Annotated in this window: 47 protein-coding genes and 2 pseudogenes (2 of these 49 cut by a window edge); 24 read left to right on the top strand and 25 right to left on the bottom strand. The window is 69.7% G+C overall.

The window, feature by feature from the left end; genetic code table 11:
• The 5 genes from POL72_RS14265 to POL72_RS14285 all read left to right on the top strand — a co-directional run.
• Positions 1–196 carry the final stretch of a DUF2169 domain-containing protein gene (locus POL72_RS14265; protein ID WP_272095758.1) on the top strand. It extends 2,912 nt beyond the left edge of the window, so only the last 196 of its 3,108 coding nucleotides appear in the window; the start codon falls outside the window, past its left edge; it ends in the stop codon at positions 194–196.
• 7 nt (positions 197–203) lie between these two features.
• Entirely contained in the window at positions 204–1,295 is a 1,092-nt protein-coding gene (locus tag POL72_RS14270; RefSeq protein ID WP_272095759.1) for a pentapeptide repeat-containing protein, read from the top strand.
• 7 nt (positions 1,296–1,302) lie between these two features.
• Entirely contained in the window at positions 1,303–1,953 is a 651-nt protein-coding gene (locus POL72_RS14275) for a DUF3540 domain-containing protein (protein ID WP_272095761.1), read from the top strand.
• 6 nt (positions 1,954–1,959) lie between these two features.
• Positions 1,960–2,343, top strand: coding sequence for a DUF4150 domain-containing protein (locus POL72_RS14280; RefSeq protein WP_272095763.1), 384 nt, complete (start codon positions 1,960–1,962; stop codon positions 2,341–2,343).
• Between the two features lie 68 nt (positions 2,344–2,411).
• Positions 2,412–2,882, top strand: a complete 471-nt coding sequence (locus POL72_RS14285; protein ID WP_272095765.1) for a hypothetical protein — start codon at positions 2,412–2,414, stop codon at positions 2,880–2,882.
• 78 nt (positions 2,883–2,960) lie between these two features.
• Here the strand turns inward: POL72_RS14285 and POL72_RS14290 are convergent, their stop codons facing one another.
• From POL72_RS14290 to POL72_RS51675, 8 genes and pseudogenes are all read right to left on the bottom strand, one after another.
• Entirely contained in the window at positions 2,961–4,016 is a 1,056-nt protein-coding gene (locus POL72_RS14290) for a glycosyltransferase family 4 protein (protein ID WP_272095766.1), read from the bottom strand.
• Positions 4,007–4,873 (bottom strand): PIG-L deacetylase family protein, encoded by an 867-nt coding sequence (locus tag POL72_RS14295; protein ID WP_272095767.1) that lies wholly within the window; start codon positions 4,871–4,873, stop codon positions 4,007–4,009. Before POL72_RS14295 ends, POL72_RS14290 begins: the two co-directional genes overlap by 10 nt.
• Positions 4,874–5,160: 287 nt before the next feature.
• Positions 5,161–6,045 (bottom strand): glycoside hydrolase 5 family protein, encoded by an 885-nt coding sequence (locus POL72_RS14300; RefSeq protein WP_272095768.1) that lies wholly within the window; start codon positions 6,043–6,045, stop codon positions 5,161–5,163.
• A complete protein-coding gene (locus tag POL72_RS14305) occupies positions 6,042–6,845 on the bottom strand; it encodes a TIGR04290 family methyltransferase (RefSeq protein WP_272095770.1) in 804 nt (267 codons plus the stop codon). Before POL72_RS14305 ends, POL72_RS14300 begins: the two co-directional genes overlap by 4 nt.
• Before the next feature lie 11 nt (positions 6,846–6,856).
• Positions 6,857–7,606, bottom strand: a complete 750-nt coding sequence (locus POL72_RS14310; RefSeq protein ID WP_272095772.1) for a sugar phosphate nucleotidyltransferase — start codon at positions 7,604–7,606, stop codon at positions 6,857–6,859.
• Positions 7,607–7,625: 19 nt separating this feature from the next.
• Positions 7,626–8,696, bottom strand: a complete 1,071-nt coding sequence (locus POL72_RS14315) for a CgeB family protein (RefSeq protein WP_272095773.1) — start codon at positions 8,694–8,696, stop codon at positions 7,626–7,628.
• Positions 8,693–9,706 carry a DUF4202 family protein gene (locus tag POL72_RS14320; protein ID WP_272095774.1) on the bottom strand — a complete coding sequence of 338 codons (1,014 nt, stop codon included), beginning with the start codon at positions 9,704–9,706 and terminating at the stop codon, positions 8,693–8,695. The genes POL72_RS14315 and POL72_RS14320 overlap by 4 nt, the downstream gene beginning before the upstream one ends.
• A gap of 312 nt (positions 9,707–10,018) precedes the next feature.
• A pseudogene (locus POL72_RS51675) lies at positions 10,019–10,288 on the bottom strand (hypothetical protein); the annotation flags it as partial.
• 57 nt (positions 10,289–10,345) lie between these two features.
• Here POL72_RS51675 and POL72_RS14325 point away from each other — a divergent pair.
• From POL72_RS14325 to POL72_RS14345, 5 genes are all read left to right on the top strand, one after another.
• On the top strand, positions 10,346–11,473 hold the full coding sequence (locus POL72_RS14325; RefSeq protein WP_272095775.1) for an STAS domain-containing protein: 1,128 nt from the start codon (positions 10,346–10,348) through the stop codon (positions 11,471–11,473).
• Positions 11,474–11,718: 245 nt separating this feature from the next.
• Entirely contained in the window at positions 11,719–12,522 is an 804-nt protein-coding gene (locus POL72_RS14330; protein WP_272095776.1) for an SPM autocatalytic domain-containing protein, read from the top strand.
• A gap of 317 nt (positions 12,523–12,839) precedes the next feature.
• Positions 12,840–13,064: a hypothetical protein gene (locus POL72_RS14335; protein WP_272095778.1), complete on the top strand. Its 225-nt coding sequence runs from the start codon at positions 12,840–12,842 to the stop codon at positions 13,062–13,064.
• Positions 13,061–14,125: an FG-GAP repeat domain-containing protein gene (locus POL72_RS14340; protein ID WP_272095779.1), complete on the top strand. Its 1,065-nt coding sequence runs from the start codon at positions 13,061–13,063 to the stop codon at positions 14,123–14,125. The genes POL72_RS14335 and POL72_RS14340 overlap by 4 nt, the downstream gene beginning before the upstream one ends.
• Positions 14,126–14,653: 528 nt before the next feature.
• The gene (locus POL72_RS14345; RefSeq protein ID WP_272095780.1) at positions 14,654–15,277 is read left to right on the top strand and encodes a calcium-binding EGF-like domain-containing protein; all 624 of its coding nucleotides are present in this window, start codon (positions 14,654–14,656) and stop codon (positions 15,275–15,277) included.
• Positions 15,278–15,474: 197 nt separating this feature from the next.
• Here the strand turns inward: POL72_RS14345 and POL72_RS14350 are convergent, their stop codons facing one another.
• Positions 15,475–16,722 (bottom strand): LuxR C-terminal-related transcriptional regulator, encoded by a 1,248-nt coding sequence (locus tag POL72_RS14350; protein ID WP_272095781.1) that lies wholly within the window; start codon positions 16,720–16,722, stop codon positions 15,475–15,477.
• 94 nt (positions 16,723–16,816) lie between these two features.
• Here POL72_RS14350 and POL72_RS14355 point away from each other — a divergent pair, with 94 nt between their 5' ends.
• The 4 genes from POL72_RS14355 (at position 16,817) to POL72_RS14370 (ending at position 22,242) form a co-directional block, all read left to right on the top strand.
• Positions 16,817–17,080, top strand: a complete 264-nt coding sequence (locus tag POL72_RS14355; RefSeq protein WP_272095782.1) for a hypothetical protein — start codon at positions 16,817–16,819, stop codon at positions 17,078–17,080.
• A gap of 471 nt (positions 17,081–17,551) precedes the next feature.
• Entirely contained in the window at positions 17,552–20,017 is a 2,466-nt protein-coding gene (locus POL72_RS14360) for an arylsulfatase (protein ID WP_272095784.1), read from the top strand.
• A gap of 109 nt (positions 20,018–20,126) precedes the next feature.
• Entirely contained in the window at positions 20,127–21,356 is a 1,230-nt protein-coding gene (locus tag POL72_RS14365; RefSeq protein ID WP_272095785.1) for a thrombospondin type 3 repeat-containing protein, read from the top strand.
• Between the two features lie 424 nt (positions 21,357–21,780).
• On the top strand, positions 21,781–22,242 hold the full coding sequence (locus tag POL72_RS14370) for a macro domain-containing protein (protein WP_272095786.1): 462 nt from the start codon (positions 21,781–21,783) through the stop codon (positions 22,240–22,242).
• Between the two features lie 452 nt (positions 22,243–22,694).
• Here the strand turns inward: POL72_RS14370 and POL72_RS14375 are convergent, their stop codons facing one another.
• Together POL72_RS14375 and POL72_RS14380 are read right to left on the bottom strand one after the other, a co-directional pair.
• Entirely contained in the window at positions 22,695–22,877 is a 183-nt protein-coding gene (locus POL72_RS14375; RefSeq protein WP_373372173.1) for a VF530 family protein, read from the bottom strand.
• A gap of 383 nt (positions 22,878–23,260) precedes the next feature.
• Positions 23,261–23,920 (bottom strand): glutathione S-transferase family protein, encoded by a 660-nt coding sequence (locus POL72_RS14380; RefSeq protein ID WP_272095788.1) that lies wholly within the window; start codon positions 23,918–23,920, stop codon positions 23,261–23,263.
• Between the two features lie 764 nt (positions 23,921–24,684).
• On the opposite strand from POL72_RS14380, the gene POL72_RS14385 reads away from it, so the two are divergent.
• Positions 24,685–26,859, top strand: coding sequence for an OmpA family protein (locus POL72_RS14385; RefSeq protein WP_272095790.1), 2,175 nt, complete (start codon positions 24,685–24,687; stop codon positions 26,857–26,859).
• 66 nt (positions 26,860–26,925) lie between these two features.
• On the opposite strand, the gene POL72_RS14390 is transcribed toward POL72_RS14385, so the two are convergent.
• Both POL72_RS14390 and POL72_RS14395 read right to left on the bottom strand, forming a co-directional pair.
• Positions 26,926–27,831 (bottom strand): hypothetical protein, encoded by a 906-nt coding sequence (locus POL72_RS14390; RefSeq protein ID WP_272095791.1) that lies wholly within the window; start codon positions 27,829–27,831, stop codon positions 26,926–26,928.
• 279 nt (positions 27,832–28,110) lie between these two features.
• Positions 28,111–28,833, bottom strand: coding sequence for an SAM-dependent methyltransferase (locus tag POL72_RS14395; RefSeq protein WP_272095792.1), 723 nt, complete (start codon positions 28,831–28,833; stop codon positions 28,111–28,113).
• Positions 28,834–29,027: 194 nt separating this feature from the next.
• Here POL72_RS14395 and POL72_RS14400 point away from each other — a divergent pair, with 194 nt between their 5' ends.
• Complete coding sequence (locus tag POL72_RS14400) at positions 29,028–30,722, top strand: GAF domain-containing protein (protein ID WP_272095793.1); 1,695 nt, start codon at positions 29,028–29,030, stop codon at positions 30,720–30,722.
• 148 nt (positions 30,723–30,870) lie between these two features.
• Here the strand turns inward: POL72_RS14400 and POL72_RS14405 are convergent, their stop codons facing one another.
• The 3 genes from POL72_RS14405 to POL72_RS14415 form a co-directional block, all read right to left on the bottom strand.
• Positions 30,871–34,569, bottom strand: coding sequence for a caspase family protein (locus POL72_RS14405; protein ID WP_272095795.1), 3,699 nt, complete (start codon positions 34,567–34,569; stop codon positions 30,871–30,873).
• A 58-nt stretch (positions 34,570–34,627) separates the two neighbouring features.
• Positions 34,628–36,796, bottom strand: coding sequence for a caspase family protein (locus POL72_RS14410; protein ID WP_272095796.1), 2,169 nt, complete (start codon positions 36,794–36,796; stop codon positions 34,628–34,630).
• Positions 36,797–36,899: 103 nt separating this feature from the next.
• Positions 36,900–37,682 carry a M12 family metallopeptidase gene (locus POL72_RS14415; protein WP_272095797.1) on the bottom strand — a complete coding sequence of 261 codons (783 nt, stop codon included), beginning with the start codon at positions 37,680–37,682 and terminating at the stop codon, positions 36,900–36,902.
• A gap of 450 nt (positions 37,683–38,132) precedes the next feature.
• On the opposite strand from POL72_RS14415, the pseudogene POL72_RS14420 reads away from it, so the two are divergent.
• Positions 38,133–38,960, top strand: a pseudogene (locus POL72_RS14420) (IS5 family transposase).
• A 112-nt stretch (positions 38,961–39,072) separates the two neighbouring features.
• Here the strand turns inward: POL72_RS14420 and POL72_RS14425 are convergent.
• Positions 39,073–40,809: a hypothetical protein gene (locus POL72_RS14425; RefSeq protein ID WP_272095798.1), complete on the bottom strand. Its 1,737-nt coding sequence runs from the start codon at positions 40,807–40,809 to the stop codon at positions 39,073–39,075.
• Positions 40,810–41,012: 203 nt separating this feature from the next.
• Positions 41,013–41,801, bottom strand: coding sequence for a penicillin-insensitive murein endopeptidase (locus POL72_RS14430; protein WP_272095799.1), 789 nt, complete (start codon positions 41,799–41,801; stop codon positions 41,013–41,015).
• A gap of 225 nt (positions 41,802–42,026) precedes the next feature.
• Here POL72_RS14430 and POL72_RS14435 point away from each other — a divergent pair, with 225 nt between their 5' ends.
• Positions 42,027–42,884, top strand: coding sequence for a CvfB family protein (locus POL72_RS14435; RefSeq protein WP_272095800.1), 858 nt, complete (start codon positions 42,027–42,029; stop codon positions 42,882–42,884).
• A gap of 72 nt (positions 42,885–42,956) precedes the next feature.
• Here POL72_RS14435 and POL72_RS14440 read toward each other — a convergent pair whose 3' ends face one another.
• The 4 genes from POL72_RS14440 to POL72_RS14455 form a co-directional block, all read right to left on the bottom strand.
• Positions 42,957–44,165, bottom strand: a complete 1,209-nt coding sequence (locus tag POL72_RS14440; protein ID WP_272095802.1) for a formylglycine-generating enzyme family protein — start codon at positions 44,163–44,165, stop codon at positions 42,957–42,959.
• 154 nt (positions 44,166–44,319) lie between these two features.
• Positions 44,320–44,790: a Dps family protein gene (locus POL72_RS14445; protein WP_012239415.1), complete on the bottom strand. Its 471-nt coding sequence runs from the start codon at positions 44,788–44,790 to the stop codon at positions 44,320–44,322.
• 231 nt (positions 44,791–45,021) lie between these two features.
• On the bottom strand, positions 45,022–46,407 hold the full coding sequence (locus tag POL72_RS14450) for an IS4 family transposase (RefSeq protein WP_272093452.1): 1,386 nt from the start codon (positions 46,405–46,407) through the stop codon (positions 45,022–45,024).
• A gap of 123 nt (positions 46,408–46,530) precedes the next feature.
• On the bottom strand, positions 46,531–47,130 hold the full coding sequence (locus POL72_RS14455; protein ID WP_272095804.1) for a YqgE/AlgH family protein: 600 nt from the start codon (positions 47,128–47,130) through the stop codon (positions 46,531–46,533).
• A 162-nt stretch (positions 47,131–47,292) separates the two neighbouring features.
• Between POL72_RS14455 and POL72_RS14460 the strand changes: the two genes are divergently transcribed.
• Genes POL72_RS14460 through POL72_RS14470 form a run of 3 tightly spaced genes read left to right on the top strand, consistent with a single transcriptional unit; the run spans position 47,293 to position 50,450 of the window.
• On the top strand, positions 47,293–47,703 hold the full coding sequence (locus POL72_RS14460) for a 6-pyruvoyl trahydropterin synthase family protein (RefSeq protein WP_272095805.1): 411 nt from the start codon (positions 47,293–47,295) through the stop codon (positions 47,701–47,703).
• 55 nt (positions 47,704–47,758) lie between these two features.
• A complete protein-coding gene (locus POL72_RS14465; RefSeq protein WP_272095806.1) occupies positions 47,759–49,243 on the top strand; it encodes a DEAD/DEAH box helicase in 1,485 nt (494 codons plus the stop codon).
• A complete protein-coding gene (locus POL72_RS14470) occupies positions 49,230–50,450 on the top strand; it encodes a DUF790 family protein (RefSeq protein ID WP_272095807.1) in 1,221 nt (406 codons plus the stop codon). Before POL72_RS14465 ends, POL72_RS14470 begins: the two co-directional genes overlap by 14 nt.
• Before the next feature lie 52 nt (positions 50,451–50,502).
• On the opposite strand, the gene POL72_RS14475 is transcribed toward POL72_RS14470, so the two are convergent.
• Positions 50,503–51,582 (bottom strand): hypothetical protein, encoded by a 1,080-nt coding sequence (locus POL72_RS14475; RefSeq protein ID WP_272095808.1) that lies wholly within the window; start codon positions 51,580–51,582, stop codon positions 50,503–50,505.
• Between the two features lie 179 nt (positions 51,583–51,761).
• On the opposite strand from POL72_RS14475, the gene POL72_RS14480 reads away from it, so the two are divergent.
• Positions 51,762–52,871, top strand: coding sequence for a hypothetical protein (locus POL72_RS14480; RefSeq protein ID WP_272095809.1), 1,110 nt, complete (start codon positions 51,762–51,764; stop codon positions 52,869–52,871).
• Positions 52,872–52,891: 20 nt separating this feature from the next.
• Here POL72_RS14480 and corA read toward each other — a convergent pair whose 3' ends face one another.
• Positions 52,892–54,097 (bottom strand): magnesium/cobalt transporter CorA, encoded by a 1,206-nt coding sequence (gene corA / locus POL72_RS14485; protein ID WP_272095810.1) that lies wholly within the window; start codon positions 54,095–54,097, stop codon positions 52,892–52,894.
• Positions 54,098–54,357: 260 nt separating this feature from the next.
• Here corA and POL72_RS14490 point away from each other — a divergent pair, with 260 nt between their 5' ends.
• Positions 54,358–55,695, top strand: coding sequence for a hypothetical protein (locus tag POL72_RS14490; RefSeq protein ID WP_272095811.1), 1,338 nt, complete (start codon positions 54,358–54,360; stop codon positions 55,693–55,695).
• A 39-nt stretch (positions 55,696–55,734) separates the two neighbouring features.
• Here the strand turns inward: POL72_RS14490 and POL72_RS14495 are convergent, their stop codons facing one another.
• Positions 55,735–56,154, bottom strand: coding sequence for a GFA family protein (locus POL72_RS14495; RefSeq protein WP_307730557.1), 420 nt, complete (start codon positions 56,152–56,154; stop codon positions 55,735–55,737).
• Between the two features lie 213 nt (positions 56,155–56,367).
• On the opposite strand from POL72_RS14495, the gene POL72_RS14500 reads away from it, so the two are divergent.
• Positions 56,368–57,522, top strand: partial view of a hypothetical protein gene (locus tag POL72_RS14500; protein ID WP_272095812.1) — the 5' portion only. 390 nt of this gene lie beyond the right edge of the window; only the first 1,155 of its 1,545 coding nucleotides appear in the window; it begins with the start codon at positions 56,368–56,370; the stop codon falls past the right edge of the window.

Below are 57,522 nucleotides of genomic sequence, written 5' to 3' on the forward strand. Positions count from 1 at the left end.
GACCCGCGCCAACCTCACCGGGGCGTCGCTCTACGCCGCTGACCTGAGGCAGAGCATCATGAACCATGCGTGCGTCCAGGGGGCCAACTTCGAGAAGGCCAACCTGTTCAGCGTGTGCGCCGATCGAATGGTTGGAGATGACGACACGAGCTTTGCCGGCGCCAACCTCAAGCGACTCAGGGTAATACCGGCCTAGAGGGAGCATGGACAGGGAAGCGCTGCGCAAGCTGATCGAACAAGAAGAGGTCGTTTCGGAGCTGGACTTGTCGGGCTTCGACCTGTCGGGGCTCGACCTCTCCGGCGGGATCTTCGAAGATGTCCGCTTCACCAACGCCAACCTCGCCGGCGTCAAGGTGCGCGAGGCGATCTTTCACCGCTGTGACCTCGCGGGAGCCAACCTGAAGGGGCTGGATTTTCACCTCGGCACGGCCATGGATTGCACGTTCACGGGGGCCGTGCTCGCCGACGCCTCGCTGGTTGGAGCGAACATCTCGGCCGTGGACCTCGAATCGGCCGATCTGACCGGAGCCGACCTCTCGTCGGCTACCATCGACCATGCCGAGCTCAAGAACGCCCGATTCGTCCGTGCCAACCTGACCGACGGCACCCTGTTTGGCGTCACGCTCGAGGGCACGGACTTCTCTCAGGCCAACTTGACCAGGGCTGTCTTGTTCCGTCAGGACCTGTCCCAGGCCATTCTCACGGGGACTACCCTCGTGGAAGCGATCCTGATCGAGGTAAGGATGGGGCCCAAGGACTTCCGGCGGATGGACCTCAGCAGAACGCAATTTACAAGCGCCGACCTGCAGGGTTGCGACTTTTCAGGGGCCACGCTGACGCAATGCGGCTTCAAGGGCGCCAACTTGACCGGGGCTCGACTGGACGGCGCCGTCGCCCGGCTGGCCGACTTCGTCGAAGCGACCCTGATGAACGCGAGCCTCACCCAGGCCGACCTGAGCCAAGCGCTCTTCGTCGACGCGCGCGCGGGCGCCACGAACCTCTCGGGCGCGCGGCTCGAGATGAGCGTCTGGCACCGGGCGAGGTGCCCGGGTGCCCGCTTCTGCCGGGCAGACCTGAGCCACGCAGACTTCTCCCACGCCGACGTGTCGTCCGCCGATTTCTCCGATGCGACGCTGTCGCGCGCGCGGCTGCACCGTGTGACGGACAAGGGCACGATCTGGCCGCCGAGCAAGGCGCTGGCGCACGGAGACGACCAGGAGCTCAAGGAAGCAGAAGACTGGCAGGCCAACGTCCTTGGGAGGCCTGCCGGCAGTCAACGCCCCCCTCACTCATGAGGAAACCATGCAGAGCGCAGCAAGAGCGAGACAATACCAGCGGGAAGCCTACGGCGATCACGGCGCCGTGCTCCGCATCGATGGCCCCGCGTACATCGTCGAGACCGAGCATGGCGAGATCCGCGCGAGGCGCGCGACGAGCTGCCTGCTGGAGCCTGCCACCGGAGACCTGGTGCTCCTCACCACCGTGAACGGCACGCATTACATCCTCGCCGTCCTCGAGCGAGAGGAGGGCGCGCCCTCACACCTCGTCTCCGAAGGAGATCTACAGATTCGTTTGCGGCGCGGCTCGCTGGGCCTCTCGGCGCCCGACGGTGTACACGTGGCAGCCGGCAAGGACCTCTCGATGGCCGCGTCGACCTTCCGTGTCCAGGCCAAGGAGGGGCACGTCGCGCTGGAGCTGTTCTCGTTCCTCAGCAAGGTGGCTCGCGGCGAGGTCGACCGCGCCAAGCTGGTCGGCCGGAGCCTCGACTCGGCGCTCGAACGGCTGTCGCAGAGGGTGAAGCGCTCCTACCGCATCGTGGAAGAGGCGGACCATGTGCGCGCCGAGCGCATCGACTATGCGGCCAAGGGCAACCTCGCCATCCACAGCGAGAACGCCAAGATCACCGCGTGCCACGTCGTGAAAATCGATGCCGATCAGATCCAGGTAGGGTGACCGAACATGTTTGCAATCACGTCGAGCGGTGGAATGGACTTTGGCATGCCGGATGTCTGCCGTCTTCCGACGATGGTCCCCGTCCCATTTCCAAACTTTGCAGCGAAGCCCATGGGGACGTCCCCCGCGTACAAAGTGCGCATCGGGGTCGCTCCCGCCCATACCGTGACAACCACCATTCCGCTCACCTCCGGCGACAACCCTGGGCTCCTTGGTGGCGTGATCTCGGGCCGCAACATGGGCCCCGCGAGGCGTCTCCGATTCTCTCGCAACACGTTGTGGCAGGGAAAACCGGCGGTGGTGCTCTCCGCCAACGGCTTTGGGAACCAGATCAACACGAACTCGACGACCATTGTCCCGAGCCAGATCAAGGTCCTGGTTCTCAAGTGACGTCCGCTCGGTCTTCCGCGAGAGCGCCCCGAGAGCCCGCCCTGTTCTGACCCCTGAGGGACACCCACGTGGCCATCGATGAAACTACCCGCATCCGCCTGGGGATCATTCAAAAGAAATACGGCGAGCGCCTGGCCCGGAGCACGAACGGCGCCAACACGCCGGATCGGCGCCAGGTGTTCATCGATGAATTCCGGCGGATCCTGGGCGACATCTTCGTGCCCACGTTCGAAGCCATCGGCGGGGAGCTCGCCTCGTCAGGCCACGCTTACCGGATCGAGCATGACGTGGGCGAGAAGACCCCCAGCATCGAGTTTCACCTCCTGCTGCGGGGCGTACCGGCGAACGCGAACAACCTGATCCGCCTCTTCTACAGCGCCGAGGCCGCGGGCGACGGAGAGGTGATCGCCGAGGTCAACGTTCACCGGACCCTGACCGAGCTCACGCGGTTCCGGGTGCTGTCTCGGGTCACCCGGGAGGTCGCGGAGCAGATGTGCGTGGACGCCATCGAGCACGTCTTCGCCTGCAACGCTCGCTGAGCGGCCCGCGCGATGCCTGCGGCGCGGCCGCAGGCTGCGAGCGTCGTCCTCCATCCTCCAGCAGGGCGACCCGGCGCTTCACGCTGCGCGCAGGATCCGGCGGTACGTCTCGAGGTACGCCGCCGCCGTCGTCGCCGCCGAGAAGCGCTCCTCGGCCGCGCGACGGCACGCCGCCGGGTCGAGCCGGTCGACCCTCGCCATCGCGTCGGCCATCTCCACCGCGCCGTCCACGAGGAACCCCGTCCGGCCGTGCTCGACGATCTCCGGCAGCGCGCCGGCGCCGCGCAGCGCGATCACCGGCGTGCCCGAGGCCAGCGCCTCCAGGGCCACGAGCGAGCTGGTCTCCTGCACCAGGCTGGGGACGAGGAGGCACCGCGCCGCCGCGAGCAGGCGGCGCTTCCGGGCGAGGCCCACCGGGCCGATGAAGCGCCGCACGGGCCCGGGGCCGCGCAGCATCGGCAGCAGGACCTCCTGGAGGTACCGCGTGTGCTCCTCGTACCCGAACGCCTGGCCGGCGATGACGAGCGGCACGGCGGCGCGGACCGAGGCCTCGACGGCGACGTGATAGCCCTTCTCCGGGCAGATCCGGCCCAGCGCCAGCGCGAAGCCGCGCTTGTACCGCCTCGGCCGGTAGTGCTCCAGCCGGACGCCGTTCGGGATGTCGGGCAGGAGCCGCGCCTCCGGCGGACAGGCGCGCCGCTGCGTCGCGGACACGCAGTGGAGGAACGTCCTCGGCCGCTCGAGACAGAACACCGCAGGCGAATAGAAGCCTGGCGGGAGATGGAGGGTCGCGAGCACCGGCGCACCCGGCTCGGGCAGGTAGCGATCGAAATCGACGCCGTGCATGTGGACGAGGTCGATCGGATACCTGTCCAGGACCCGGGCGACGGCGCTCCGGTGATGGCTCCAGGCCCGCTCCCTCGCCGCCTCGTCGAGGGCCGCGCCAGGCGGGGGCGCCGGCGTGGCGACCAGCGTCCCGGCGCACGCGGAGCCCTCCGGAGCGACAACGATCGACCGGTGGCCGCCGCGCGAGAGCGCCTCGTCGAGCATCGAGAGCACCTGCTCGGCGCCGCCGACGGCGTCCGGACCCACGGGCGCGAGCGGATAACCGACGAGCAGGACCGTCAGAGGCACAGCTCACGCTCGAGGCCGAGCAGCGTGAGCGTCTTGGCCGCGAGCCGCCGCCAGCGCGCGCCGTCGATCGGGAAGCCGAGGCGCTCGTAATGGAGCGGGCCGTCGTGCGGGGGCCTGCGGAAATCGTAAGCGGGCGCCGGCCGGAAGCGCTCGACCTCCGCGCCGAACGGGGCGAGCACCTCCCGCTGGCTGGCGAAGCAGGCCAGCATGGCGCGCTTCCGCGACGCCTCGATGTCCGAGAGCCGGAGGGCGATCTCGGGGACGCCGGCGTGCGCGATGAACTCGCCGGTGCGGAGGCGGCCGCGCGCGGCGTGGTACGACGCCGCCTCGAAGATCAGCGGCGAGGTGACGCCGTTCCAGAGGGCGAGCACCGCCGCCGCGTGGACGGCGAGCGCCGCCGCGTCGTGATCGGGGTGGCCGCCCTCGTAGGGGTGGGTGAACACCACCTCGGGCCGCGTCCGGGCGAACAGCTCGACGAGCCGCCGGGTGAGGCTCGGCGCCTCCTCGATCGCCTCCTGGTCGACCGCGCCGAGGCACCTGAGCCGCCCCGCAGGCACGTTGCCGGCCGACATGGCGCGGGTCACCTCCTCGCGCCGGAGCGCGGCGTAGCGCTCGCGCCCGATGCCGGCGAGGCCCGCCGGCACGAAGCGCTCGTCGCGGGGCGCCCCGTCGGTCACGTGGACCACCTCGATCGGGCTGAGCCGGCCGATCCGCGCGCCGAGCCCGATGGTCTCGTCGTCCGGATGGGCGAGCACGACGAGACAGCGCGGCGCCCGGCCCGACGAGAGCCAGGAGAACGGCGGCCACGCGAGCTCCTGGGCGGAGGGCCCCTGACGGCGCAGCACGGCGAGGTTCACGAAAGCACCTCCGCGCGCCTGCTGCGCAGCCCGGTGCGCGGCTCGGATCGCCCCCCCGAGATGCCGCGGTGCTCCTCGGGTCTCCTCTTTCGCTTCGGCGTGCTCGCGACGTGGGACATGAGCCACCTGGAGTGCATGCGGTCAGGTCGTCCTGGCGAAAAACGCAGCGATCTCCACACTACCAAACGGCGACGCGGCGCGCCAGACGCGCGTAAACCGCGGACAGACGAGCAGGCGCCTACGCGCTCCTTTACGTACGCATGCAGGGCGTTACGCATGGCGGCACCTCATGCGTAGCGCCGCGTCATCCGGGCGCAGAAGTCGGCGAACTCCTCGATCCGCTGGGGAGGGCTCGTGTGGTGGGGCCGGACGCCGGCGTGCTCTGGGGTGAAGCAGTAGGTCAGGGTCACCTCGAACGGCTCGAGCGCCTTCATCTGCCGGTCGAACCAGGCCTCCGCGCCGGGGCGGAAGCTGTCGGCCCAGCTGAGGCCCGTGCGGAGGTGGCGCACCCCGAGCTCCTTCAGCCACGCCACCGCGTCGTCGAGCCGGTGGTCCTCGAAGTGGAACCACTGGCACAGACCGAATTCAGGGGTGTACTCCGGGAAGAGCCGGAGCGCGCGCTTGGGCGTCCCGTCCTCGCGGAGCAGGCCCATGTAGAAATGCCTGTAATACGACGAGCCCTCGGCCTCGCGGTGCCGGGTCGTCGCCGGCCACGCGCGCGGCAGGTCATAGAGGCTGTACCAGTGGATCCGCTCGACCTTGCCGCGGAGCAGCTCGGCGCTCCGCCGGAGGCCGAACTCCTGCACCTCCTCGGCGCCGAACGTGGAGACGCCGACCTCGGTGATCCAGAGAGGCCTGTCGGTCACCGCGCGGATCTCCTCGAGCTTGGCGGGCCACTCGTGGATCTGCCAGTGATTCCAGTCGAGGGGGAAGCCGTGCACCGCGACCACGTCGACGTGCTCGAGCACGCCCTGCCGCCCCATGTTGGCGATGAACCCCGGATCGATCGGCGAGATGCCGCCCAGCACCCGCAGCAACCAATGGCGCTCGCTCCGGATCGCGTCCGCTGCGAGCTTCACCATGGTTCCATACGTCGTCCACTCGGGATCGATCTCGAAATCCCAGTGCGACTTGTTGTTGGGCTCGTTCCAGAGCATCACCGCCTCGATCACGCCAGCTCTCCCTTCTCGAAAGCTCGCCTCGCCGGGTAGACGGCGCCGGGCGGACGGCCGGCGGCCCTCTCGCGCCGGCGGCAGAGGTAAACCTCGGGCTCGGGGTGGTTCACGATCTCGAAGCCGGCGCTCCGCAGCATCGCCTCGGCGCAAGCCCGGTTGGGCACCCACCAGTTGGTCGGGTCGTGCGCATAGCTGTGCTCCACGAAATGGAGCCGGGGATAACCCGCCTCGTCGAAGATCTCCTCCTCGGAGAAGGGAAAATCTTCCTCGAGCGGCGCCACCTCCGCGCTGCCGCGCTGCATGCTCTGGAAAATGAGCGTGTGTCCGACCACGTGCTCGTGGAGCAGATCGAGCGCCAGGAGCGGGTGGCGGAGGTGGTACAGGACGCCCAGGAAGAGCACGAGATCGAAGCGCTCTCCGAGGCTGCCGACGTCGTACACGGAGAGGTTCCGGAACTCGATGTCCGCCCCGGAGACCTCCGCGGCGAAGCGCGCCTGCGCCAGGTAGTCCTCGTCGCTGTCGATCCCGAGGACGCGCGCCGCCCCGCGGCGCTTCATCTCGAGCGAGTAGAAGCCGGCGTTGCAGCCGATGTCGAGGACCGTCTTGCCCGTGAGATCCGCCGGGACGGCGTCGGCGAAGCCCCTCCATTTGAACGCGGGGTAATCGCCCAGGAAATGGTCGGGCGCCGTCTTCACCCCGCCGAGATCGAGGTTGTGGAACCACGGCCCGAGCCCGCGCACGCGCTCCTGGATCTGCTCCCGCGTCCACTTCGTCGCTCCCTCGACGCACCTCTCCATGGCCCCTCCCTTCACGCGGCGGCGCGGCTGAGGAGCTGGATGGCCTCGTGGTAGCCGTGCAGCGTCCCCACGTCGACATAGGCCTCTCCGGCCCGCACGGCGCGCGCGCTGCCGCCGCGGGCGAGGTACTCGTTCACCAGCGTCCCGATGTACGGGTCCTCCCGCCCGCGCTCGCACCAGAGGCCGTGGAGCTCTTGCATCACAGCCCCCGTGAGCCTGAAGGCGCCCCAGACCCACCGCGAGCGCGCGCCTCGCTGCTTGACCTGGATCTCGAGCACCCGGCCCTCCTCGTCGGTGACGACCGCGTCGAAGAGCTCCGGATGCTCGACCGGAAAGAGCAGGAACGAGAGCCCCCCGCCGCCGAGCGAGCAGAGCCCGTGCTCCGGGAACCACACTGTGTCGGGGAGCCCCACGAGCACGTCCTCCTCCGGCCGGATCCAGGGGAGCGACCTGAAGATGGCGTCGCAGAGCCCGGCGGCGGCCGGCTGCACCACATAACAGATGTGCGCCGGGCCGACGCTCGCCCCGTAGTACTCGACGATATCCGACTTGCCCGGCGAGATCACCATGCAGAGCCGGGTCGCCCCGGCGAGCACCATGCGATCGATGAGGTACTCGCTGACCGCGCGCGGCCGCTCCACGTCGCCGTCCCTGCGCGTCCCCACCGGGAGCAGCTCCTTCGAGAACGCGAGCGGCTGTATCCTGCTGCCCAGGCCCGCCGCCGGAATCACTCCCCACATCGCGTCGTCCCTCCGTTCCATGAGCCGACCTCGACTGCGTTCAATGAGCCGAGACCGACTCGAGAATGGTCACGAGCTCCGCCGCGCGGCGCGCCGCGCTGTGCTCCGCGAGCACCCGCTCCTGCGCCGCGCGGGCGATGGCCGCGATCTCGCCCGCCGGGAGCGAGAGCGCCGCGACCGCGTCGTCCGTCGTCGCCGCCACGAGGATCTCCCTCCCCGGCGTGAAGAACCGGTCGAGCCCCTCCCAGCCGTCGCTCAGGATCGGCGTCCCGCACGCGGCGGCCTCGAAGAGCCTGCCGGAAGGGCAGTACCCCATCGCCGCCATCGCCCCCCGCGTCACGTTGAGCGTCAGCCGCGACGAGCAATAGAACGCCGGGTGATCCGGCGGCGCCACGTGGCGCACGTAATAGACGTTCTGCGCCCACGGGAAGTCCCCGGGATAGAGCGAGCCCCCGATGACGAACCGCCTCTCGGGCAGCCGCCTCGCCGCGTCGAGGAAGAGGCGGGAGAGCGCCGCCTGCCGGTCGGCGGCGTACGTGCCGAGGTACGAGAGGTCCCCGCGGAAGCCGTCCCGCGGCGGGACCGGGCGGTGCACCGCCGGGTCCGCGCTGCCATAGAGCGGGAACACCCGCCGGGCGCCGAGCTTCGCCTTTAGCTGATCGAGCGCCGCGCCGCCGGTGTAGCTGAGCACGCAGTCGAAATCGACGAGGCCTCGAGGGCCGATGTAGCCGACCGGCTGTCCGGCCTGGATGCGATCCAGCGTCACAGGCGTGTCGAGATCGTAGAAGACCTTGAGCGCGCCGGACTCGAGGACCACGTCGGTCGCGGGGCCGCCGTCTGGGCAGTACGACGTGACCATCGCCGCCTCGGCCTCGCGGACGGCGCGCCTGGCCTCGGGGAGGACGTCCTCGAACGAGGTGTAGAGCCGGAGCGTGTTGCCGTGCGAGAGCGCGCTCAGATCCCGGTGCGCGGCGTAATACGGGACGTCGCGCTCGAAGAAGGTGACGCGGTGCCCGGCTCGCCCGAGGGCGGAGACGACGCCGCGCCACAGCGTAGCGTGGCCATTGCCCCAGGAAGAGCTGATCGTCAGACCGAAGATGACGAGCCTCATGGCGGAGCGGACCTCCTCCATGCCTGCATCTCCGGCGCCGGCGCCGCCGGCCTGTCCGGCTCGCGGAGGATCATCGCTTCCACCTCGGGGCGGCAGCGGATCCGCGGCAAGAGCGCCCTTGCCTCGGGCCGGAGGCGGCGGAGCGTGTACGCCACCTTGGCGCGGGTGTGCTCGGGCCCGTAGCAGTCGAGGAACCCGGCGCTGTTCAGCGAGAAGAACGAGAGCGCGTCGGCGTCGTTGAGCAAGGCGAGCTCGGCGTCGTCTCCCGGCCGCTCGTGCGACGCCACCAGGGCGCCGATCCGGTCGAGGACCTCCGGCGCGAGCCCGACGCCGGCGAGCGCGGCGCGCGTCAGGGCCGCCCCGCGCCGCGCGTGCTCGTCCTTGAACGCCTGGTAGTCCGGGGCGCGGTGCTCACGCCGGACGTCCGCCTCGGAGACGAGCCGCTCCACGTCGTGGAAGAGCGCCGCCGCCTGGACCGCGACGCCGGCGCGCGGCTCGAGGCGGAGCATCCATTGCCAGACGTCGATCGCATGATCGTAATCGGCGCGGACGAGCGGCCTGTCGAGATCGTGGAGCTCCCGGTGCCGCCCGAGGATCCGGGCGAAGACAGCGGTCGCGGAGGCGAGGTTCCTCCTGCGGATGAAGCGCTGGCACCGTGTGAGGACCTCGTAGGCGGCGCGCGCGGCGCCCGCTCGATCGAGCCCCTCGATCCGGAGGTCGAAGAGGCCGCCGGCGTCGAGCGCGTGCAGGCGGGTGTCGAGCGCCCACAGGTCGAGCGCCGACGAGCGCCACGCGCGGCCGTCGACGACGGCGTGGAGCGCACCCCCGGATGGGCCGGGCGCGCCGCTCTCCACCGCCACGCCAGGGAACTCCCTGGAGAGCGCCGCCCTGTCGGACGGAGAGAGCAGCGGCGTCCCGCAGATCGATGGTCCATCGCTGCTCGAAGGGGGGCCGTCGATGAGGATCAGGCGCTTGAGCATGAGCGTGCGCTCTCCGGTCAGCCCGGGCATGGAGCTCGACACAGCTGCCGCGCGCGGCTGCCGCGGACGAACAGGGATCGCAGGTGGGAACCTATCGCCGTGCTCCTCACCGCACCATCGCGGAAATTCCGTAGAGCACCGTCGGGAAAGAAATGAGCGCGAGACGTGGGATCGCCGTAGCCAAGCCCGCCGCGGCGATCTCCTCTCGGCGCTCCGCCCCGAGCCCCGCCCCGTGGCCGCCCTGCCACGACAGCCGCACTGGGTCCGCCTGTGCTGTGCGCCCGCCGCCTGGGGTCGCCCGGGCGTGGCCCACTGCCCCTGATACCGCATCTCCGGGTAGGTCGGGTCTGTGACGAAGACATAGCGCGACAGGTAGTGCGCTGCCGGGAACACATTGACGAACTCGGGATCCACGATCCCATTGAACGCCGCGCCGCGCGACATGTACGTCGAGACGTGGAACGGGCGCGCGTCATCCTGGCTCTTCCCCAGGGCGGCGGATCGAGGAGAACAAAGCGGCGTGTTTCCCGTCGGCGCGGGAGCTGGCCCAGCATGATCGCAGCGCGGCCAGGTGTTCCTGTCGCCGCTGCTGGCCGAATTTATGAGGCGCATCACACAGCGGACCGGCTCCCATTGCGCGCCGCGGCCCGGTAAGCGAGTGTGACGCCGATGCAGCTTGCGCAGCGCCTGGCCGGGCTTGAGATGTCGGCCGTCCCCGTGTGGGTCCTCGACGTGGACCGCTCTCGGGTCTGCTGGGTGAACGAGGCCGGCCTGGAGATGTGGCGGGCGCAGGATCGCGACGAGCTGTTCGCGCGCGATTTCTCGACGGTGCCTGCGCCGGTCCGGACGCGCATCCAGGCCCTCGCCGCGCAGGTACGCGAGCGCCGCGTCGTGCGCGAGAGCTGGACCTTCTACCCGCGCGGGATGCCCGTGACGGTGACGCTCCACTCCTCGAGCGTCGAGCTCGACGATGGGCGATTCGCGATCTTGAGCCAGGCGCTTCCCCCGGATGGAGCCCCTGAGCCGGAGCTCCTCCGAGGCATCGAGGCGCTGCGCCACACCTCCGTGATGATCGCGTTCGTCGACCCGACCGGAGACCTCCTCATGCAGAACCCGGCGGCGCTGCGGGCGTTCGGCCGCACGAGGACGTGGAGCGCCTGGCTGAGCGAGCCGGGCGAGGCGGACGCGATGCTCAGGGCGGCGCTGGACGGCGACATCGTGACGCGAGAGATGCTCGTCCGCACGGTGGATGGAGAGCGCCTGCACGCGATCGAGGGGCGAGCGGTGCGTGATCCCGTGGCGGGCGCCATGGGGGTTCTGCTCCACCACACCGACGAAACGGCGCGGATAGGCGCGGAGCGCTCCGCCGAGGAGCGCGGCCGCCTTCTGGAGGAGCTGAACGCGACGCTTGCGCTCGTCGAGCAGCAGCGCGGTGAGATCCTCGCCCTCTCCGCGCCCATCCTGGACGTGGGCGAGCGCGCGCTGGCGCTGCCGATCATCGGTGCGCTGAACCGAGAGCGGAGCGCGGAGATCGCGGCGCGGCTCCTGCCTGCGATCGCCGGCTCCGGGGTCGACCGGGTGATCCTCGATATGACCGGCGCCGCGGCGCTCGACGAGGCCGGCGCCAGGCACCTGATCGAGATGGTAGGAGCCATCCGGCTGCTCGGCGCGTCCGCCATGATCACGGGTATCCAGCCCGCGCTGGCCCGCACCCTGGTGGCATCGGGCTTTGACGGGACCGGCATCACCATCGTCGGCTCCATCGCCCAGGGCCTCTCGCGCTCCAGGAAGCGCTGAGTCGAAGCCACCGTCGTGCTCCGGCCGGGCATCCGGCCTCGTCCTGCCGCAGGCCTTCGACCACCTGGCACACGTCGGGCAACGATTGGCACAAAGCGGCACCACGATTCGTAAACTATCAATATTCCATCGCATTCAGGACGGCACAAAGCATGCTCCTCCGGGCCATCATGAACATCGAGATGGCAAGGCGAGCGGTTGGGGTCGGGGTGTTTGCGGCGAGTGCGTCCTTCGGAGGGGGATGCATGGCCGAGGTCGTGGACGGCACCGATGAAGCACGGGATGAAGTGAAAGAGGAGGAGACCGCCTGCTGGGCTGACTTCGGCCCCGAGGCGCCCGGCGAATGCACCATCGGCGAGGAGCGGGAATGCCCTGACAAAGATCCCCATTCGGGGAGCGGGTTTTGCCGTGAAAAGTGCGTGAACATCGACGGCAAAGCCGTCTGGGGGCTCAGGACCACCTGGCGCGAGTGCCCCTTCGTTGAATCGGCGTGGCACATCGGAACATCGCCCGAATGTACCTGTTTCACGCCTCTCGTGCTCTCCTTCGACAATCGCCCGGTGGAGTTCACCGCCGAGGCGGGCGCCGCCTTCGATCTGACCGGCACCGGCGTGTGCCACGCGAGCGATTGGCCCACCTCGGCGACGCCCTGGCTCGCGCTCGATCGCGACGGCGACGGCGTCATCCAGGATGGAGGCGAGCTGTTCGGCTCGGCCACGCGGCTGGGGAGCGGGGGATTCGCGAAGAACGGCTTCGAAGCGCTGCGGGAGCTCGACGCGGACAACAACGGCGTCTTCGACAAGCAGGATCCGGCGTTCGCCAGGGTGGTCGTCTGGTCGGATAACAACCTCGACAGGACGAGCGAACCGAGAGAGATCACGCCCCTCGAGGCGCTCGGCGTGACGTCGATCGATCTCCGCGACTTCCGCGAGTGGCGCTGCGACGCGCGCGGCAATTGCGAGGGCGAGCGGAGCGCGTTTGCCTTCACGGACGCCGCTGGCATGGCGCGCCGGGGGACGGTGATCGACGTGTACATGTCTCGTCGATGAGCGCCGCGCGGCGCTCACCCGGGCAGGCGGCGTGCTGTGCCGCTTCGCAGCGAGCCAGAGCTGCGCGACTTGCGGTGCAGCGGGGACGACACCGGCGTTAGCCCGACGACATCCCACCTCCGCTTCGGCCCGAGCCGTTAACATGCAAATTGCATCGTTCGCACGTGAATTCACAGGACGAGGTTTCGCCGGCGCAGTATGAGGCGGAGTTGCGGTCGAGATGCGCTTCGAGGCTATCAAGCGCGCACCCCCGCAAGGATATGCCGCACCCTTCCACGATGCCCCTTACGGGCCATTGCCCGAGGAGACGTTTCGTCATGAGAACGCTTCCCAAGAACCGCCATGCCACGTTCGGCTCGATCCTTTGCGTCGCCTCCCTGGGCGTCTTCGCGTTCGGTCCCGGGTGCAGCGCGGCCTCGTCAGACTCCGCCGGCGCGGAGCAGGTCGGCGAGGCTGACGAGCACGTCACCGCGGCACAGTGCGAGTACTTCGATGTCAACGGCAAGGTCACGATCTGCCACTACACCGGCTCGAGGGCGTGACCTGCACGGCGTCCGACCAGTGCCACGTGGCCGGCACCTGCGACCCCCAGACGGGGCTCTGCTCGAACCCCGTCGCCCCTGACGGCGCCGGCTGCGACGACGGCGACGCCTGCACGCCGACCGACACGTGCCAGGCCGGCACCTGCACCAGCGGCAACCCCGTCACCTGCACCGCGAGCGACGAGTGTCACGTGGCCGGCACCTGCGACTCCTCCAGCGGCGTCTGCTCCAACCCCAACGCCCCGGATGGGATCTACTGCAGCACGGGCATCTGCGAGACCGGGGCATGTTACGTGCCCACCCTGAGCTTCCAGGCGAGCCAGAGCTACGCCGCCGGCAACCGCCCCGCGGGCGTGGCGACGGGCGACGTCAATGGCGACGGCAACCGCGACCTCGTCGTGATCAACGTCGTCGGTGCCGACGCGAGCGTGCTGCTGGGCAACGGCGACGGCACCCTCACGGCCGCCGCCCCCGTCGGCGGCATCGGCACGAACCCCGGCGGCGTGGCGCTGGCGGACCTCGACGGCGACGGCAAGCTCGATCTCCTCGTCGGGGGCTTCAACGTCCCCGGCATCGGCGGCCTCCGCGTGCTGCTGGGCAACGGCGACGGCACCTTCCAGGCCCCCGTCCTCTATGCCGTGGGCAATCAACCGACCAGCGTGCAGGTGGCGGACTTCAACGGCGACGGCAAGCTCGACGTCGTCACGTCCAACTTCGTCGGCAGCAGCCTGAGCGTGCTACTGGGCAACGGCGACGGCACCCTCCAGTCCGCCACCAACTACTCCGCCCCCGGCGCCAACACCCCCAACGACGTGGCGGTGGCGGACGTCAACGGTGACGGCAAGCTCGATCTCATCTCGGCCAACGCCAACGGCCAGACCCTGAGCGTGTGGCTCGGCAACGGCGACGGCACCTTCCAGCCCGCCATCGTCTTCCCCTCCGGCGGCAGCTTCCCCGATGCCGTGGCGGTGGGGGACCTCAACGGCGACGGCAAGCTCGACCTCGCCACGACCAACTACTTCGCGAACACCGTGAGCGTGCTGATCAACCAATCGTTCTAGTTGGGACGGCGTTGCAAATTGAACGCCGCGCAGCGCTGTACGAGCCTGCGCGGCGCTCCGTGCGGCGACCGTGCGTCGAGGCACGGTCGCCGTTCTACTCGGCACGACGTCCGTACCTGCCAATGGAGGAGCTTCCCAGAGTGCGCGAACGACGCGCGCCAGCGTATCCTCATCGAAATCCGAGGCGGCCCGCCAGCCCGAACTGCGCGCGCTCTCGGCCATGGCGCACGGCGAGGGCTGCGGGGAACGACCATCGCGGCGGCGGTGCTGCCCGCGGTCGCCAGGCTCAGGGACAATCGAGCCAGGGTGTACGGCGATCTCGTCCTGAATTCGCTGAACGATGCGGTCCGGCGGGCGCTGGAGGCGATGATAAAGGACAAGTGAGCGACGAAAAGACGAAGCCGGCGGCCTCGCGATTGAACCACATCTCGCCGGGGCCCACAAGACGTACCAAGGTACGGATGGTCGTCCCCACTTCGTAGCGCTAGCTTGCGCGCGGCACCTTCCACCGGAAAAGGAGTATCGCCGATGACGCGCGAGACACCGCTCATCCGCATGTCCCTCTTCACGCTCCTGGGCGCGAAGTCCGTCACAATGCTCAGCGGGTGCACCTCCACGCCGGCAGAGGACGACCACCTCGGGAGCGCGGAGCAGGCGCTCACCGCCTCCGAGTGCAACTACTTCGCGGTGAACGGCAAGGTCCAGACCTGTGTGGACGGCGTGAACAGCTATACTTGTCAGTGCCCGGCTGGCTACAGCGAGACCAACTGCGAGACGCAGGCAACGGCCTGCCCGTGCTCGAGCCTGCCCGAGTGGCAGGCGGCGCTGGCCACCTCGCCTCTGCCTGCCGGTTCGTGCAGCGCCAGTTCTTGGCCGGGCCCCTGTGGTAGCGTCGCCAACGTCGAGCCGGGGTCGAGCTTGGCCTACCTGAACGCCGGGGACGGGTCGGCGGCCTGGACACTCTACAGTGGGTCTCCTAGCGGCGGCAGCTCCTCCTTCTGCGGCACCTACGACATTCTGACCAACACCTACTGCTCCTTTTACGGTTACGGGCATCTTGAAATATCCCTCCCGGTGATCCCGGCGGAGAACTCGGCCTGCCAGGCGGAGATCCTGAGCTGGGCACAGCAGAAGGGCGCGACCTGCCACTGAGGATAGGCGACTGGATCTGGCTTGCCGCCATCGAGGGCGGCATCGCGCTCCCGGGCGCCGCGCCGTCTCCGGCGAGGCGCGCGAGGCGCTCGGCGAGCTGCGCGCGGCGGCCGTCGAGACGCTGAACGGGCTCGGTGGCGACCTCAGCCTCTGGGCAGCGTCACGGGTCGTCGCGTCGAGGAGACGTAGGAATGAAGCTATTCACGTGCCTTTTGCAGCAGGATCCCCAGCTCCACCGCGGACCTCGCCCCCAGCTTGGTCATCACGCGCGCACGGTGCTCCTTGACCGTCCGCTCGGTGATCCCGAGCGCCTCCGCGATCTGCTTGTTGAGCAGCCCCCGCGCGACGGCCTCGCAGACCTCGCGCTCTCGCGCGGAGAGGAGCGCCATCCGCGCCGCGAGGGTGGCAGGCTCGATGGCGGCGGAAGGCGCCGCGCACCGGCTCGTCTCGGCCTCGCCGGGCGCCGTTCCGGCGGCGAGCAGACCGCGCCGGCGAGTCTCTTCCGGGCGCTCTCCGAACGCGCGCACGTACGCCGACTCGAAGACCTCGCGCCGGGCGAAGCCGGCGGCGCGCGCGACGTGCAGCACGGCGAGGTGCGGCTCGGCGAGCAGCGCCCGCTGCGCGCGGACGAGGCGCCGATCGCGAAGGAACGTTCCGAGCGAGGTCCCGCGGTGCGCGCGGAACGCCGCCTCGACCGAGCGGGCGCTCGTCCTGGCAACGGCGGCGAGATCGATCGCGCTGATCGGCCCGGCGGCGTGCGCGTCCACGTACTCTTCGACCCGCCGGAGCACCGTCCGGCTCGACGGCGGCGTGGGCCGCTCCAGCAGGTGAGCGAGGTTGTGAGGCTGCCCCAGCAGCAGGGCGCGCGAGAGCGACTCGGTCAGCCCGGCGAACACCTGGGGGTGATCGATGTCCGTGCCCGCGTTGATCTCGGCGGCCATGAAGCGGCAGAGTCGCTCAACGTAGGATCCGCTTCCGGCGCGGGAGTCCAGCGAGAGCTGGAACTGAAAGTCCTCGCGGACGACCTCGCCGGTGATCGACTCGAGCTGGGAGCAGAGATAGCCTCGGTCGAAGCGCACCGTGATGACGTCCATCGCGCCGTCGTAGTTCACCTTCGAGCGGCCGTGAGGCGAGAAGATGGCTGGGCCGCCGCCGTGTCCCAGGGTCGCGCGGTCGCGTCCCAGCGCCGCGCGTCCGCTGCCGCGGACGGGAATGACGAGCATCGGCGCGTCCACCTGGGCGTCCAGGTAGATCGCGTCGCTGGTATGGTCCTGGACGAAGAGGATGGGGCCGAAGTCCACGGCGTGGGCGCGCCACTCGAAACCGCGCGGGAGCGCGGGGTCGACTTCCCCGTAAAGCCCCTCCCATATGGATACGGCGGTGTGGTGGTCGCGGGTGTGGATCTCGAACCGGCGGGGCACGTCCTCGTGAGTCGCGCGGGGCATGGGGGGTTCGCCTCCAGGATCGATCGCGGATCGGACGGCATGAAACGTCAGCGCTGTCGGGAAAGCAAGCGCGCCCTAACGACGCAATCGTGGGATGACCTGCGGCGGGTACTCGGACTGCGGGCCGGTCTGTCATTGTCAGGGCGGCACGTGGTCCTGCACGACGCCGGCCGCGTGTCAGCCCCTCGTGTGCCCCACGGACAAGGAGGCGCCGCTCATGCTGGACGGCACGGCGTGTCCGGAGCACGTCGGCCTCGAGCGCCCCAAGGCGCCCGGCTGCACCTCCGCGCGCTGCACGTGCGCGCTGAATCCGGACACGGGGACCGCCTTGTGGCAATGCCTCACGTTCCCCTGCTGATGAGCAGCGACGCCCCATGGAGCCATCGGCGGCTCAAGGAGCACGCGAATCGTCGCGAGCGCGTCCATCAACTCCTCGTTGCGGAGGACTCCATCCGTCTCCACCACGCAGTAAAAAGCGCGCGCCGCATCGATGGCCGCTCCGATATCGCGCTCATGTACGCGATGAGGCTGCGACCGCGAGCGCCGCCGGCGAGCCGTCACCCCCGTCGGAACGGCCGTCATGTCGGCCCGGAATACGTCCTCACGACATGGCGCCGTGGATCGGGATCAGGCCAGAGGGTGGATCAGAGGGAAGACGCCGCTGAAGCTCCTGATGCGCCGCCTTTGGTGGACGTCTCGGACGTATCGTGCTCCTGAAATCAGCGAGCTTATTTTCCTTAGCATTCTGAACCTCTTATCCAGTACTATTTCCATACCTACCAATGATTATATATATTCATTGGTAACTTTCCATCGAAAGGAGTCACCCATGCCGTTAGATCGAGACCTTCTCAAGCGCGAAATCCTGCCGATTCCGGACCGGCCCTATGTCGGCCCGGTGATGTACAATGCCCAGGATCCAGCTTCCCACTTCCCTCCGATCGAGCCGATCAGACCGCCTTCGAAAGCCCCCAACGTGCTCCTCATCCTGCTCGACGATGTGGGCTTCGGCGCCGCGGAGCCCTTCGGGGGGGTCATTCATACCCCGACAGCCAAGCGGCTCGCCGAAGGCGGACTCAGATTCACCCGTTTCCACACGACAGCCCTGTGCAGCCCGACGCGCGCCGCCTTGATGACTGGCCGCAACCCCCACTCCGTCGGCATGGGTTGCATCACCGAGTTGTATACCGACGCGCCTGGCTACACCTCGATGATCCCCAATACCGCCGCCTCGATCGCCAAGATCCTCAGGTACAACGGCTACTCGACGGCTCACTTCGGCAAGTGCCACGAGGTGCCCGTCTGGGAAACCGGCCCATCGGGGCCCTTCGACCACTGGCCCACCTACATGGGCTTCGAGAAGTTCTATGGTTTCGTGGCAGGCGAAACCAACCAGTTCTACCCTACCCTCTACGATGGAACGACCTACATCGAAACGCCTCACGACGGGGACTACCACCTGACCACAGATCTGACAAACCAGACAATCAAGTGGATCGAGCAGCAGAAGGCCATGGCGCCGGACAAGCCATTCTTCATCTATTTCGCTCCCGGCGCGACCCATGCGCCCCACCAGATCCCGGACGACTGGCTTGATAAGTATAAGGACAACGAAAACTTCGCCAAGGGCTGGGACGAACTGCGCGAAACGATTTGCAAAAAACAAAAATCGCTTGGCGTCATTCCAGAGGACGCGGAGGCGGCGGTCAACGAGGACGTTCCAAAGTGGGACGATGAAATGTTCGACGGTATGAGGGATTCCCTGCGCCGCGAGATGGAGCTCTACGCCTCTTTCCTCCAACAGACGGACGAAGAGGTCGGCAGGGTGATCAAAACGCTCGAGGACCTCCACCTCATGGAGAACACGCTGATCATTTACATCCTCGGCGACAACGGCGCTTCCGCCGAAGGCACCTTTATGGGCACCTTCAACGAGATGATCGGCTTCAATAACATCCAGAAATCGCTCGATGAGCAGAAGACGATCATCAAGGACAACATAGACAAGTTCGGCACCAAGGAAGCGTACAATCACTATGCCATCGGCTGGGCCCAGGCCATGTGCACGCCGTACAAGTGGACCAAGCAAGTTGCCAGCTTCTTCGGCGGCACGCGCAACGGCATGATCGTCCATTGGCCTGGCCACATCGACCGGGGCGACAGGGGGCTGCGACACCAATTCACTTACGTGATCGATGTGCTTCCGACGATCCTCGAAGCGGCCGGATTGCCGGAGCCAATGAGCGTCGACGGAGTGCTGCAGATGCCCATCGAGGGTACGAGCTTCCTCCGGACGTTCAAAGAGCAGAATGCGCCCGAGTTCCGCACGACCCAGTACTTCGAGATGTTTGGCAACCGTGGCATCTACCATAACGGCTGGACCGCCGTCACCCTCCACTCGAGGCCCTGGGACTTGGAATCCAATCCGGACTACGAAAAGGATACGTGGGAGCTCTACTACACGTACCCATGGGGCGAGAAGTCGCCGCATAAGGTGGACTGGACCCAGGCAAACAACCTCGCCCAACGGGAGCCCGAAAGGCTAGCGCAGCTGAAGAACCTTTTTGAGATCACTGCGGCCCGATATAACGTCTTTCCCCTCAACGACGAAAAGACCGAGCGCCTAGAACAGTCGTCCCCCCCGGTCGGCACGAAGCAGAGGTACGTCGACGGCAGTTTCGTCTCCGACCCGTGCGTGATCAACAACTTCAACCGCTCATTCATGATCACGGCAAAGATCGAGGGCCCCCACGGGGAAGCGCCGAACGGCGTGATCCTCGCCCGGGGCAACGATTTCGGCGGATTTGGCCTCTATGTCAAAGACGCAAGGCTTACTTACGTCTACAACTACCTTGGGCTCGAACGGTACTACGTCCAAGCCGAACCTCTGCTGCTGCCTCTGTCCGAAGCGTACGAGGTCCGCATGAAGTTCACCTACACAGGCACGGATACGGGCGAGGGCGGCAGGGTGGAGCTCCTCATCAAGTGGCCCAGGGACAACGACTTCAAGCCTCTCCCGCTCGTCCCGTTCCCGGCCATCGGTGAGGACCCGCTCAATTATACACCGAAGGATATGCCGCCGGGCCATATCCTTAAGTCCAATCCGATTATCTTCAACGTGGACGCCTTCCTGATGGTCGGCAAGAAGACTGGCGGCCCGTTGTGCCCCGACTTCGCAGGTAGCGGGAACAACCGCTTCCCCGGCAAGGTGCACTGGGCGGAGATCGAGCTGACGGGCGAACCCGCCAAGGTGAGCCCCGAACACAAATTGCACGCGCTGGAGGCGATCCAGTGACACGTTGACCCGGCCGCGGGCCAGCCGCCCGCAGCTCCCCATGGCGAACCGGCCGTCGGGCTCGACCTCGACGTACCGCGCAGATCGCCATCGTTCGCGCGCGCGAACGATGGCGCCCGCCGCCACCAGCGACTTCATCGTGCGATTCCCCGCCGGCGCTGTCATCCAGCCGGGCGAGACCCAGTACGTGGCGATCGCCGGCGGCGAGTGCTTCAGGACCTCCTGCGGCGTGACGAGCCCGTTCACCGGATACGGGATCTATCCCACGTACGAGATCGCAACGGGCGCCGCGACCACGACGAGCCCCGCTGTCCCTGACATGCTCGTACCGGTCACGAACGGGGTCGGCACCGCGTGGGGATTCACCAATGGGGGCGAGCCGGTCATTCTGTTTTACTGGGATGGCATGACGAACCTCGTGACCGACGTCGATTACGTGTTCTATGGAACGGCGGGGCCCCAGGCCCCGGTGAGCAAGACGGGCGTCACGGTCAACGGCTGGACGTATCTGCCGGACACGGCGGACAATGCCGCGCTGCACGCGCCCCTATCGACGAATACGACAACGGTCAACACGTGTCGCGTGGACCTCTCGGAGACCGGCCAGGTCACGATGGGCAGCAATGGCGTCAGCGGCCGCGACGAGGCCAGCGAGCCCTGGTCGACGACCTGGACCGCGTGCGCCGTGCCGAGCGCCGCCGATATCGACCTCGACACGGTCCTCAACAGCATGGATAACTGCCTCACGGTGTCCAACACCGCGCAGCTCGACACCGACGCCGACGGCGTCGGCGACGCCTGCGACAACTGCCCGACCGTGGTCAACGTTGTGCAGTCGGATGCGGATGCCGACGGCGTCGGGGACGCCTGCGACAACTGCCCGACGGAGCCGAACCCCGACCAGGCGGACTCCAATAGCAATGCCATCGGCGACGCCTGCGACGCGTCGGGCGCGGGCGGCGAGGGTGGTATGGGTGGCGGCGGCGGCATGGGCGCCGGCGGCACCGGCGGCAATGGCACCGGCGGCTCCGGCGGCAATGGCACCGGCGGTATGGGCACCGGCGGCACCGGCGGTATGGGCACCGGCGGCACCGGCGGTATGGGCACCGGCGGCGGCGGAGGCAATGGCAGCGGCGGTATGGGCACTGGCGGTGACACGACATCCGCGACCACGGCCGCCACGACCGGTACCGGCAGCGCGGGCGGCAGCGAGGATGACGGCGGTTGCGGCTGCCGCGTGACCGGCGACGAGTCGCCGCGGAGCGCGTCCTACGCTTCGCTCTTCACGATCGCGGCGGCCGCGCTCGGGGTGCGGCGCCGGCGCTCGCGATCCCGCTAGACCGACAGCAGCGGGGGAGGCATCCCAGAAAATCTCCTCGCCGCGCCGCAGGTCTTCATGAAATGCGACCCGGGCCCAGCGGTCAAGCACCGGGCCTGGGGAGCTCGCCGTGGCCGATCCGTCGCCCCGGGCGGCCGTGGTTGGCTCACTCGTCGGCCCCCTGAGCCGCGCCGTCGCCCGCCCTCGGGGATGAGGTGGCGGCCTGGGTCGTTCACGAGGCGATCGGTCGGCTGCTCGGGCTGGAGGAGGACGCCGCGCGCCGGAGCGAGCACGACCGGCTCGTACGGGGAGCGCCGGTGCGGACGTACCGGGTGGGCCGGAACGGCGCGCTCGAGTGGCAGGGGCATCGGCGGCCCCTCGCCTCGCATTCGCGAGCCCGTCGGCATCTCACGAAACTGACCGCGGCAGTGCTAGGGTGCGCCGCGTGCCGACGATCTTCACCAAGGGCGATCTCCTCAACACCCCGGATCTCCACGCGTACGCGCACGGCGTGAGCTGCGTGGGCAAGATGGACACGGGGATCTCCGTGGCCTTCAAGAAGCGCTGGCCGGGCCTTCTCCCGGCGTTCGAGCAGCGGAACGCCGAGCGGAAGCTCCAGCTCGGGGAGGCCTTCGTCTGGAGCGAGGGCGGCGACACCGTGTACACCCTCGCGATCCAGGAGAACGCGACGAAGAGGCCCTCGCTCGCCGCGCTCGAGCGCTCGCTCGTCGCGATGGTGACGCACGCCGCCGAGGCGGGGATCGCGCGGATCGGCGTACCGCGCGTGGGCGCCGGCAAGACCGGCCTCGAGTGGCTGCGCGTCAAGAGCATCCTCGTGAAGGTCGCCAACGACAAGCCGGTCACGCTCGTGGTCTACGAGCAGTTCGTGCGCGCCCCGGGCGCCTGACCCCAGCGGCGCTCGTCGAAGGCAAGTACGTCGAGCACCTCGAGATCGCGCCGGGAAAGCCCCCCTTCGCACCGCTGCCCAGCGGCCTCGAGAGCTACCACGGTGAGCTCCGCGGCCTGTCCGTGGGCGCCGGCTGGGTATTCTCCGCGTGGCGCGGGCCGTCGGAGCAGGTCGATACGCCGCCCAGCTCGCTGCCGGACCAGATCGTCAACAGCGCCGAGGGGACACGCTTCTGGCTCGCAGCGGTGGGCCAGGACGAAGCCCTGGAGCAGCTGCGCCTGCTCTACGACACGCTGGTCGCCAGCGCGGGACGGAAGCCGACCTCCTGCGGCCTCCATGTCCAGATCGCGAGCGTCGCTCCCCTCGCGGGCGGCAGTCGCGCGGTCGCGTACTACGTGGGCGACCCGTTCGCTCCCGGATCCCGGTGCTCGGCGTGCGATCGAGCAGGCCGATCACGGGCTGGGCTTGGCTTTGTCCCGCAGGTAGAGAGCCTCCACCTGCTGCCGGGCCCACGGGGTCCGTCGCAGGAATTGCAGGCTCGATTTGATGCTGGGATCGTACTTGAAGCAGCGAATGTTGATCATGCGTCCGAGCTGCTCCCAGCCATGCTGCGCGACCAGGTGCTCGAGGATCATCTGGAGCGTGACACCGTGAAGAGGATTGTGGGGCTGGGGCTGAGTCATCTAGGTGCTCGGGGGCGATCGCCCCGGAGGGCCAGCGTGAGCCCGCGGTGTAGCACGTCGCGCGGCGGCCGCCGCACCCACGCCGCCCGTTCGCGCCGAGGAGCGCTCGGTTTCATCGGCCCCGCCCCGTCGTCGCGGCGACCCTGGCGGGACGATTCCGCGGCGGCGAACCGTCCTGAGCCGCGCCGTCGCCCTCGGGGATGAGGTAGCGGCCCGGGCCGTTCACGATGCGATCGGTCGGTTGATCGGGCTGCCGGTGGCACTGCGCCGGTGAGCAAGCTTGGACCGAACGTCGAGCCCGCCACCGGAAGGGTAGGCCTTGGCCATTCACAGCCTCAGGCTGCGACTGGAGCGCCTCGAGCGTAGTCCGCCATTTGGTCGCGCAAGGCCTTTTGGAAGGCCGGCCGTGCCTCACAGCGCTTGACGTAGGCGTCGAGGACGGGAAATTCGGTCACCAGGGCTGTGTGCCGAAGGAACTTCAGCACGGTCGTCATCAGGACGTCCGCCGCGGTGAAGCGATCGACCAGATAGTCGCGCCCGTCGAGCCAAGCGGAGAGCGCGCCCAGCCGAACTTTCACCGCATCCACGGCCGCGGGACGCCGCAGCTTCGCCCACTGCTCTTCGCCGTGCTGCAGGTCCATCGCGAAGAGGTTCTGGATCGGCGGATCGACCGTGTTGAGCGCGGCGAACATCCAGGCGACCGTGTTGGCGCGGTCGTGCCGATCGGGGGGCATCAGAGCCTCGGAGTCGGCAGCGATGTGATGCACGATGGCGCCCGATTCAAACAGCCACCGACCATCCGCCTCGAAAGCCGGCACCATCCCGAAGGGGTGCTTCTGACGGTATTCGTGCGAGCTCCGCTCGCCGCCATCGATCAGTCTGACCTCATAAGGAAGCCCGGCCTCCTCCAGCGCCCAGCGCACGCGCAAGTCGCGAACAAGCCCCTGCGCGAACGGCGGGGCCCAGGGCAATCCCGTAACGGTGATCTTATCCATTTGAATTCTTTGCCTCTGTGGAGTTGTGTTCCTTGGAGATGGCGCCGATCCCCGGACGACCTTCAGCCATCCTTCGCTCATGCTCTCGAGCGAAACAACAATCATTCTTCGTCGTGCAGAAACCGGCATGCAGCAGGCGAATCCGGGTGCCGTCGTGGACTTTGGCGAGCGTCCACGTGACGACGGTCTCTCGAACCAATCGCGGAGCGACGCGCGCCCGCTCGGCCCACGAAGACGTACTCCTTTTCGATCTTCTCCAGAGGAGTTCGTGCCGCTCCGCGGAGAGCGCGTCGCGCGCTCACGCGCCGTCCGCCAGCAAGGAAAGGTTTAACGCAGGGGGAGCGCCCCTGGGAGCAACAAATCTGTCGCGAATCCGGTGAGCGGCGGCGCGAGCACGACGACCTCGTACGAGGCGGACGACGCCGGGAGCGGAGGTGGGAGCTGCCTGCATCGTTGCAGGTGCCGCTGCGCTGATGAGCAACATTTCCCGCTGTAGCGCCCGCGCCCTACCTCAGGCTCAAGCCCTGGCCTCGCCGATCCGCTGGCGCGCGGGCGGTGACGCCAGCGCGGGGCCGCGGCCCTGCGGCCGCGGGTCCGGCGGCAGGGATAGGCCGGGCGGTATGCGCCTTGGCTGCGGCCGGGCGAGCGGGGAGCTGCTGCGCCGCCGCCGTGCTCGACCGCTTGCCGTCGATCGGCGTCGGGTACACTGCCGGCGCACCAGCGCCTCCACCTACTTCCTACTTCTCCACGGAAAGCTCGCCCCCATGAAGCACGCGTTCCTCGCGGCGCTCTCGCTGGCCCTCAGCGCGTGCGCCGGACCGCTGGCGAAAGGGCCGTCGGTCGATCTCCGCCTGCGGCACGTCGTCCTGTACCAGAACGGCCTCGGTTACTTCGAGCGCACCGGCGTCATGTCGGGCGAGCGGCTCACGCTCCGGTTCCGGGAGCGCGAGGTCGACGACGTGCTGAAGAGCATGGTGGTCGTCGAGCAAAACCTCGGGCCGAACGAGACCCCCTCCACCGTGAGCGCGCTCTTGCCGCGCTCCGGGCAGGCGAGCGGGCCCGAGGAGCCCACCGAGCTCGAGCTCGTCTTCTCGCCGGCCGCGCGGAGGCCCGTGTCGATCGCGTACGCGGTGCCGACCGCCGCCTGGAAGGCGACCTACCGCGTGATCCTGCCGGCCAAGGGGCAGAAGGAGAAGCGGGCGCTCCTCCAGGCCTGGGCGCTCATCAGCAACATCGGCGACGAGGACTGGAGCGAGGTCGACGTGACGCTCGCGACGGGCGCGCCGCTCTCCTACGTCTCGAACCTGCGCGCGCCGGCGATGCTCGACAGGCCGGAGCTGAAGGGCGTCTACGACGGCGAGGGCGGCGCGCTCGCCCCCGTGCTCTCAGAGCGCTCGCCCGGGCCCGACACCGACCGCGACGGCGTGCTCGACCACGAGGACGCCTGCCCGCGCGAGCCCGGCTCGGCGAGCCCGCAACCCGACCGGCACGGCTGCCCGCACACGGTCCGCGTCGCCAGCAGCAGCGAGATCCAGATCCTGACCGCCGTGCCCTTCGACAAGGGCTCGGACGTCATCCCGCCGCGCGCGAGGCCGCTCATCGAGGAGCTCTCGCGCACGCTCAAGAGCGTCCCGCACCTCCGCGCGTTCGAGGTCGAGGGGCACGCGTCGTCGGACGAGTCCGGCGCGGCGGATCTCGCGGCCCGGCGCGCCGCGGCGGTGCGCGCGGCGCTCCTCCAGCTCGGGGTCACGGCCGAGCTCGTGACGCGCTCGCACGGCACCCAGATGCCCCTCGTCGCCGGCGACACCGAGGAAGCCCGGCAGCGCAACCGCCGCGTCGCCCTGCGCGCCCTGGACGTCGGGCAGGCGCAGGCCCCCAGCCGGGGGCGCGAGGCGCCGGCCGTCACGCCCGAGGCGATGGAGAAGGTGCCGGAGGGCGCGGCGAGCGTGGACGCCGTGGCCGGGGCCTTCCGGTACGCGATCGCGAACCCGGTGACGCTCCCGAAGAAGTCGTCGGCGCTGATCACGCTCATCAACCGCCCGGTCGCGGGCGCGGACGTCCTCCTGTTCCGCCCCGATCCCGCGGCGCCCGCGAGCGCGACCCACCCCTTCCGCGCCGCGCAGATCGAGAACCGGAGCGCGCTCGGTCTCCAGCCCGGATCCGTGTCGATCTTCTCCGGCGGGACCTTCGTGGGCGAGGGTGTGCTCACGCGCCTTTTGCCCGGGGAGAGCGCGACGATCCCGTACGCCATCGACAGCTCGACCGAGGTGCGCGCGACGAGCATGACCACGGATGTGCCGGTGCGGTTCGTGTCGCTGTCCCGCGGCGCGCTGCGCGTGGAGGATCGGTACCGGCGCGTGACGGTCTACGATGTGAGGCCCGGCCGGGACGTGCCGGAGACATTGCTCATCCGCCACGCGAGGGCGACAGGGTTCGAGCCGCAGGGCCTCCCAGGGTGCACGGACGCGATGCCGGACGCCTGCCTCGTCGAGAAGAAGCTCGCGCCCGGCGCGCCCCAGAAGGTCGTGGTCGAGGAGACGCGGCTGTCTCAGCGCGAGATCCCGCTCGTCCAGGCCGACAGCGAGCGGCTCTCGCTCTACCTGAAGGGCTCGAGCCTCCCGGCCGAGCTCCGCGCGAGGCTGGACCGCGCGCTCGCGCTCCGGCGCGCGCTCGACGCGGCGAACGACGAGCTCGACCCGCTGCGGCGGAGGCGCGCCGAGCTGATCGACCGCGCCGCCGAGCTGCGCGAGAGCCTGAGGACCATCGAGCGCACGCCCCAGGCCGGCAAGCTCCGCCAGACCATGCTCGACCGGCTCGCCGAGGTGGCCCGACAATCGGAGGAGATCGGCGCGAAGATCACCCAGCGCATCGAGGACGTGGCCATGGCGCGCGCCGAGCTCGACGACACGCTCCGCGATCTGGTCATCGAAGGTCGGTGAGCGCCGGCGACTCGCCCTCTCGACCCGGCGCGCCTCGCTGACGAAGCGCGCCAGAACGCCTCCGCCTCATTCGGTGGTGCAGTCGGGCGCCGAGCTCGGGTCGGCCACCCACGCCGCGAGGCGCGCGGTCCCGGCGTCGCCCCACGCGTCGTGAGCGAGCTGATTGAGCCGGCACCACTCATGGCGCGTCTGCTGGATCGCGAGCGCCTTCGCCGCGAGGTGCTGCTCGACGCGATCGGTCAAGGAGGTCTTGTCCTTGCTGAGCTCGTCGTGGGTCATCGCCACCGGGGGCGGACAGTGGTCGCCTGGCTCGTAGTCGACCGTGCCCGAGACAAGGCCGTAGGCGGTCGTCCGCCGCTGGCGGAAGGTCACGATCGCGTACTCCGGGTACGGCGCATCGTCGTCGCGAGTCACCGCCGTCTCCCTCGGCTTCTTGCCCTGCACGACGATGAAGCCCGTCGAAGGCACGGCGGAGTACGGCGTGAGCGCGGGGAACGCCGTGAGCGACTGGTCCACGAGGACGTCGCCGCCGAGCTCGACCCAGTTCGTGTGTGCGTAGAAGTCCTGCACCGCGTGAAGCGAACGGGAAAACGCCAGCAATGCCAGCGCATCGCCGTCCAGCTGCGCGATGCCCGGGCCCAGCGCCGCCACCGCCTCGGCTTGCTTCTCGGCGATGAAGGCGGCTCCTCCGCTGAAGTTGCAGTCATCGAAGTGGGCAGCATTGCTGAAGTGGAACTCGGCGTCCGTCGACACATTGCCGATCTTCAGAGCGCTGATCACCGCAGGCTTCAGGAACGACAGCGCGGCGCTGGTGATCTCCTCGTGGTTCGGCTCCCCGGGCGCCGTTGAAAATGCATCGGCGCTCTCCTCGATCGCCTCGGCTGTTCCAGGCTCGCCGGCGCAGCCGAGCGTCAGCGAGAACCCCACGACTCCCACGATGAACGCGGCGTGTCGATGTACGTCTTGCAGCATGTCTTGCGGCATGTCTTGCGGCATGTCTTACGTAACTGCAAAGCGCGATCCAGGCGTGCGGGCTGAGCGTTCGTCGAGAGAAACGAGCGGAAGGAGCTTGCGTGAACGCGCTTGCGCCCGATGAGCGCACCTCATCGCCTGTCGTTCCCTTCCACGCGCGAACCGCGCGCGTGCCTCACTGCGGCGTTCCGCCACGCTTCTCCCGTACCGTCGCGTCGAGCTCCGCCAGGTTGACGAGGAGCAACATCGGGCGGAGCCGCGGCCCCGCGTGTCGCCGCGTCACGCGCCGAGCGTGGATGGCTCGTAGCGCGTCACCCAGGTCTTGATTTGCAGCTCGCAGAAGATCAGGCGAGGCGCAATGAAGCCTGCCTGGGCCAGGAGCGCGAAGACCTCGGCGTCCGAGGCCGGCATCTTCAACGACGCCATGGCCTTCCGTCGTTGCTCCGCCGCCTCGGGCGGCCGCCCCTCCGCGAGGGCCCGCCGGTCCTCGACGGCCCTCAGCAGCGGATCGTCTCCAGTCCGACAGCCGATCACGAAGGGCGCCCCCGGCTTCAGGCGCCCTGCGATCTCCCGCAAGAGCTCGATGCGCGCCTCATCGCCCGGGACGTGGTGCAGGACGCCGATCATCTGGGCGCCGTCGAACAAGGGCCCACGCGCGAGATCGCGCAGCTCGCAGGCATGCAGGCTCGTCCGCTCGAGGAGGCCTTCCGCCGCGAGCTTCTCTCTCGCGACGGCGAGCATCTCCGGCGAGGGATCGACGCCCGTGAAACGAACGCCGGCCCCCGCATAACGCGCGAAAGGCTTCAGCTCGCTCCCGGTCCCGACGCCGACGATCAGCAGCGACGCGGCCTCCTCGTCGGGGAGCGCGGCGACCATCACCTCGGCGATGACCTGCTGCATGACGCCATAACCCGCCCAGAAGCGGCGCACCTGGTCGTCGTAGCTCAATGCTCGCTCGCGCCCGAAGCCAACTGCGTGTTTCTCGTGCTCGTCCGTCTTCATCACGCCTTCTCCTCGGCGGACGGTCGCCCGGACCGCCTTCAGCAGAGGCGTATCACCCGTCGTGCAGCCTCGACATGGCGGCGATTTCGATCCGACCGGCGGGGCTTTCTGTCGCGACCGCCGCGGGTGCAGGCGCCGTAGGGCGATGGATGCGTCAGGTTCCACCTGGCGCGAACCAGCCGTAGCATGGACGGATGACGGACTCAGACGACCGCCGATCGCCCGCGGCGCGCGACGGGACACGCGATGAAATCCCTGCGCCGCTGGCGTCCCGGCAAGCGCCCACGATCACGTCAGGGCCGGACGGACACCAGCACGGACAGCCGGCGAGCGACGGGCCGCGTAAGGTCGGCGGGACGCCGGCGCCGCTCGATCTCGTGCCCGCCATGATCGCGGCGACCCGCGCGATCACGTGCGCGACCGACGAGGCGTCCCTGTTCGCGGCGGCCGTCGAGAGCCTGTCCTGCCTGGGCCACGACGCCTTCTACCTCAGCAGGTTCTGCGACGACGCGAACAGCGTCCTGGAGATCGTGGGCGTCTGGAAGCGCGGCGGCGCGCCGCCCGTCCCGGCCGGCACGCGCCTGCAGCGCTCGGCCTACCCCGGCCTGGAGAAGATCGCCGCGGGCGACCCGATCCTGTACGAGGACTGCGCCACCGACCCGCGTCTCCACGAGACGACGCGGCGCCTCATGGTCGACAAGATGGGCATTCGCTCGATGGCGCTGTTCCCGCTCATGCACGGCGACCGGCTCCTCGGCTCCCTGTCGGCCAACTACGGCGCGCCTCACGTGTACTCGCCGGAGGAGCGGCAGCTCTTGACGCTCGTCGCCCAGCTCTCGGCCGTGACGCTGCTCGGCATCCGGAGCCGCAAGCAGATCGACGAGAAGGTCCGGCTGGTGGAGGCGCTCTACCGCGCCGGCGACGCCGTCGCCGTGATCTCCGAGGAGGCGCCGCTGCTCGACAGGACGGCAGAGCTCCTGGTGAACGAGGTCGGCTACGTGATCAGCTGGATCGGGCTCGTGGACCCCGAGCGCGGCGTGCTCGCCTCCCGCGCCGGGCTCGGCAGGAACTTCGGAGTTGATCTCTCCATCGTGCACCCGCTGGACAACCCTCGGAGCGCGGCGGTCGCGGCGTTTCATCAGGGCCATCCGGTGGTGCGCCACGATCTCCACGAGCGCCGCGAGGCCGAAGCCTGGGGTGAGGCCGCCACGAACGCCGGCCTGCGGACCGGGGTGTACGTGCCCCTCCGCGCGGGCGGAGAGGCGCTCGGGGTGCTGGGCGTCGGCAGCTCGGACGAGCGCATCACCGAGGACGAGGTCGCGCTCATCGCCGCGTTCGGGAACCAGCTCGCCGCCGCGATCCTCCGGGCGCGGAGGGACCGGGAGCGGACCGAGCAGCTCGCGCAGATCGAGCAAGCCTACGACCGCCAGGCGCGGCTGCTCGAGGTCGTGCGCGAGCTCTCGACGCCCGTCATCCCGGTCCACGACGGGATCCTTGTGCTGCCGCTCGTGGGCACCGTCGACTCGAACCGGAGCGCGCAGATCATGGGCTCGCTGCTCTCCGCGATCGAGCGCGAGCAGGCCTCGGTCGTCCTCATCGACGTCACCGGCGTCCCGATGGTGGACACGGGCGTCGCCGACCATCTTCTCCGGGCCGTCCGCGCGGCGGCGCTGCTCGGCGCCGAGGTCGTGCTCGTCGGCATCGCGCCCACCGTCGCGCAGACCATCGTGCAGCTCGGCGTGGACCTGAGCGGCGTGACCACCCGCGGCGATCTCCAGGCGGGCATCGCCCACGCCCTGCGGCGGCGGGGCCTGGAGATCCGCCCGCTCCAGGCCGCGGCGGCGGCGCCGCCCGGCGCCGGCGGAGCCAGGCTCCGCAAGGTCCGGTGAAGCGCTCGCGAGAGGAGGAGGCCTCCACAACGCGGATCACGTGGACGCTGAGCGTGTTTCGTTGCCAGGGATCGAGCGCGGATACCGCGATCTCGACCTGGGTCGCCCGCGAGGCGCTTCGCCGCGACTTGCCCGCCTTTGCTAGACCTCAGGCAATCGGACCGCGCGCCTGGCGGATGCTCTCCGCCATCATCGCCGCGATGCGGCGAGCGAGCGCGTCCACGGCGTCGGCGCGCCCTTCCACCACGCTGTCGAGCGCGCGCTGGTGGTCGTGGAACAAGCGCACCGTCACGCGGATCGAGCCGTCAGCCGCACGGCGGTAACGCCCCGCCGGACGGAGCGAATCCGGCACCCCGGTGGCATCGACGAACACGAACGGCGGGGGCTGCGCTTCCGCCAGGCTGCGTAGCGCCTCATCGACGTTCATGCCGAGCGCGAGCCCGTCGTCCATTTCCTCTTCATCCTGGAACGAGCTGCGCTCGACGAGCGGCAGAGGGACGGCGAGACGGAAGCTCCCGGGCCGCGCCGCGTCGACCGCTCCGATGACGAAGCTGGACCCTCCCGCGGGCACCGCCAGCAACGGGCGCTGTACGCCGCCGATCCCCTTGGCCAGGAGCGGCACCTGATCCACGACGTAGTTGTAGAGCTCGCCGACGCCGATGAGGTTGCCCCCGTGCAGCGCCGCTCCGCGCATGCCGGACAGCAGCGCGTAGGTGAGCAACCCCTGCGCATAACGGCTCGCCTCGTAGCTCACCGCGTCGGCCGCCGCCCCCGCGAGCAGCCACAGCCCGGTTCGGTCTCTCATCCGCTCGAGCACGCGCTGGTAGCTCGACGGCACCTCGCGCTCCTCCGTCAGATCCTTGAGGAACCGCCCGGCGTGGCAGGTGTCGAGCAGCACCACCTGCTTGAGCGCCGGCACGCGCTTGATCCACTTTGTCAATTCCTGGCTAGAGAGCGCGCTGGCGCGCCAGACCACGGGATCGGCGTACGCCCGCTCCACCGCGTCCTGGGTCAGATAATAGAACTCGTCGTCCTTCCCCTCATTGACCTGCACGCCATGGCCCGACAGATACACCACCAGGACGTCCTCCGACTTCGCGCCTTCGGCCCACCTGAAGGCGGCCTCTATGTTCGCGCGCGTCGGCCACTCCGCGGTGTCGCCGGAATCCGTGCTCAGCACGTTGACCTTCACGCGGTCCCCGAACAACGGCTCGGCGACGAACCGCAGCGCCTTCCCGAAGTCCGCGGCGTCCTTACCAGCGTAGGCCAAGCGGAGACTGGGGCCCTGGTACCGCGAGATGCCGACGATGATGCCCCACAGCATGGGCGGCGCGCGCCCCGGCGTACCGGCCGCCGCGAAGCGCGATTCGCTGCCGCGGCTCGCCAGCACGTCGTCAGCGTCCATCGCCACGACCGTGACTCGATTGCTGGCGTCGCCTTGGTGCAGGTAGGGGTGGCCGGCGAGCGAGAACTCGAACGAAATCTCGCGAATGGCACCCGTCGCCTCGTCACGGAGCGCGTCGACCCAGAACTCCTGACGGCGCCCTTCCGCCGCCAGGAACGGCCGACCAGACTCGTCCTGTGCGAGGCGGCCGACGAGCGCCTCTTTGCCGTTGATGGCGATCTGTATCGTTCCGAATCCGCCACCCTGGTCGCGCAGCTCCACGTACAGCGTCGGCCCCTTCTCTTCGCCCCCCAGGATCGTTCGGGCTCCGCTGCCCTGACCACCCAGCTCCACGTGCACCGTCGGCCTCCTCGGCCCCCTCTCCAGGATGGTCGTCCTCACCGACGGAAACAGCTTTGGCGCGAGCTGCGTCACAGCGCGCACCGGCTCCGCGCGGAGCTGCATTTTCTTGGCGAGCAGCGCCGGATCGTAATAACGCAGCTTGAGCTGCGAGAGCGCGAGCGGCTCCAGATCGAGCAGCCAATGGAGCCCCGCCGCCTCACCATCTTGCGACGTGTCGTAGCGACCCTCGTCGTCAGCGACCGCCCATCTCCTGTCGGCCAGCGAGAGCAGCGTGCACAGCCGCGCTGCGACGCCGACCCTCCACAGCTCCACGGTGCCGCTCGCCGTACCGCCGAGCACGAAGCGCCCGTCCGGTGAGAGCGCCGTCGTGGTCGCGTGCGCGATCATCGCGCCCCACTGGCACTCGGCGGTGAGCAGCCATTGTCCGGGGAGCTGCTTCTCGTCAAGCACGTTCACTTGGCCGTCCCGGTGCGTGAGCAGCCAGCGCCCCACCGAGCCCAACCGCTCCACGCGGACCAGAGGATTATTCCGTATGCTCTCGGGCTCGTAATAGCCAATCTCCTCGCCGCTCTGCGCACTGCGAATCACCTGGCCAGGAAGGATGGCTTCGAGTTCCAGCGAGGGCGTCGGCGCCGGCGCGGGGCGCACCTCGGCGAGCCCGCCGGTTCCGGCGTCCCACACGTGCGCCATCCCGTCCTCGCGCGCCACTGTGAAGCGGCGCCCATCAGCGGCGAATTCAATCCAGGTCGACGCGAGCCGCATCGCCTTGACCGACCACACCACGTCACCGTTTACCCAATCTATGGCGTGAAGCGAGCCGTCTGCCATGCCAACCACCAGCAACGTCAACAGCGCCGAAGGCGACAGATCCGCCGCCTGGATCGATCCACCGATCATGGCGAGCGCCTGCGCGACCGCAGCGCGCGGCGCGGGCGGCCGGGCGTCGAGCTCCCACAGCTGCACCGCCGCTCCGGGCGACACCGTCAAGAGCAACCGTCCGTCGGTCGAGAGCGCGATCGAGGTCGGCGCGCTCGAGATCGCCAATTCGAGGAGCCGACCCGCGGTGTGCGCGTCCCACACGATCACGACACCCGCCGTGTCGAGCGTGGCAACGCGATCGCCGTCAGCAGAGAAGGCGGCGGCCTGCACCGGCGCCGCATGCCCTGAAAGTGCCTGGAGCTGGGCCCCCGTCCTTGCATTCCAGAGAATAGCGTCGTGATTGGGCCCCTCCGTGAGCACGAGATCGCCGCGCGGCGAGAACGCCGCCACGGTCGCCGTCGCGTCGCTCCGCTCGCCGAACCGGCGCGCTGCCTCGACCCTCCCCTCCTTGACGGCCCACACGATCGTCTCCGCGCCCGACGTGACGAGCCTCGCACCGTCCGACGAGAACGCAGCGAATCGCACCTTGCGCAGCTTGAACGGAGCGTGCAGAGATAGCCACTTCATCTCATCCAGCAGCGGATAACGGATCGCCGCCCCTTCGCCGCCCACGACGACCATTTGCCTTCCGTCAGGCGACAGGGCCACGCCGGCCGGATCGCCCATCTTCGCGGAATCAAGCCAGAAGGTGTAGAGCTCGTCACCCGTCGCCGCGGCCCATGAGATGGCGCGCCCGTCGCCAGCTGCGGTGATCAGCCGCGAGCCGTCGGCGCTGAAAGAGATCAGGCGAATCACGCCGCTGTGTCCCGTCTGCGCCACCAGCTCTAGCTTCTTGCCGCCCACCAGCGCCACGCGCGACATCCCCGCCGTTGGGCCACCAAGCAGCACTTTGATGAGCGCGCCACCCAACCATTTCGCGATCACGATGGCACGAAACAGCCGGTCCTCCTCGCGCGCGTCGCCGCCATCGCGCGCGGCCTTCATTCGCGCGGCCAGATCGATTACCGTGGCGAGATGCGCCGTCAATCGCTCGATTTTGCGCTGCAGCTCCTCCCGGAGGAAGCGCTCGGTCAGGAGTCTTTTTTCCCCCTTTTTCCGTGCCTCTTCCATCTCGCGGATGGCCTCGTCGACGAATGCATCACGGACCGAACGTTCCGGCAAATCAACGAACACATGGAGAGTGCCGCACTGGAGGCCATACAGATCATGCCGGGATATCATGAGTTCCTCTCTCCCGTGGCCACTCGTCACCGCCCCCCGCCATCGACCCGAAGCCGCTCTATTTCGCCGTCATTCGCACCACCACGATGTCCGCGGTCCAGCGCTCCGATGCGCCGCGCGCGTGCTCGCCCCTTTCCCCGACTCCGCTCGCTATCTCGGCGAAGGACGTATCACGCCTGAGGTAATCGAGCGACGCTGTGTTGTTCGTCGTCGCGATTGCCACGAAGCGATCCACCCCGAGCGATTGGCCCGCCGCGAGCGTCGCGCACATCGGATCCCCGAGGACGCCGGAGGAAGACCAGAAGGTCGCGCGGCTCTTCCTTGCGATGAGGTAGCGGCTCGCGTAGATGCTCACGCGCCCCTCGCCGTCGCAATTGATGAGCGTGACCCACAGGTCGATGTCCGAGGTATTCTCGATCTGGATACAGTAGCAGTCTCCGAGCGTGATCCACCTGTCGTTCACCGTGTCGAAGCGGCCCGCCTTCACCTCGTAATTGGGGCGCCTGTCTGGCTGCAGCGCTGGCAACGGCGGGTTCTGGGCCAGCTCCGGCGGCAGCACTCCGATCTGCTTGTTGCAATCGAGGAGCGTCATCTGGAGGCAATGCTCTAGATCGGCGCAGTTGCGCGCGATTCGCAGGGGCGCGGCGTAGAGGTAATAGTGCTCCACCAGAGCGACCGCGATGTCCTTGGCGTCGGCCGGCGGCGCGGTGTTCGCCAGGAAGGGCAGCGTCGGCAGGGGCGGCCCCGGCTCCTCCCCGGTCCCGTAGATGTCGTCGGTGATTGCCCAGGACTTGTCCGAGCGCTGCACCACCGTGATCTGGCCCTTGTCCCCCGCCTGCGCGATCTTCAGGAACGGCGAGGCGGCGAGCCGGTTCGCCATCGCCTCGTCGTGCGGCGCGAGCGCCACGACGAGCTTCGCTGCCTCGCCGGGCCGGATCAATCGACCGCGCATGAGCGCGCTCGGCGGCGGCGAAGGCGGGGGCATCGCAGGATCGGCCTTCGCAGACGACGTCGCGGGGGCGGTCGAAATCACGCGAACGAGGCCGATTCGCTCTCTCACATCCTCTGGCGTGCCGACCGGCGGAAACACCGCCGTCGCGCCTGGCGTCCCTAGCTCCGGATAGAGCGCCACGACCGCGCCTTCGGTGACGCCCACCAGGGATCCCGCGTTGAGTCGATAGGTCGCGCTCGCCGCATCGAAGGTCACGGAATAGCCGATGTCTCCCTCCTCCGGCGGCCCGCCGAACACCCGTCTCACCGGGGAGCTCGAGAGCCACGGGTGCTGATTCGCGTTCATCGCCTCCACCTTGGCGACCACCGTGCGCCAGATCTGGCCCCAGCGCAGCTCCGACAGCGTGGTGTCCTCGAGCGCGCTCAGCTGATCCACGAGCGCGCGCGTGAGCAGGCCATGCGTCTTTTGCTGCCGGCCCGGCGCGGGAGGCTCACCGCCGCTGCCGTCCCACTCGCGGGCCAGCTCGTCGTCGAGGCAGGCCGCTACCACCATGAAGTCGCCCGCGCCGACGCCCAGCCTCCTCGCGGCACCTCGCTCCCCCGTCGCCGGGGGCGGCGCGACCTCGGGCGGAAGGACGAACGGCCGCGGCGACTCGACGAACCGCGGGCGTACCCCCTTCTCCGGCACCTCCCGCGTCGCCCCCGCGGAGAAGCAACAATCGAGCACCACCGTCACGGCCGGCGTTCGCTCCGCGATCCTCCCGAGCAGCCTGTTCAGCTCCCAATCGAAGAGGAGCCTCTCCGTATACGCCAAATTGCTGTCCGTCGCCAGCAGCGCCTCGCGATAATAGCGACTGTTGTCCCTCGGATCGATCACCTCGATGCGCGTGCCGTGACCGGAGTGATAGATGAACACCCGGTCGCCCGGCTGCACCTCATCCCCGAGCGCGGTGAGCGCCGCGATCAGGTTCGCCTGGGTCGGCGCCTGCGTCGGCACCGTCGTCGGCCGCGGCGGGCCGCCGCGCAGGGGGGCGGCGAACCGCTTTATCCGGCTCGCCGGCACGCCCAGCCGATTCAGCAGCAACTCCTGGATCTCGTCGATGTCATTGACGCAGCCGAGGAGCTGGGGAACTTCGCCGGAGTAAACGTCGATACCGATCAGCACCACGTGGAGGCTCGCCGCAGCGCGCTCCGCGCGCGGGGAGAGCGGAATCTCGGGCTGCCTCATCGCCCTGGAAGCGCGAGGAGCAGCTGGCTTGGTCTTCCTGGTTTTCATGGCGAACCTTCACAGTCGGGGACTACCGAGCGTCGATCCGCCGCGCGCGACGGACGCGCGCGCGGCGGACGCCTGCGGCACCAGCGCTCGGCTCGGCTCAGCGCTAGGGCTTCGGATATTCGCGCGCGACGAAGGCGTAGTCGCTGTCGCTGATCGTCACTCCGCCGAGGATCGGTCTCCCGCTCTTCGTGCACTCGCCGGGGATCTGGTAGGCCATGATCGATTCCTCATCGGGCCTGGCCGTGCCGAAGATCGAGCTCTCCTCGAGCGGCGTCAGCACCTGGAAAATCACGTCTTCTCGGCTCCAGCCCTGGGTCCGCATGAAGTAGGCGATCGTCCTCTCGAAATCGAGGCGCTCGACGATCTGCGCGCGGAGGTGCTCGTGCGGGAACCCCAATGTGTGGCCGAACTCGTGTGGAACGACGCGTTCGAACTCGGAATCCGGAGTGTTCAGCGTGAACCCTTGGAGGTTCATCGTCTGCTGACCCGGGTGGTTGAGGATGTCGATGCCGAGCCACGACCAGTAGCCCCCTTCGCCACGCGCGAGGCGGACGTCCGCGCTCGCCGCGTAGGACCGCGTCTCGACGAATTGGATATTTCCAGTCCTGTTCCACATGTTCGCGTACGCGAGGATTTTGCGCCGCAGCGCGGGCTCCGGATTGTCGAGGAAGCCGACGCTGAGCCTCACCCCCGTCTTCGGCCACCGTAGCCTGATGACGAGAGCAAGCCTGCCGTGCTCGGTGGGATCGATGTCCTCGATATTGAAGCCCGGCGGCAGGTTGTCCGGGCGAACGGCCTTCGCCTGCACGGCCAGCTCCTTCCATTTTTCCGGCGGCGGAAGCTTGGGAATGCAGACCGGGACCTGACTTGCGAACGAGTTTTTCATGGCGACCCTCCGATACGACCCTGCTGGAACGCTCCTTTCTTAAGGCGAGCCGACCGCAAAGCACAGCTCCCCGGTGCTCACCGTCGCGCGTCGGCTCTCTTCGGTGCCGCGCTCCACTCCCGGAGAGCCTGTCAATGCGCAAAGGTGACTTCGAGAGAGAGCGGCGGCTATCCGCCAAGCAGGAAGGCATCGCGGAGAATGTGGGAGGAGATGCATTCTCCGTCGTCGATCACGATCGAGCTCGCGAACGGCCCGCTGCGCAACCGCGCGACGGGCGCGGTCGATGTCGACGCCGGCCCGTCCGCGGTGGGCGACGCGACGGCTACCGGCGACGCGTTAGAACCTATCCCAGTAGGGAGCACCTGGGATCTTGGGAGACTATGTTCAGGAACATGCGGAGGTCCTGGCCAGACGTCTTGACATTGGCACGTGACGCGGCAGCCGCGGCAGATGAAGCAGTTCAAGGATGATGGCTGGAGGTTGCCCGACGCCATCTGGACAGAGATGGAACCCTACTGCCGCCGCGCAAGGCGCACCCGCTCGGTTGCCATAACCCGCGCGTGCCCGATCGCGTGGCCATGGACGCCATCTTCTTCGTCCTCCGGACGGGCTGCCAATGGGGGGCGCTCGATGCGACCGGTATCTGCAGCCATTCCTCAGCGCATCGACGATTCATCGAGTGGATCGAGGCGGGCGCGTTTCGGGAGTTCTGGCGCCGCGGGCTGCTGGCGTACGATGAGTTCATCGGCATCGACTGGAGCTGGTTGGCGATGGACGGGGCGATGAGCAAGGCCCCGCTCGGCGGGGAAAAAAACCGGGCCCAACCCCACCGATCGCGCCAAGAGGGGCGCCAAGCGCAGCTTGCTGACAGAGGCGTCGGGCGTCCCCGTGGGCGTCGCCGTGGCCGGAGCCAATCGCAACGACTTCAAGATGGCGCGCGAGACCATCGAGAGCATCCCGGTCGAACGCCCGCATCCCAGCGGGCGCAAGCCGCAGGGCATGTGTCTGGACAAAGGGTACGATTACGCTGAAGTACCGGCGCTGCTGAAGGAGTTCGGGTTCACGGCACACATCCGCCCGCGCGGTGAGGAGGCGCGCGAGATCAAGAAGGAGGCAGGCCGCAGAGCCCGCCGATGGGTCGTCGAGCGTTCCCATAGCTGGATGAACCGCTTTCGGGGAATCCTCATCCGGTGGTCGAAGCGTGCGGACACCTACCTCGCCCTTCTGCACCTCGCCTGCGGGGTCATCACCTGGCGTGCAGCCGGCCTACTGGGATAGGCTCTTAGCCGCTCGGCGGTGAATCGCTCAGAACAGAATGAATTTCATTGAGATGTCATCCGCGCCCGCCTCGCCGTCGCAGAATTCCTGGCGCGATTTCCGGCACGCAATGCTAGCCGAGCGCCCGCGAGGCGGCCGCGGGGCGGAGGCCCTCTATCAGGGCCGCGCGATAGCGGTGTCGCGCCGCGGAGAGGCGCAGCGCCTCGCCCTCGTCCGCAAGCGACGCAGCCGCCATCGCCGCGTGACCCAGACGCAGGAGCGTGTAGGCGAGGAGATACGCCGGCAGGCGCCGCTCGGGATCATCGCCGGAGCGGCGCCGGTACCGCGCCAGGAAGGCGCGCCGGGCGCCTCGCGGCATCCGCCACTCGACGATGGCGCCGGCGAGATCCCAGGCGATGTCCGCGGGGCCAGGGAGGAAGTGATCGTCGCCGTGCCCGCAGGCGTCCACCTTGACCAGCTCGCCCGAGGCGGACCTGCGCCACTCGTGGGGATCCATCCTGCCATCGACGATCACCGGACGCGCGAGCTCCGGGTGGAGCTCACCAGGGAGCTCCCTCCGCATCTCCAGCGAGAAATTGGTGCGTGCCATCGCGATGAGCTCGTCGGCCGCAGGGCTCGGCACGGGGAAGGCCGAGGCGCGAAAGGCGCAGTAATCGGCCAGGCGCTCGAGCTCCGCGGCGGACAGCTCATCGGCCTGGAGCGGCCGGCCAGGGAGCCATGGATACGAGAAGAATCCCTGGCCCTCGTCGCGCGGCTCCAGCCCAAAGCCGGCCTGGAAGACGCCGTGAGCCCGCTCCAGACACTCGGCCCCGTAGCGGCCCATCCCTTCGAACTTGAGGATCCGGCGTTCGTCCCGGGAAAGGTATTTGAGTCGCTCCATGGATGTCCACGAGGGCGGCCAGCGCGATTCGTCCTCGTAGCAGCGGCGGCGCCACGCCCCGGCGCCGATGGGCTCGCCCGCGTCTCCGGGGAGCTGCGCCCCGCCCTCGGCGCGCTCCGAGCGGAAGGACCGCCAGCGGCGGGCGCCGTCCGGCGCGACGAGCGCGTCGGGGTCGGGCGCGCGGGAGCCGAGGAAAACGATGCTCGCGCGCGGGACGCCCGCGCGAACGAGGGAGTCGCCGGCGGCGAGGAACGAGGAGCCGCTGAGGCCCGGCCCCTCGTCGACGACCCAGAACCGCGCTCCCTCGGCGATGCCGTCCTCGACCCAGCGGAGCTGCCCGGCATCGAGCTCGACGCGGCGGTCATAGGGGTGACCTGATGGGCGCACGGTCATGCGCCCGGCCCGGATCCTCTGCCGGCGAAGCGCCGCGGCCGTCACCGCGCTCAGGGTCGTGCCGATGCTGCGGATGCCGACGACCCGGACCGGCGCCGGCGGGGACGCGAGCCGCTCGGCCAGCCGGGCGGAATCGAGCGGGTGGAGCGCGTAGAACGAGAACCCCTCGGGCGGCGAGGTCGAGACGGTCGCCGGGACCTCGACGGCCATGAGGGCTTCGGGCGTGGCCAGACGTCTGGCGGGTCGTGGCCAGACGTCTGGCTGTCCATGGTCAGACGTCGGGCCGTCCGCGATCGCGAGCGCGCCCGCGTCGTCACCGCCGATCAGCGCGGCGGCGAGATCGTCGGTGAGCTGCGCCAGCGCCGAGGCGCCCTCCGCGCCCGCGTCGGTGAGGATGGACTCGAGCTCGCCAGCGCGGATCAAGGCGCGGAGCACGACGTCGCGAGGGCGCTCCGCGCCTCCGGGGCCGGCGATCGCCTGGAGGTCGACCGCGAGCTCGTCGACGAGCCGCCGCCCCGGGACGTCGCGGCGGCCGCTGCGGAACACGTACATGCGGTATCCGGAGCTGTCGTCCATGGCGGGCTCCACGCCTCCCCGATGCGCGACGCGCGACCCGCGCCGCTCGCGGGCCTTCCCAGCGGTAACGTCATGGAACCGGCTCGTCAAGCCGCCGGCCTCGTGCGTGGAGGGAAGCGACGGGCCTGACTCGGTCGTGGCTGGGGGCCGGCAAAAGGAGCAGCGCGAGCGGCTCCGGCGCCATCACCCGTCGAGGACTTCGCTCAGAGCGGGCCGCCGGCCGCGAACGCAAAATCGATGTGCACGTGCTCGTCGTGTCGCCACCACACCGGGCCGAGTGGGATCGCCCCTGCGAGGGAGCCCAGCTTGCGGCCCGCGGGGCTCGCGAGCAGCAGCGGCACGTACTCAGGCGCGAGGAAGATCCGCTGGATCCGGAGCTTCCTTGGCCTGGCCTTCTCGTCCAGCGCCGACAGGAGCCGCGCGAGATCGTCGAAATCGATCATCAGCTCGCCCCACCGGCCCTGCGCGTCGAACTCGAGGCCATAACCGAGCTTGTTCCAGGGATAGGTCGACACGTCCGCGGGCCGCCCCGCGCCGTCGCGCAGCGGGACGAAGATATCGACGCTGAGCCCGTTCTGGTGCGTGCGGTGCGGCCAGAACCGACCGCCATCGCGGTGGCCCGTCTCCCCGACGACGAAGCGCCGCCCTGGCCTGGCGGCCGCGCACGCGGCGAACGCCTCCTCCAGCGCGCCGCGAACGGCGCCGTGCACGTACTGGCGCCCGAGGCTGGCGCCCAGGTAGGAGTAGGTCACGTAGCCGGGCCCCGAGGGGCGGATCGGATGCCCGTGCAGCAGCCGGCCGCGCGCCGAACCGCCGACGCTCTCGGACGGCACCGCGCCGTCGAGCCATACGCGGCCGTGCGCCACGACGACGGGCGCGACGAGCAGGAGACCGGCGGCGACCGCGAGTCGCTTCCACGCCCGACGAGACGCGCTCGTCGCGCGCGGAGCCACAGCGGGCGGCGCGCCCCGAAGGACCTGGAAGAGCTTCACCCCGTTCGCCTTCTTAGAAGATCGCTCGCGTCGTTCAAGCGAGAAATGAACCATCAAGGCCGCCGAGAGGACATGCCGCCCTTGGCGTCCCTGGCGCCTTGGCAGCTCACCATTGGCATCTTTCAGGCAGCTTCGACTTCATTTGTGGGATCGGGAGGTCATCGCGTCAAAAAGAGACGCGACCGACCGACCGCGCGCCCTGGCCCTGTGCAAGACTGCGCGCCGATGCCGTACGATCATCTCCTCGGGCGCGTGGTGACCCTGCCGGTGCGGCGGTTCGGCCCGCCGGGCGCCTTCCTCTCGGCCGATCCGGACGACCTTCGCCCGGACGCGCCGGTGCTCCTCTTGCCGCGCAGCGAGGTGCCCGAGGGCGCCAGGGAGGGAGACGCGCTCGAGGTCTTCGTGTACCTCGACTCGGAGGATCGCCCCATCGCCACGACGCGCCGGCCGAAGGTCACGCTTGGCGAGGTCGCCTTTCTGGCGGTCACCGACGTCGCGCCCTTCGGCGCCTTCGTCGACTGGGGCTTGCCCAAGGAGCTGCTCATCCCCCGCGCGGAGCAGACCCGCGACCCGCGGGTCGGCGAGCGGCACCCGGTGGGGCTGCTCGTGGACAGGACCGGGCGCCTCGCGGGGACGATGCGCGTGAGCGAGATGCTGCGCGACGAGGGCGAGTTCGATCTCGACGAGTGGGTCGAGGGCGAGGCGTGGCGCAACGAGCCGGGGATCGGCCTCTTCGTCATCGTCGAGCGCAGGTTCGTCGGCCTGCTCCCCGCCGACGAGCCGCACGCGCTCTCCCGCGGCCAGGCGGCGCGGTTCCGCGTGGCGAGCGTGCTGCCCGACGGGAGGATCGAGCTCTCGCTCCGCGGTCACGCGCACGAGGAGGTCGAGAACGACGCCCAGGGGATCCTCGCGCGGCTCTCGCGCCCGGGCGCGCCGAGGGTCGGCGATCGCTCGAGTCCGGAGGAGATCCGGGCGCTCTTCGGCCTGAGCAAGAAGGCGTTCAAGCGAGCCGTCGGCCGCCTGCTGAAGGAGCGCGCCGTGGCGATCGACGGCGAGGGGTTCCTCGTCAAGAACGCGCGCTGAGCCGGGCGGAAGTCGGAAGGCGACGCGACGCCCCGCGGCGGACGCCGTGTCAGGAGCGCCGCGCGGGCGACGCTACCTATCCCTCGCGCACCGGGCGCCGATGCCGTAGTAGCGCTCGGCGGGTTTGCTTGGAAGGCGCTCGGACGCCATCAGGCGATCCGGATCGTCCTCGAACGATCCGCCGTGGATGACGCGATCGCCGGTATCGGTCAGGTTCGCGCAGTTGTCGCAGTGATCGATGTCCCCGCTCGAGATCGTATAGCTGTTGCTGTACCCGTCCAGCGTCCACTCCCACAGGCTCCCCGCCAGGTCCGCCTGCCCCCACCGTCCGTCTCCTCCCTCGCTCGATCCCGCGCCGACCGTCAGGATGTCGCCTATCGTGCACGGGCCGCCTGACGATTCCGTGGCCCCGTAGCAGCCGAAGACCGCGTGGTTATCGACGAACGTGTCGCCCCAGGGATACGTGCGCTCCTCGTCGCCGCCGGCCGCTGCGTAGTGCCATTCGGCCTCGGTTGGCAGGCGCCCGCCGTCCCACGCACAGAAGGCCATCGCCTCGTGCCATGTGATGCAGTTCATGGGGCGGCGCTCGTCGTCGTCCGAGCCGACGCTGTCGGTCCACGTCGAGCAGGGGTCCCCGATAGCACTGCATGTGTCGACGCCGGGAGGGGTGCACTTCTTCAGCTCCGCCATCAGCATCGCCTTGTTCGGCTGGAGGTACTGCTTGAAGCTGGTCTGCCATCCGCTGTCCAACAGCGTCGGGTGCCGTCCGGCGTTCACCGCCGGAGGGCTCTCCTGCGTTCCTTTCCCCGCCTCGACGAACTCGCGGAACCGGCCGACGGTGATCTCGTAGGTATCCAGCCAGAAGTCGTTGACGAACGCCTTCTTCTGCGCGCTGGAGCCCGTCGCCTCAACATGGTTCCTCGTGTAGCGCCTCGTGTGCCGGCCGCCGTCCACCAGCTTGCTGTCGCAGCAGCTGATCTGGTCCGGTCCGCACCGCGTCTCCAGGTCCCGGCAGCTCGGGGCCGACGCGACCGGACCGCCCCCGGCGCCCGCGCCGCCGCCCCCGGCCGCAGCGCCCTCTCCGCCGCTCCCGGTCGCCGTCTCACCGCCGCTCCCGGCCGCAGCGCCCTCTCCGCCGCTCCCGGCCGCAGCGCCCTCTCCGCTGCTCCCGGCTGCCGTCTCACCGCCGCTCCCGGCCGTCGTGCCCTCTCCGCCGCGCGTGTACCGTCCCCAGTCTGCTCCGATGAGGTCCGAGCATCCGGCGGCGACGAGCGCTCCCACCCCGCCGATCCAACCAGCTTTCGCCCAGGTTCCACCCATGACCCGACAGCGTCACCCCCTTCGTTCACCGCTGTCAAGCCGCCCCGGGCCGGCCGGCTGCATCGAGGGATCTCCTCTCCGCAGCTCGGCCGGCGGTCGCATCGCAACGCGGGGGCTACTCGAGCAGGCTGCGCAGCATCCAGGCGGTCTTCTCGTGGACCTGCAGGCGCTGGGTGATCAGATCGCAGGTGGGCTGATCGTTGGCGTTCTCGGCCACGGGGAAGAGCTCACGCGCCGTGCGCGCGACCGTCTCGTGGCCCTCGACGAGGCGCTTGATCATGTCCGTGGCCTTGGGGACGCCGTCGTCCTCCTTGATGGTCGAGAGCGCGACGAACTGCTTGTAGGTCCCCGGCGCGGGGAGGCCGAGGGCCCGGATGCGCTCGGCGACCAGGTCCACGGCGAGCGCCAGCTCGTTGTACTGCTGCTCGAACATGAGGTGGAGCGTCTGGAACATGGGCCCCGTGACGTTCCAGTGGAAGTTGTGGGTCTTCAGATAGAGCGTGTACGTGTCCGCGAGGACGCGTCCCAGCCCGGCGCCGATCAGCTCGCGGTTCTTCGCATCGATTCCGATATTGATCTCCATCATCGCTCCTCTCGTAGATCGTGTGCTCTTCGCTCGCTGGACCGAATCCGGCGCCGGGAGCGCCCTCCGTGCCCAGTCGTGACGGGCCGCCAACGTTCGTCCTCGCCGTCGCCGCGTCAATCGGGTCATCCCCTGCCCTCTTCCCATAGGAGGACGCCAGCGGGGCAGACCCGCACAGGAGACGGGCCCAGATCGGCGTTTTCGGTGCTCAGCGTACGTGAGTCTCAGGATTGATCATATTTCCCCCACCTCCCTCGCGGCGCTCCAGCCCTGAACGAGGGTGAGGAGCTGCTCGTAGCCACGGCCCAAGGTCTGCCAGCCGGGCTCGCCGTTTCGCCGGAGGTGTCCGCCGAGCGCGGCGATCGCCAGGAAGGCATCGCGGGCCGTGGCGTTCTCGGGCAGGGGCTTGCGCGCGAAGACCCGCAGCACCGCGAGCTGGGTGGGCGTGAGCACGGCGGTCGCGGGCTGCTCCGGAGCGCGCCGAGCCTCGCTGCGCAGCAGCAATAGCTGCCAGGCGATGGGCGCGAAGAGCGCCAGCACGTTGCGCAAGCCGTGCAGGTCCTCGATCTGGCGCTTCTCGTAGGCGCACCCGGTCTTCAGGGCCTTGAAGAATTCCTCCACCATCCAGCGCGCCCGGTACCAGTCGACCAGCTGCGTCAGCTGCTCGCCGGACTCGACCGGCTCGTTGGTGAGCAGCACCCACTCGACCGGCGCTTCGCCCGGCGGCGGCTCGAGCTCCCAGACACGCACGACCTGAAGCGAGAGTGTCGCCGGCAGCTCACGCGGCTGCGATCTGGGTCGTCGCAGCGTCACGCGCGTGCTGCCAAGGGCGAGCTTCGCCAGGCGTCCGGCACGGGTGGGATGCAGGCGTTTCTGTTGAGGGCTACGGTTGCCCGCCGGCCGTGGGGAAAGCTCTACCTCGCGCACAGCGACCGCTTGAACTTGCGCGAGCGCGTGCTCGAGTTTCGCCTCCTCTCCGAGGGCGGCGGCCTCGACGAGGCGATTGTGTGCCAGCCGGATCACGAACCGATGCCCTGCGCCCAGCAGCTGCGCGAACAGGCCGTAGTCGTCGCCCTCGCGGTCCATGACATGCACCAAGGCGTGCGGAGCACAGCCCAGGGCAGCGACCTGTTCCACCTGCTCTCCCCAGCGGTCGTGCTCGTTGCCCGTCGTGTCCTCGTCGCGCACGTGCGTGCTCAGAGCGAGCACGCCGAGCGGGCGACGCACCCCATCGCCGCTGACGGCCAAGGTGAAGTGGGCGAAGAACGTCTGCCCCGAGGAGCGCAGCCGGCCGAGCCCCTGCCGCTGGCCGTCCGAGCGGAAGGAGAGGGTCGTGGTGTCATGGATGGCGAGCACGACCGGCTCGGCCTCCATGCGCGCGAGGGTGGCGCGCACATGCGGAGCCAGGATCGCCGCGGGTGTGACGGCGTCGTTGCCGAAGAAACGGTACGCAGCCTCCAGCTCGCTGTCGGACAGCAGCGAGGGGAAGCTCTTGTCCGGCGCCTGCGCCAGCTTTTGCACCAGCTTGCTCTGGCGCTTCGAAAGCCGCACATCGCCGAAGGGCGCGTCGCTCATCTCCTCGGCGAGTGCGGCCGCGTTCTCTGCTGCGGGTGAACCCATCCGCAGCTTTGATCACGTCGCCCAGCACACATCAAGCGAGATGTGTAGGATCCTGAGACTCTTGTACGCCGAGCACCGAAAACGTCGAGATGGGCCCGTCTCCGAAGCGGGTCTGCCCCTCACCTAGGCTTCGCCGATGCTTCGCATCGACATTACCTCGATGGGGCGCAGGCCGAGCAGCGCATAGGCCTGCTCCCAGCGCTGGTCCGCCGCCACGTCGAACAGGATCCGCTCGTCGAGGGCCACGGGCAGCCACGCGCCCCCGGCGATCTCTCGCTCCAGCTGGCCGGGCCCCCAGCCGCTGTAACCGAGGAGCACCGTCCTGCGCCGCGGGTCGTCCGCGGCGGCCGTGCCACGCACCGCGTCGGCCGCGAGCGTGTCGAACGCGCTCCGGGACGACGTGACCCGCACCCGGGAGCCCACCGGGATCACGCCCGTCTCCTCGGCCCCGAGCGCCGGATCGAGGCACAGGATCCACCCCGAGCTCGGCTGGACCGGCCCGCCGAGGTAAACCGGCGCCGGGTCCTTCAGGTCGTTGCCATAACCCGCGAACGACAGGAGCTCCCCCAGCGTCATCGGCGCTGGCCTGTTCACAACGAACCCCAGCGCCCCGCCCTCGCTGTGCACCGCCAAGAGCACGACCGTCCGGTCGAAGTTCGGATCGCCGAGCGGCGGCGACGCGATGAGGAACCCTGGGGCCAGCACGCTCGCTTCGCTGTTCATCGGCGATCCTCCCTGGCAACGGTCAACCGGTCACTGCGTCCCGCACGAACCCGTCCGCCGCGGCGGGGGCTGGACGGGAGGTCGCCCCCACCTTACTCCGGTGTGCCGTGACAGGCGATTGGGATCTCCCTCCAGCGCCGGTGCGGCGGGTATAGTGGACCCATGTACACCGTCGGCGTCCGCGATCACATCATGGTGGCCCACAGCCTCAAGGGCGTGCAGTTCGGCCCTGCGCAGCGCCTGCACGGCGCGACGTACACGGTCAGCGTGGAGGTGGAGCGCGAGGAGCTCTCGCCCCTCGGCCAGGTGGTCGAGACGAGCGCGCTGCGGGATGGCCTGCGCGCCGTGCTCGCCGAGATCGACTACCGGAACCTCGACGAGCACCCCGCGTTCGAGGGCAAGCGCTCGACGCCGGAGCTCATCGCGCGCTACATCCACCGCGAGCTCGGCCGCAAGCTCCCGGTGAGCGCCGGAAGCGCCCTCACGATCACGCTGCACGAGTCCCCCCTCGTCTGGGTGCGCTACCGCGCGCCGCTCCGGGGCGCCTCGGTCATGCCGACCGAGCTGGCCTGATCGCCGGCCATCTCCGCTTGGCACGCGGCCCTGCCCGCGGCAAAAGAGCGCGCCGATGACCGAGCCGGTCCGCACAGCGCCGATCGCCCTGAGCTTCCAGGGCGGCACCCTCCGCATCGAAGGCCTCGCCCCGCGCCCTGCGCTCGCGGCTGCGCCTGCGATCGACAGCAGCGCGCTGCCATCGAGCGCGGACGAGCCCGACGGCGGCGACGCGGGCGATCCCGCCGAGGGCGCGCCGCTCGACCCCGCGTGCCTGCCCGCGTCCTGCCGCTGGGACGCGCGCGAGCGGGTCTACCGCGTGCCGGCGATCGACTACGCCGAGCTCGTCCTGAGGCTCCGCGCCCGCGGCGTCCCGTTCACCGACGGCGCCCGCAAGTACGAGGCGCTCCCGCTCGCGCCGCTCGCCAAGCACGACCCGTTCCCCTACCAGCGCGAGGCGCTCGACGCCTGGGCCGGGCGGCGCAGCCGGGGCGTTGTCGTGCTCCCGACGGGCGCGGGCAAGACGTTCGTCGCGACGCTCGCGATCGCCGCGCGGCAGCGCAGCACGCTCGTGGTCGTCCCCACCCTGGATCTCCTGAACCAGTGGTACGACGGGCTCTCCGCCGCGTTCGGCGTCCCGATCGGCCTGCTCGGCGGCGGTTATCACGACGTCCTCGACCTGACGGTGACCACCTACGACTCCGCGCACGCCCACATGGACCGGCTCGGCGCCCGCTTCGGCCTCGTGATCTTCGACGAGTGCCACCACCTGCCGAGCCCGTCGTACGCGCTCGCCGCGAAGATGTGCCTCGCGCCCTTCCGCCTCGGCCTCACCGCCACGCCCGAGCGCGCCGACGGCCGGGGCTACGACGATCTCATCGGCCCGATCGTCTTCCGCCGGGAGATCACCGAGCTCTCCGGGCAGTACCTCGCGGCCTACGACGTCGTCCGGCTCGAGGTGCCGCTCTCGGACGACGAGCGCGCCGCGTACGAGGCGGCGCGCGCCGTGTACATCGGCTTTCTGCGCGCCAACGGCATCCGCATGCCCGAGGGGTGGGGCCAGTTCATCCTGCTGAGCTCGCAGTCCGACGCCGGCCGCCGCGCCTTCGAGGCGTACCGCCGCCAGCGCAGCCTCGCGCTGTGCGCGCCCGGCAAGATCGACGTCCTCGCCCGGCTGCTCCACGCCCACCGCGCCGATCGGACCCTGGTCTTCACCGAGGACAACGCCACGGTCTACCAGATCTCGCGGCAGTTCCTGCTGCCTGCGATCACCCACCAGACCAAGGTGAAGGAGCGCAGCGCCATCCTCGACGCCTTCAACCGCGGCGCGCTGTCGGCGGTCGTCACCTCGAAGGTGCTGAACGAGGGGGTCAACGTGCCCGAGGCCAACGTGGCGATCGTCCTGTCGGGCAGCGGCTCGGTGCGGGAGCACGTCCAGCGGCTCGGCCGCATCCTGCGCCGGAGCGAGAACAAGACGGCGATCCTCTACGAGCTCGTGGCCCTCGGCACGAGCGAGCAGCGGGTGAGCGACAAGCGCCGGGAGCACGTTGCTTACCAGTGACCTCGTCCGCGTCCGCCGCCGGGGCGGGATGGTCGTGCCGCAGTACCTCCGCGGGGCGGCCGCCGAGCGCCTGCTGCCGGTCGCGCGGGCGTACCTCGACATCCTCTCGCAGCGCGTCGGCGAGCGCCGCGACGACGTCGAGGCCGCGCTCGACGCCATCGAGGTGCCCGCGCGGGATCGCGTGGCCTCGCTCGGCCTGAGGAAGGTGCTCGAGGACGGCTGCGAGTACGAGGTGCAGGAGGGCGTCGATCCCGAGGCGCTCCGGCGCGAGCTGTTCCACGCGGCGGCGGCGGCGCACCGCGCCCTCGACGTCCGCGCCCGCTTCGATCGCGCCGCCGTGCTCGACGAGGTGGCCGCCCGGCTCGGCACGACGCCCGCCGCGATCGAGGCGGGCCTGTACGCCGACCTGCGCGGCGCCGAGATCCTCCGGCGCGCGGCCGCGGACGCGCCCGAGATCCTGCTGGATCGGTACAACCTGGCGCTGGCGCAGTCGATCCTCCTCCGGGCGACGCAGGTGACGATCCGCATCGAGGGGGAGAGCGCCCAGCGGTACCGGCGGATCTTCCGGGCGGCGCGCTTCCACGGGCTCATCCACGTGGTCCAGGGCGATCCGGTCTCCGGCTACACGATCGCGCTCGACGGCCCGTTCAGCCTGTTCGACGCGGTGCAGCGGTATGGCCTGCGGCTCGCGATGTTCCTGCCGTCGGTGCTCTCGTGCGCCTCGTTCCGGCTGCGGGCCGACCTGCGCTGGGGGCGCGACAAGGAGCCGCTCGCGGTCGAGATCGGCCCGGCGGACGGCCTCCTGTACCATGGGCGCGAGCTCGCGGAGACGACACCCGAGCTGGACGCGTTCTGCGAGGGGTTCAGGAAGCTCGGGTCGCCCTGGACCGTGTCGCCGAACGAGCGGCTGTTCGCGCTGCCCGGGGAGGTGGTGTGCGTCCCCGATCTGGTGTTCCTGAACGCGGAGACCGGGGAGGAGGTGTACCTCGAGGCGTTCGGGTTCTGGAGCCGGGACGCGGTGTGGCGGCGCGTCGAGCTGATCCGGAAGGGGTTTCCGGCGAGGATCCTGCTCGCGGTCGGCAAGCAGCTCCGCGTGAGCGAGGAGGTGCTGGGCGACGACGAAGCCGGGGAGATCTATGTCTACCGGGCGACGATGTCGCCGCGCGCGGTGCTGGCCCGGCTGGACGGGAAGCGCGGGGGGGCGTGAGCCGCTGGGGAGGGCCATCCGACGCCCGCGACGCCCGCGACGCCCGCGGCGCTCACGGCTCCACGGTCGCGTACGCCGGCGTCCACGCCCGCTTCCCGTCCGGCCGCGTGATCCGCGCCCGCACGTACCGCTCCCCGCCGCGGAGCCGGTACGTCGCCCGGCCCTCCGTGGGCTGCTGCCGCTCCAGCACGCGCCCGCCCCGCCCGACGAACTCGACGACCGCGCCCGCCGCCACCGGCCAGACCGAGAACGCGTCCCCGGCGATCGCGATCCTCCGCAGCCTCGCCCCGGACGACGCGTAGAGCCGTCCCCCGGCGAGCGCGCTGCAGATCGCGGCGCGCGACGCCTCCCGCGAGAACACCTCGATGAACCCGCGGCCGGGCCCCGCGGGCGGCGCGCCCGATCCGGCCATGAGCTGGTGCAGATCGTCCACCGCGACGCCGACGATCCCCCCTCCCGCGGCGCCGCGCACCGTCAGCACCGCGTCCCATAGCGCCTCGTGCGATGGGCGCGTCGCGTCGCCGTCCGTGTACACATACGGGTGCCCGCTGTGGATCTCCAGGAGCTCCGCCGCAGGCGCCGCCAGGAGGTCGCCGGCCGATAACGTCCAGTCGAAATTCGGGTGATTGATGAGCGCCACACCCCCCTCCGCCCACACACGGCCGATCGCCCACTTCAGCGCCTCCCCCTTGGTCAGGAAGGCGCCCCCGCCGATCGTCGCGCGCGTACAGAGCGCGTTCACGTGCACGGGCTTCCCCTCTGCCCACATCGTGACCTCCTCGCCGGGGATCACGACGAAATTCGACGCCGACGAGGGATCCTGGAACATCGCAGGATCGACGCGCTGGTTGTGGTCTGTCAGCGCCACGAAGGAATACCCGTTCTCGCGGTACCAGCGGACGACGTCTCGCGGCTCGCTGTCCCCGTCGCTCAGGGACGTGTGCGTGTGGATGTTTCCGCGCTGGAACACCTCCACGTCGAGCGCCTTCTCGAAGTGCGGGCGGCCCGGCGGTCCGCGCCCTCCGGGAGCAGAGCCCGAATCGTGCGAGGCGCGCTCCGCCCTGCCGGCAAGCGCGAGGAGCGCCGCCGCGCCGATGAACAGGAGAGCACTCCAGCGTCCGCGCATGTTCATTGCGATGACATGGAGAGTATACAGAACGCCAGGGCCGCGACCAATTCGCAGAGAGCACGCCCGCACCTCCGCCGCCGCGCGTTACCTCTCCCGCGCTCCGGCGCGCGCGCGCGCGCGCCCGTCTCCTCTTCAATTTTTAATTGCCCCGGTCCACCGCCGTCCGGCGGCATACTGCTCCCGTGACGCCCCCCCTCCTCGCGCTCGTCATGATCGTCAAGGACGAGGCCCCCTCCATCCGCGAGACCCTCGCCTCCGCCAGGCCCCACGTCGACCGATTCACCGTCCTCGACACCGGCTCCACCGACGGCACACAGGCCCTGGTGCGCTCCGCCATGGCCGGTGTCCCCGGCGACCTCGTCGAGGAGCCCTTCATCGACTTCGGCGCGACGCGCAGCCGCGCCCTCGATCTGGCCGGCGACGCGGCCGTGTTCACCCTCATGCTGAGCGGCGACGAGCGCCTCGTCGCGGGCGACGCGCTCCGTCGCTTCTGCGAGGAGCGCCGCGACGCGTCGGGCCCGGGGCACGGCGCCTACCACGTCCGCGTACGCTATGGCGATTCCGTCTATGACTCCGCCCGGCTCGCCCGCGCCTCGGCCGGGTGGCGCTACGTCGGCGCCACCCACGAGGTGCTCTCCAAGGAAGGCGAGCCGCCCCCCTCGATCCGCGTCCCCGACGCCCACATCATCCACGACCTCTCTCGCCGCGACGCCGCCGCCCAGACCCGGAGATGGCAGCGCGACCTGGAGCTGCTCTCCGCCGCGCTGGCCCGATCCCCCCGCGACGCCCGCGCCGCCTTCTACCTCGCGCAGACGCTGGAGTGCCTCGGCCGGCACGCGGAGGCGTTCGAGGCCTACGAGCGGCGCGCCGCGCTCGGCGGCTGGCAGGAGGAGGTCTACGAATCGCTGTTCCGCATGGCGCGCACCGCCGCCGCGCTCGGGCGCCCCTGGCCCGAGGTGCAGCAGCGCTACCTCGACGCCCACGCCCACAGCCCGCACCGCGCCGAGCCGCTCTTCGCCGTCGCCTGGCACTGGTACGGGCAGCGGCGCTGGCCGCTGACGTACCTCTTCGCCTCCCGCGGCGCCGCCCTCCCCTTCCCCGCCCAGGCCACCCTCTTCGTGGACGCCGAGGTCTACGAGCACAAGCTGCTCGACCTCGTCGCCACCAGCGCGTTCCACGTCGGCGAGCTCGCCGCCGGCGAGGCGGCGCTGCGCAAGGCCCTCGCGCGCCGCCCCGGCGATCCGCGCCTGCTCAGGAACCTCGCGTTCTACGCGCCTGCGAAGAGGCGCTGACGCGCCGCGCTCGCCGCCGCTCAGGCGCCGTCGTTGTCCTTCCTGATCCAGCCCTTGCGGCGATAGTACGTGAGCAGCCCGACGACGCTCGCCAGCATCAGGCACCATACGAGCGGATAGCCGTAATACCAGTCGAGCTCCGGCATGTTGTACGGCGAGCTCTCGTGGTGGAAGTTCATCCCGTAGATGCCTGCAATGGCGGTCACCGGGAGGAAGATCGTCGAGATGATCGTGAGCACCTTCATGATCTCGTTCATCCGGTTCGACATCCCGGAGAGGTGGAGATCCATGAGGCCCGAGCTGAGCTCGCGGTAGGTCTCGACCATGTCCATCAGCTGCACCGCGTGATCGTACGTGTCGCGCAGGTAGAGCCGCGTGTCCTTGGCGATCATCGGGTTGTCCTCGCGGAGCAGCGCGTTGACGAGATCGCGCTGCGGCCAGATGGCGCGCCGGAGCGTGAGCAGATCCCGCTTCAGATCGTGGATCGGCTTCGACATCCGGCGCCTCGCGTCGATCACCTCGACCTCCAGGTCCTCGATGTGCTCACCGAGCCGCTCGAGCACCGGGAAGAAGCCGTCGACCACCGCGTCGAGCAGCGCGTACGCCAGGTAATCGGCGCCCCGCTCCCGGATCGAGCCCCGGCCGGTGCGGATTCGCTCCCGCACGGCCTCCATGACGTCCCAGTCGGCCTCTTCCTGCACCGTCAGGACGAAGCTCTTGCCGACCAGGATGGCCAGCTGCTCGGTGCGCAGCACGCAGCGCTCGTTGACCTGCACCATCCGCGCGATGATGAGGACGTGCTCGCCGCCGTAGACGTCCGCCTTCGGCCGCTGGGGCACGTTGACCATGTCCTCCAGCGCGAGCGGGTGGACACGGAAGATCTCGCCCAGCCGCTCGAAGGTCCCCTTGTGCCCGAGCCCCCGGACATCGACCCACGTGATGGAGGGCCGGTCGTCCGTGAGGTAGGGGATGCACTCGTCGACGCGCTGAATCTCCTTCTCGGACACGACCTCGGCGTCGTAGTCGATGACGAAGATCTTCGGCCGCTGCGTTTCCTCGATGACGAGCGTCCCGGGCGGCGACGCCGGCGGCGGCTCGTGCACGAGCCGGGCGCGCCTGGGCCGCAGCGTCGTCCGGTCGAGGTCGGCCCTCTCCTGGACCCAGGAGGCGCGCGGCTGCGGCGCGCTGCTGCGCCGCGATTCGGGGGGTAGCGTGGAGCTCGTCACGGGGGCGTGATGGTAGACCAAGATCCCGCGGCATCGAGCGCGGGATGACGCGCGGAAGCGAGCGCGCTCTCGCGCTCGCTCCGCGGCGCCGGGTGGCGTATGCTGATGGGGCCGCGGAGGGGAGTTGCTGGTCGGGCCGCGGCGGGGAACGGGCGCTCGCAGGGCCGCCTCTTCCTCCCTGTCCCTGCTGGCCGGGGCAGCGCGCGACGCGCGCCGGCCTGCGCCTCGCGCCGCAGCGCGCCCTGCCCTTCCGGATGCCCATGGGAACGACCCTCGACATCGCGATCGGCCTCGTCAGCGTCTTCTTCCTGCTCAGCGTCCTCTGCTCGGCCATCCACGAGGCGCTCGCCGGCGTGCTCCGGCTGCGCGCGCTCAACCTGGCGCAGAGCATCGAGATCATGCTGGCCGATAGCGAGCTCGACGCGCACGTGAAGCGGTCGCCCGGCGCCGCCGACACCGCCGCCCCCAGGAGCCCCCCGCTGGAGCACGTCATGAAGCGCGTGGCGCGGGTCGCTGTCGTGTTCGTGCGCACCCGGGTGATGCCGGGACCGCACCCGAGCCCGCTCGCGGAGAGGCTCCGCGAGCACCCGCTGATCAAGGATCTCAAGTACGGCTGGGTAGGGCCGTCCTACATCCCGTCGCACGCGTTCGTGGCCGCGCTCATCGACACCCTGCGGCAGGTCCCCTGGCCCGACAGCGCCGCGGCGCCGCCCTCGCAGGCCGGCGCCGCCGCCGCGCCTTCGCCGAGCGGCGCCGGCGCCACGCCTTCGCCGACGAGCGACGCCGCTTCCGCGCCTTCGCAGCAGGCGAGCGACGGCGTCCCGCCGCCGCAGGCGAGCGCCTCCGCGCCTCTGCCGGGCGAGATCGCGGCGGCGCCGAGCCGCGACGAGGACCCGCTCGACGAGCTGAAGCACATCCTCCGGAGCATGCCGCCGAAGAGCGATCTCCGGCGCGCCCTCACAACGATCGTCGACTCCACGGTCAAGGACATGCGCGAGGCCAACATCCGGCTGGAGCGCTGGTTCAATGACGCCATGGACCGGGCCGCCGGCCGGTACAAGCGCCGCGCGCAGCTGATCATCAGCGCGACGGCGCTCGTCCTGTGCGTCGGGTTCAACGCCGACAGCATCCGCCTCGCGGGCGCGCTCTCGCGCGACGCGGTGGTGCGCGCCCGGCTGATCGCGGCGGCGCAGGAGATAGCGAAGTCGCCGCCCCGCGCCGCGCCCCAGGCCGGCGGCGTCGACCAGAACGAGGACATCATGTCCGCGATCGCCGAGGCCAGCGGCGCTCGCTCCCGGCTCACCGGGCTCGACGTCGAGATCACCTGGGGCGTGAAGGCCCCCGAGCACACGAGCGTTCCGAAGCTCTGGAACGCGATCGCGGCGATCCTCGGCCAGGGCATCGTCGGCTGGATCCGCGGGGTGCTCGACAGGCTCCTGACCCCCGGCATCCTCATCACCGCGGCCGCTGCCTCCCTCGGCGCGCCGTTCTGGTTCGATCTGCTCAACAAGCTCGTGAACCTCAGGACCGTCGGCAAGAGCCCCGAGCCTTACGAGCCCCCCAAGGGCGCCGGACCGGACAGCAGCGTGACCCGGTGACCCTGCGCGACGCTCGAGGGGACGACACGCCCGGTCGTCCTACCACGACGCTGGGTACTCATCGTGGGTCGGAAGCCCTCCGCTGGCGCACCCCCACGGCGCTCTGGATGCCCAGAAGATGTGATCCGTCGGCGAGATGGGCGGCGCCGTATCCAGCGACCCCGCCGGGACGACCATGATCTTGCCGCCCCGCCTCAGGCGCGGGACGGGACACCCGCAATGGCTGCAAAACCACTTCCCGAAGCTCTTCGCCGTGGGCAGCTCATAGCGTGTGATGGCCTCTTCCCCTGACAGCCATCGGAGCTGGCCGGGATCGACGGCCAGATTCGTGCCGTGGCCCGCGCCCGTGCTTTTGCGACAGCGCGAGCAATGGCAATGGGCCATCAACTGGAACGGCGGGTCGACCTCGAATGTCACCGCCCCGCAAAGGCAACCCCCGTGAATGCTGGACTCGCTCATCTGCTCTCTCCAGGCGCCTGACGCCGCGATTGAATGGGACGCTCAGCCTATCCGATCTGGCGGGCGAGGATCGAGCTCGGTTCGCCCGGCGCGCCCGGAACACGACGCCGTGGCCGCCCCGACACGCGCCACGGCCGATCCTTGGGCCAGCAGAGGCATTTCGCCCGTGCCTCCGAGCTGGTACGCAGGCTGCTAGATCCAGGGGACCGGACCATGAAGAGACTGAGCGCTTGCTTTCTGCTGGGGATTCTCGTTGGCTGTCAGAAATCCGAGGAGGCCGGCCTGCCGGCGGCGAGCTCGGGACCGAGCGCCGGATCGAGCGCGCCGGCGGCGGCCGCCGCGGAGACAGCGTCGCCGGCCGCTGCGGAAGCAGCCTCGTCGGCCGCCGCGCCCGCGGCTGCGGCGCCCACCGAGCCGGCTCCGCCGTCGGCTGCGCCGGCGCCTTCTGGTGCGCCGGCGTCCTTCAAGGACGGCCGGAGCGAGCCGATCGCAGCGGCCGTCGGCCTCGGCTGCGAAGCGAAGAGCCTCGACGGCTGGCTCGAGCTGCTTTGCCGGAAGAAGAACGGGACCGGAGGGCACCCGGTTCGCGCGGTGCTCCACGATCCGAGCGCGGAGGCTGCAGCCGAAAAGCCGAGCGAGCCCGCGGCGGCCGCCGACGCCGGCGAGGATCCCGACGCGGGCCCGTCGAACGAGGTCCTCGCCGACGAGCGCGGCGAGCTCCGGCTCGTCGCGCCGTTCCGGGCCGAAGCCAAGCAGAGCGTCACGCTGGAGTGGACCGACACGCGCTACGAGCTCCAGATCGACGGGACGACCGCGAAGCTCGACTGGGCCGGCTCCGTGGTGTCGCACCGGCGCGCTTGCCAGGAGCTCCTCGATCAGAACCGAGCGCGCATCTCCGACGCGCAGAAGCTCGAAGGGCCCGAGAAGGTCTCGACGGCCGAGGCGACGCGCCTGCCGAAATTCGGGGTCTGCCAGCCGGCGGGGCTCGGCTCCTGGGCGCTGTCGCTGACGCGATTCGCGGGCGCCGGCGAGGGCGCGGCGCGGGCGCTCGCCTTCGACATCGAGGTTGTGCGGATCGACCTCGAAGGCAAGCGCTCCGCGGCGCCGCTGGGAACGATCGAGGTCGCGCCCGGTGGACTCGCGATCTCCGCGTTGAACGTGTATGACTTCGACGACGACGGCAACGACGAGCTCATCGTCCCCTACGAGCTCAACGCGCTTGCCGCGGGCGCGAAGCCGGCGGCGCCGAGCCCGGTCTGGACGTTCTCGAACGGAGCGGTGTCCGCCTATGCGAAGGCCCCGAGCGTCTCCGGCGGCCTCGGCATCGAGCACCTCGATCACGACATGCGGCCCGACATCGGGAGCTAC

The sequence above is a fragment of the Sorangium aterium genome, from assembly GCF_028368935.1.
GTDB classification, from domain to species: domain Bacteria; phylum Myxococcota_A; class Polyangia; order Polyangiales; family Polyangiaceae; genus Sorangium; species Sorangium atrum.

Excerpts from the sequence above, each read along its gene's own strand:
- POL72_RS14395 (WP_272095792.1), bottom strand. The coding sequence starts at position 28,833 with ATGAAGACGGACGAGCACGAGAAACACGCAGTTGGCTTCGGGCGCGAG.
- POL72_RS14275 (WP_272095761.1), top strand. The coding sequence starts at position 1,303 with ATGCAGAGCGCAGCAAGAGCGAGACAATACCAGCGGGAAGCCTACGGC.
- POL72_RS14335 (WP_272095778.1), top strand. The coding sequence starts at position 12,840 with ATGAGAACGCTTCCCAAGAACCGCCATGCCACGTTCGGCTCGATCCTT.
- POL72_RS14350 (WP_272095781.1), bottom strand. The coding sequence starts at position 16,722 with ATGCCCCGCGCGACTCACGAGGACGTGCCCCGCCGGTTCGAGATCCAC.
- POL72_RS14400 (WP_272095793.1), top strand. The coding sequence starts at position 29,028 with ATGACGGACTCAGACGACCGCCGATCGCCCGCGGCGCGCGACGGGACA.
- POL72_RS14270 (WP_272095759.1), top strand. The coding sequence starts at position 204 with ATGGACAGGGAAGCGCTGCGCAAGCTGATCGAACAAGAAGAGGTCGTT.
- POL72_RS14475 (WP_272095808.1), bottom strand. The coding sequence starts at position 51,582 with ATGAACATGCGCGGACGCTGGAGTGCTCTCCTGTTCATCGGCGCGGCG.
- POL72_RS14455 (WP_272095804.1), bottom strand. The coding sequence starts at position 47,130 with ATGAACAGCGAAGCGAGCGTGCTGGCCCCAGGGTTCCTCATCGCGTCG.
- POL72_RS14465 (WP_272095806.1), top strand. The coding sequence starts at position 47,759 with ATGACCGAGCCGGTCCGCACAGCGCCGATCGCCCTGAGCTTCCAGGGC.
- POL72_RS14435 (WP_272095800.1), top strand. The coding sequence starts at position 42,027 with ATGCCGTACGATCATCTCCTCGGGCGCGTGGTGACCCTGCCGGTGCGG.
- POL72_RS14410 (WP_272095796.1), bottom strand. The coding sequence starts at position 36,796 with ATGAAAACCAGGAAGACCAAGCCAGCTGCTCCTCGCGCTTCCAGGGCG.
- POL72_RS14345 (WP_272095780.1), top strand. The coding sequence starts at position 14,654 with ATGACGCGCGAGACACCGCTCATCCGCATGTCCCTCTTCACGCTCCTG.
- POL72_RS14405 (WP_272095795.1), bottom strand. The coding sequence starts at position 34,569 with ATGATATCCCGGCATGATCTGTATGGCCTCCAGTGCGGCACTCTCCAT.
- POL72_RS14425 (WP_272095798.1), bottom strand. The coding sequence starts at position 40,809 with ATGGACGACAGCTCCGGATACCGCATGTACGTGTTCCGCAGCGGCCGC.
- POL72_RS14325 (WP_272095775.1), top strand. The coding sequence starts at position 10,346 with ATGCAGCTTGCGCAGCGCCTGGCCGGGCTTGAGATGTCGGCCGTCCCC.
- POL72_RS14355 (WP_272095782.1), top strand. The coding sequence starts at position 16,817 with ATGACCTGCGGCGGGTACTCGGACTGCGGGCCGGTCTGTCATTGTCAG.
- POL72_RS14305 (WP_272095770.1), bottom strand. The coding sequence starts at position 6,845 with ATGGAGAGGTGCGTCGAGGGAGCGACGAAGTGGACGCGGGAGCAGATC.
- POL72_RS14445 (WP_012239415.1), bottom strand. The coding sequence starts at position 44,790 with ATGATGGAGATCAATATCGGAATCGATGCGAAGAACCGCGAGCTGATC.
- POL72_RS14310 (WP_272095772.1), bottom strand. The coding sequence starts at position 7,606 with ATGGAACGGAGGGACGACGCGATGTGGGGAGTGATTCCGGCGGCGGGC.
- POL72_RS14315 (WP_272095773.1), bottom strand. The coding sequence starts at position 8,696 with ATGAGGCTCGTCATCTTCGGTCTGACGATCAGCTCTTCCTGGGGCAAT.
- POL72_RS14375 (WP_373372173.1), bottom strand. The coding sequence starts at position 22,877 with ATGATCCTCGAGCACCTGGTCGCGCAGCATGGCTGGGAGCAGCTCGGA.
- POL72_RS14450 (WP_272093452.1), bottom strand. The coding sequence starts at position 46,407 with ATGGGTTCACCCGCAGCAGAGAACGCGGCCGCACTCGCCGAGGAGATG.
- POL72_RS14390 (WP_272095791.1), bottom strand. The coding sequence starts at position 27,831 with ATGCTGCAAGACGTACATCGACACGCCGCGTTCATCGTGGGAGTCGTG.
- POL72_RS14460 (WP_272095805.1), top strand. The coding sequence starts at position 47,293 with ATGTACACCGTCGGCGTCCGCGATCACATCATGGTGGCCCACAGCCTC.
- POL72_RS14360 (WP_272095784.1), top strand. The coding sequence starts at position 17,552 with ATGCCGTTAGATCGAGACCTTCTCAAGCGCGAAATCCTGCCGATTCCG.
- POL72_RS14385 (WP_272095790.1), top strand. The coding sequence starts at position 24,685 with ATGAAGCACGCGTTCCTCGCGGCGCTCTCGCTGGCCCTCAGCGCGTGC.
- POL72_RS14495 (WP_307730557.1), bottom strand. The coding sequence starts at position 56,154 with ATGAGCGAGTCCAGCATTCACGGGGGTTGCCTTTGCGGGGCGGTGACA.
- POL72_RS14380 (WP_272095788.1), bottom strand. The coding sequence starts at position 23,920 with ATGGATAAGATCACCGTTACGGGATTGCCCTGGGCCCCGCCGTTCGCG.
- POL72_RS14490 (WP_272095811.1), top strand. The coding sequence starts at position 54,358 with ATGGGAACGACCCTCGACATCGCGATCGGCCTCGTCAGCGTCTTCTTC.
- POL72_RS14280 (WP_272095763.1), top strand. The coding sequence starts at position 1,960 with ATGTTTGCAATCACGTCGAGCGGTGGAATGGACTTTGGCATGCCGGAT.
- POL72_RS14365 (WP_272095785.1), top strand. The coding sequence starts at position 20,127 with ATGGCGCCCGCCGCCACCAGCGACTTCATCGTGCGATTCCCCGCCGGC.
- POL72_RS14415 (WP_272095797.1), bottom strand. The coding sequence starts at position 37,682 with ATGAAAAACTCGTTCGCAAGTCAGGTCCCGGTCTGCATTCCCAAGCTT.
- POL72_RS14320 (WP_272095774.1), bottom strand. The coding sequence starts at position 9,706 with ATGCCCGGGCTGACCGGAGAGCGCACGCTCATGCTCAAGCGCCTGATC.
- POL72_RS14330 (WP_272095776.1), top strand. The coding sequence starts at position 11,719 with ATGGCCGAGGTCGTGGACGGCACCGATGAAGCACGGGATGAAGTGAAA.